This window comes from Flavobacterium luteolum (assembly GCF_027111275.1).
GTDB lineage: Bacteria > Bacteroidota > Bacteroidia > Flavobacteriales > Flavobacteriaceae > Flavobacterium > Flavobacterium luteolum.
On the sequence record NZ_CP114286.1, the window covers coordinates 115,343 to 173,013 of the forward strand.

The window sequence follows — 57,671 nt, forward strand, 5'->3', positions numbered from 1 at the left end:
AAATGCCTTATATTGTTTTGGGAAGCATCTTAGTTTTGGTTGCTGTTATATTTTATTTCGTACAATTGCCTTCAATGAAAGCAACTCATGCAGAAGCTGAAATTAAACCTGGATTTTTCTCTGTTTTAAAATTCAGACATTTAAGCTGGGGTGTTGTAGCTCAATTTTTTTATGTGGGTGCGCAGGTTTGTATTACGAGTTTCTTTATCAGAATTGCACAGCAAGGTGCTGGATTAGACGAAAAAACGGCTGGATATTATTTAGGAATCTATGGTTTCCTTTTTATGGCAGGGCGTTTTATTGGAACTTTCTTTTTACGTTTTGTAAAAGATTATGTTTTATTGTCAATCTATTGCGTAATGAGTGTTTTATTGTGCTTAGTTGCAATTTACGGTTCTGGAATTGTGGTTATTTATGCTCTTGGAGGAATCGGATTTTTTATGTCAATTATGTTTCCAACTATTTTCTCTTTAGGAATTAAAGGTTTAAAATCAAATACAGAAACGGGTTCTTCTTGGTTGGTAATGTCAATTGTTGGTGGTGCTATTATTCCGTACGGAATGGGAACTTTAATCGATATGAATCACGATGATATTCAGTCTGGATATATTATTCCATTGGTTTGCTTCTTGATCATTCTTTCTTTTGGGGCTTTTGGCCATAAGGTGAAAGCTGTTTCTGAATAGTTTTTTTTACCACTCCCGATAGCTATCGGGATATAGGATTAAAAAGGATTTTTTTTTTAGCCGCTAATTGCACGAATTAACACGAATTTTTATTTTTAAAATATCAATTGCCTCCAGCTAAAGCTGGAGGTTTTTTTATTTAATGTAAATAAAACACACATCCAAAAAACTCCAGAGGAGCGACATATTTATAGCACTGGAGAAGCGATACAATATCATCACAATACGTTTCCCGCGGTTGAAACCGCGGGCTATGTTTGAAATATATAAACGATATATTTTATATTTACTCATGGTATAAAATCAAAAACGCCTCCAAATTGGAGGCGTCTTCTTTTAGTCATGTTTATTAATGGTGTTTGCCATTACCGTGATCGTGGTTCTTGTCTGACTTATTTCCTTTGTTTCCTTTATCGTTTCCGTAATGATTTCCGTTGTTGCCTTTTGGTTTTTCTCCTCTATTTTTTTGAGGTTTTCCGTGGTAACCTTTCGGATATTCGGCTCTATGTTTTGTGTGATAGTAATAAGGAGAATCTCCTCTATAATCGGTCAAAACTACTTTGTATCCTGAATACAAATCATAACTTCTATATCTTGACGGAAGTCTTTTTTCACGTATCCATTTTCCGCTGTTGTCGTAAATAAATACGCTTTGATTTACATCATAATATACATCGATGTCTGGCAAATAATAGTATCTGCTGTTGTCGTAACCTTGTGGTCCCCAATTTGGAGGTGTACCAATATTTACATTTACTGATACCTGAGCTTGAGCAAAAAATGCACTCATAAAAAGCACTGAGGCGAATATAAACTTTTTCATTTCTTTAGAATTTAAATGTTAATCTTGTTAGATATTAATCGAAAGTAATGCCAAAGATTTACGATTCAAGCATTCATTATACAAAATCATCAAACTAATCGACGGAGAGCGTTTTTTAAACGACGTACTTTTCAAAAAACCGTCTCATGTTTTGAGACGGTTTTTATCATTATAAACAATTATTTCCAACCACCACCCAACGCTCTGTACAAATTAATAACAGCTTGTAATTTTTGCAGGTTATCATTAACTCCGTTCAATTGTGCTGCTAAAAGATTTTGTTGAGATGTTAATACATCTGTATAGTTAGTTGCCGAACTGTATTCTAAAAGTTCTTGTGTAAAGTCTACTGCTTTTTCTAAAGCTGCAATTTGTTTCGCTCTAGAATCTTCTTTTTCAACAGCCATTTGGTACGCATACAAAGCATTTGAAACTTCCTGACCAGCTACTAAAAGACTTTGTTGGAAATTGTTGTATGCTTGCAATTGTTGTGACTGCGCTGTAGTCAACCTCATTTTATTTAAACCATGATTAAATAAAGGCTGCGTTAATCCTCCGATGATCGAATAAAAAATAGAATGGCTGAAGAAGTCATTCAATTCTAAATTTGAAAATCCTGTACTTGCTGTAAGCGTCAAACTTGGATAAAAATAAGTTTTAGCCAAATTAGTCGACTCAAAAGCGACTCTGAAATTAAATTCCGCTTGACGGACATCAGGACGATTATTCAATAACTGTGCTGGCATTCCGATTGCGATTTGTTCAGGAATAATCTGTGTTCCTAGAACTCCTCTATCAATTGGTCCAGGCCCTTGTCCAAGTAAAATATTTAAAGCATTTTCGGTTTCACGAATACTTTGTTTCAAGTCCGGAATTAAAACTTCGGCCGCATGCTGATTAGCCTCACTCTGAACAACAGCTGCACCAGTTACAATTGCTCCTTCTTTTAAAGCTTTAATGGTTGCAACGTTTTCGATACGGCTTTTTAAGGTTTCTTCCGTAATTTTTAACGATTCATCATACGATAATAACAAGAAGTAATTATTAGCAATATCAGCAATTAATTGCGTCTGAACGGCTTGTTTTGCAGCATCTGAAGCTAAATAAGTTGCTAGAGCCGCTCTTTTAGAACTGCTTAATTTTCCCCAAACATCAATTTCCCAAGAACTGCTTACGCCTAATTTGTAAGTAGTTGTTAAGGTATTAATATTGATTCCTGCCGGAAAGTTTAATCCTGCCTGAGATTGCTTGTTATGCGTTACATTGGCGTCCAACTGCAAACTTGGGTAATAAGCCAATTTACTCTGACGCAAAGAAGCTCTTGCCTGAACAATATTCTCAATTGCATTTTTCAGATTCAAGTTTTGTTCTAAACCTTTCTGAATTAATGCATTTAATTTTTCATCTTTAAAAACAGTATTCCAAGGCATGTCTGCAATTGTAGTCGAATCGGTTGTAGACTGATCACGATATAATTGATCTGTTTTTAAAGTTGTGGGACGTTCGTATTTCTTGGTAACAGAGCACGCACTAATGAGTGCGGCTGTTATTACCAGTAAAATATATTTATTAGAACTATTCGTCATTTTTGTTGTAATTAAAATTTACTCTTTGTGAGCTTCTATTAAATGAATTTCGTCTTCATCGTCATCGTCATCATCATAACCATCTTTCGCTGGACCACTTATTCTTTCTTGTAAAGTCTGGAAAATGATAAACAGAACCGGAATAACAAATACTCCTAGAATGGTTCCGATTAACATACCTCCAACGGCACCAGTACCAATAGATTTATTACCAACAGCACCTGCGCCTTTGGCAAACATCAACGGAACTAATCCTAAAATAAAGGCAAACGAAGTCATCAGAATTGGACGTAAACGCGCTACTGCTCCTTCAATAGCAGCTTGTACAATTGGAAGTCCTTTTCTTCTTCTATCCAAAGCAAATTCGACAATCAAGATACCGTTCTTCGCCAGAAGTCCGATAAGCATGATTAAGGAAATCTGCAGGTAAATGTTACTATTTAATTTAAAAATAATCGAGAATAAATACGCTCCTGCTAATCCAAACGGAATTGATAATAATACCGCAAATGGCAAAATGTAACTTTCGTATTGTGCACTCAGTAGGAAATAAACGAAAACCAAACATAAAAGGAAAATGAAAATCGTTTCACTTCCTGAAGCTAATTCCTCACGCGTTAAACCTGAAAATTCATATCCATAACCTGCAGGAAGATTTTCTGCAGCCACTTCCTGAATTGCTTTAATTGCATCTCCAGAACTATAACCTGGTTTTGGTGCTCCTGTAATCGAAATTGACGTAAACAAGTTAAATCTTGAAATAGATTCTGGTCCAAAAACTCTGGTCATTTTTACAAACTCAGTAATTGGCGCCATATTTCCTGCGCTGTTTCGAACGAAAATTTTATTCAATCCTTCTGTATTAGCTCTAAATTCTGGAGCTGCTTGAACCATTACACGGTATTGTTTTCCGAATTTGTTGAAATTCGAAGCATACAATCCTCCGTAATATCCTTGCATGGTAGATAAAATCGTATTTACAGAAACTCCTGCGTCTTTCGCTTTCGCTAAATTAATATCCATCATATACTGAGGGAAACCAGGGTTAAATGGCGTTGTCGCATATTGAATTTCTGGACGCTCAGATAATTTTGCTAAGAATTCATTATTAACTTTATAAAACTCGGAAGTCGTATGCCCTCCTTTATCCTGCAATTGGAATTCGAATCCACCACTTTGTCCAAAACCTTGGATAGTCGGAGGCGAAATAAAGAAAATACTTGCTTCACGAATACCACTTGTTTTTGCAAAAAGCTGTCCAATTACATCATCAACACTTAAATCACGCTGATCCCAAGGATATAGTTTCACAATTACCATACTGTACGCACTACCCGCTCCTGCCGTAAAGTTCTGTCCGACAATACGAAGTGTATTTTTAACTCCTGGAATTGTTTTAGCAATACTATCTACTCTTTTAGCAATAATATCCGAACGTTCCATAGAAGCTGATGGCGGCAAACTAATATTAGCAAATACAGTTCCTTGATCCTCTGAAGGAACGAAAGCAGATGGCGTAGTTTTCATCATATAAACTAACGCAACACCAGCAATTACAATTGAAGCCAATGCAATCCATTTTTTCGCAGAAAGGAAACTTACAGAACGTTTGTATCGCGCCGTAACATTGTCGAATGCCACGTTAAATGAAGTATAAAAACGCTGTAAATAACTTTTATGTTTGTGATCATCAGCATGTGGTTTCAATAAAAGCGCACATAGAGCCGGACTCAAAGTCAAGGCATTTACTGCCGAAAGAATAATCGCAACGGCTAGTGTAATACCAAACTGTTTGTAGAATACCCCTGTTGATCCGTTAATAAAAGTTACTGGAATAAATACCGCAGCCATTACCAAAGTAATCGAAATAATCGCTCCCGAAATCTCGTCCATCGCGTGAATAGTCGCTTTTTTAGCCGACTTATATCCGTGGTCGAGTTTGGCGTGAACGGCCTCGACGACGACAATCGCATCATCGACCACAATACCAATGGCGAGTACCATTGCAAAAAGCGTCAATAAGTTAATCGTAAATCCGAATAAATTCAGGAAGAAGAATGTACCCACAATCGCAACCGGAACCGCAATTGCCGGAATTAACGTAGATCTAAAATCCTGAAGGAAAATAAATACTACGATGAAAACCAATATAAAGGCTTCAACCAATGTGTGAATTACTTTTTCGATAGAAGCATCCAAGTTCTCGTTAACGTCCACCATAATAGTGTACTTCATTCCTTTTGGGAAACTTTTTGCTGCTTCTTCAATCAATTTTTTAGAATTGATAATTACATCACGAGCATTAGATCCAGGCGTCTGGCTAATCGCCATTGCTGCCGATTCTACTCCGTTTGTTTTAATCGTTGACGAATAACTTAAAGATCCCAATTCAACTTTAGCTACATCTTTAAGTCTAAGCATCTGTCCATTTCCAACAGATTTTATAACAATGTCCCCAAATTCCTGAGCACTTGTTAGACGTCCTTTGTATTTAATTACATATTGAAATGCCTGATTTCCGTTTTCACCAAATTTACCTGGTGCTGCTTCGATATTTTGTTCTGCTAAAGCTGCCGAAATATCACTTGGAATCAGTTTATACTGCTGCATTACGTCTGGTTTTAGCCAGATTCTCATCGAGTAATCTTTGGCACCAAAAACGGTTACATCTCCTACCCCAACTACACGCTGAATTTGTGGTACAAGGTTAATCTTTGCATAGTTTTGAAGAAACGTCTGATCGTAAGCTTTATCATCACTGTATAAAGAGAAAATCAACAAATTACTACTCTGACTTTTGGTTACTGTAACCCCAGCCTGAGTTACCTCTACTGGCAATAAACTTGTTGCTCTAGAAACCCTGTTCTGAACGTTTACCGCTGCTAAATCAGGATTTGTTCCTACTTTAAAGAAAACTTTGATTGAAGCATTTCCGTCATTTGTTGCTGTAGAAGTCATGTAAGTCATGTTTTCTACACCATTGATCTGCTCTTCAAGCGGAATCACGATACTTTTAAGTACCACATCTGCATTGGCTCCAGTATAACTTGCCGCAACGTTTACCGTTGGCGGTGCGATATCCGGATATTGGGAAATCGGTAACTCAATTAGGCCTAAAACACCTAAGATGACGATAATAACAGATATTACCGTCGAGAGTACGGGTCTTTGTATAAATTTTTTAAACATTTTTTTTATTTTAAATCGGCGTAAACTGCTTCTTGGCTTTGATTATTAGGTTTAATTTCAGTTCCTTCTTTCAATGAAGCTACTCCTTCTAATACGATTTCATCTCCAGCTTTTAAACCGCTTGTTACCACATAATAGTTTCCTGCTGAGTTGTCCAACACTGTGATATTAGCATTTGTAGTCTTTTTATCTTTTCCTACAACAACTGCAAACATTTTATCTTGTAATTCGAAAGTGGCGCTTTGAGGAATTATAATGGCGTCTTTAACGTAGTTCGGAATTTGCACTGTAGTACTGCTTCCGCTTCTGATAATTCCTTTTGGATTTGGGAAACGAGCTCTAAAATTTACAGTACCTGTTTCTGTATTAATTAATCCGTTTACGGTTTCTATTTTTCCTTTTTGATCATAAGTCGAACCATCAGAAAGTACTAAAGAAACATCTGGCATGCTTTTTATTTTTTGGTTTAATGAACCTCCTGCATCTTTAGTAAAATTTAGCAGTACTTTTTCATTCATTGCAAAATAAGCGTATACATTACCAATACTTGAAACTGTTGTTAAAGGCTCGGCTGTATTAGAACTTACTAAACTTCCTAAACGGAAAGGAATCGAACCTACAACTCCATTTACCGGACTTGTAACGGTAGTATAACCTAAATTAACTTTAGCATTTACTAAAGCTGCATTTGCTTGCGCTAAAGATGCCACAGCTGACTCATAAGTATATTGAGCCGACTCCAAATCGTATTTGCTGATAATTCCTTTTTCAACCAATGGTTTTACTTTATTCACAGCCAATTTAGCCGAACTAACTTCTGCCTGAGCACTTTTAATGCTTGCTGTCGCAGTACGAACTTGCTGCTCATATTCTGGAGCGCTAATTTTAAATAATGGCTGTCCTGCTTTGACTACAGCACCTTCATCAACAAAAATTTTATCAATATAGCCTTCAACTCTTGGGCGAATTTCTATATTTTGCTGTCCTTGGATACTAGCAGGAAAATCGCTGTTTAATGTCGCTGATTTTAGCTGTAATGTCACAGTCTTATATTCTTTAATCTGCGGCGCACCTCCGGCTTGAGCCGATTTATCATTTTTACCGCAAGAAGCGATAATAAGTGATGCTGCGAGGATGCTTAAAAATGATTGCTTAGTCATTGTGAAAAATGTGTAATTATCGATTATATGTGAACAAAAGAAATAAAATATAAGATACGAAATTTTTCAAATAGACGAACAGCAAGAGACAATCGATAAAGGTAAGATGAGAACCGATGGTTTTATTTAAAATATTAAACAAGCGTTTAATTTTTGTCTTGTCGGCTCTAAAATGCTTTTTAGAGACTCTAAATCCGATTTTAGCGATTACCCAAAAATTGTATTTGAATAAAATGTAATATTGTCCATAAATATCAAGAATTACAATGGGACCAAGCTTTTTCAGACCTTACTTATTTACCGGATTACACATACTGAGCTGGGTATTATTAGGCTTTATCATGCTGTTTTACATACCTTTAACTTGGAATGTAACGCTTCCTGATGTCTTCTGGCTCTGGCAAATGGTCTTATTGATTTTACTGATCATCATTTTTTATTCGAATGCGAAAATTATAGTTCCCCGAACCATCTTTAAAGACAATACTTCTCCTTTTCTAGTTTGGGCTTTTATTACGATTTTTGCCATGCAGGTTATTGCTTATTTTTATACTTCACAAACGGATCTTCACACCAAAATAAGTTTGATTCTAGGGTTCAAAAAATATAAGAATCCTTATTTCGACAATTACGTTTTAATGCTCAGTTTACTTGTTTTAGGAATAAGCACAAGCTGGGCTATGTTGCAATATTGGCAAAAAGCGGCTCAGCACAAACAAAAGTTAGAACAGGATAAAACAGCCGCGGAACTTGCCATGCTTAAGGCACAAATCAATCCACATTTTTTCTTTAACTCGCTTAATAGCATTTATTCACTTACTTATACTGATATTGAAGATTCTAGAAATGCGCTTCACACTTTGAGCCGTATGATGCGTTATTTACTTTACAGCACAGAAGAAAAAACAACGTTGCTGAAAGAAGCTGAATTTATGAGAGATTTCATTGCATTAATGAAACTTCGTGCCAACAGTAAATTGACTATTACAACAGATATTCCCGAAAAAATACATGATTATCCAATTGTTCCGATGTTATTACTACCTTTAGTAGAAAATGCTTTTAAACATGGTGTTCATGCCACCGATAAAAGTGAAATTTACATTAAGCTTACGCAAAATGGAAGCGAGCTCGAATTTGAAGTCGAAAATACTTATTTTGAAAAAACAGCAGTTTCTGATGTAGGCGGAATTGGCTTGACCAACACCAAAAGAAGACTGCAATTGATTTATCCGAATCAGCATTTTATTTCTTTTGGAGTTACCGACCACGGAACATATAAAATTAAATTGAAGATAAATTTAGAGCAATGACAGTAATAAAATGTATAGCAGTAGATGACGAACCATTGGCTTTAAGACTGGTAGAAACCTTCATAGAGCAGACTCCGTTTTTAGAATTAATTTCTACTTGCGACAATGCTGTCGATGCAATGGGACTTATCAGGGAAACAAAACCAGATCTTGTTTTTTTAGATATTAATATGCCTAATTTAAGCGGAATGGAATTGGCAAGATTAATACAAGATCAGCCCGGACCTTTGCCAAAAATCATTTTTACTACGGCTTACAATCATTATGCAATTGAAGGTTACAAAGTAAATGCTGTAGATTATCTTTTAAAACCTTTTAGTTACGAAGAATTCCTGCGTGCTTCAAGCAAAGTTTTACAATTAGCCGAAGAAGCCAATAATACATTTACTACTATTACCGCAGATGACGAATTTATCTTCTTGAAGGTAGAATATCAATGGGTAAGAATTTCACTAAAAGACATCACCTATATTGAAAGTCTGAAAGATTATGTAAAAGTGCATCTTGAAGATTCGCAGAAAGCTTTAATGTCTCTGATTTCGCTTAAAGCATTAGAAGAAAAACTGCCTTCCTCAAAATTCATGCGTGTACATCGTTCTTTCATTGTCTCATTAGATAAAATAAGCGCCATTAGTAAAAACTCCATTTTTATTGATAAAATAGAAATAACGGTTGGCGAACAATATAAAGAAGCCTTTAAGACATTAGTCGATAAATGGCTGAAATAAATTTAGAATAAGAATTACAAAATCATGGAAAAAAGATCAAACAAATATTACTTGACATTAAGCCTTAAGGAATATGCAAATGGTGAAACCGAACCAGCAAAAGAACTCGGAATAGAATTTGACAATCACGATGAAATCTTTGGAATTATAGAACGCATCAAAGAAAAAAACATTTTTCCCGACGATTCACAAGCTGTTCAGTTTGCTTTAGGATTAAAATTATTCAGCGAAATCAAAATAAAAAACCGCAAAAACCCTCTTTTTGACGAACTAAATGAAGTTTTTCCAGTCTTCATGAAAAAATTAAAAAGCCTTTAAAAATACCTTTAAAGGCAAGACCTCAGCTTAATACTTCTTGAATTTTAGAACGTTAAATTTCTGCTAAGAAAAGAATAAACCCTTGTTTTGTGGCAATATTTTGCAACAATTTTTCGTTCCAATAAGGCATGTCCCACTAAATGCTTTCCGAAAGAAGTTTAATTTCTGTTTTTTGAAATTCATCCGCTTCATAAAAAATGGCATGAGCATTTAGGCATTCTTAATTGAAAATAAAACGGAGAATTCGTTCGAAATTAACCATTTCGATTTTTAATGAATCTCTATTCTTTCTAGAAATGTTCGGTAATGCAAAAAATGATTTTTAACCACCAAAATGAAAGCATTATGATAATTCGAAAAAGTATATTTCTTCTTGCTGGAATTCTAGCGTTGAGCAGCTGTTCTAACAATGACAAAGATGACAACACCAATGTCGGACCAACAGGACCTCCTGTAGAAACTGGAACTGCAAACACTACTTATAAACCAGCATTTTCTGGACAAACACGAGCCGGAAGCATTCAAACGACCACCGAAATTGAATCTAAAGTAATCACCAACGGTTTAAGCGCTCCTTGGGGCGTTGCCTATCTTCCTGACGGACGCCTTTTGGTAACTGAAAAAGCCGGAAAAATTAAAATCGTAACCCAAGCAGGCGTTATCAGTAATGCTTTAACAGGTGTTCCTGCTGTTAATCCTGATAGTCAAGGTGGTTTACTTGGAATTTGCCTTGACCCTGCATTTATCACAAACCGAATGATTTACTGGGCTTTTTCTGAAGTTGTTGCTGGCGGGAATATTACCGCTGTCGCGAAAGGCAGAATTTCAGACGATGAAAAAGCAATAGAAAATGTAACGGTAATCTATCGTTCGAACACACCAAACGCAAGCACACTACATTACGGAGGCCGAGTTTTATTTGATAAAACAGGAAATTTATTTGTAAGCATTGGCGAAAGATCTGTATTAGAAACGCGTCCTTTAGCACAATCTGTTACCAGCAGTTTGGGCAAAGTTGTTCGCATTACAACAAGCGGACAAGCAGCGCCAGGAAATCCTTCTTTTACGCAAACGGGAGCTTTAGCAGAACTTTATAGCATTGGACACAGAAATCCGCAGGGATTGGCAATTCATCCAACTACGGGCGAATTATGGCAAAGCGAGCATGGCCCGAGAGGCGGTGACGAAATTAATAGAATTACAGGCGGAGCAAATTACGGCTGGCCAACAATTACTTACGGAATCGAATATAGTGGTACGAAAATTGGAGAAGGAATTACACAACAAACTGGAATGGAACAGCCTGTCTATTACTGGGATCCTGTAGTGTCACCAAGCGGAATGACTTTCTACGCTGGAAACCGTGTTCCAGAATGGCAAAACAATCTTTTTATTGGTGCTTTAAGCGGTATGCATATTGTGCGTTTGGCTTTTAAAGACAATAAAGTAGCTGGTGAAGAAAGATTATTGGCTGGCGAAGGCCAAAGATTTAGAGATATTACACAAGGAAAAGATGAAGCATTATACGCCGTTACCGATCAAGGAAGACTTTATAGAATAGATAAAAAGTAAACTTGTTCATTATACATGCCAAAAGAAACGCCCCAAATATGGGGCGTTTGTGTTTTATTTTTTTGTTTCAAGTTTCAAGTTTCAAGTTTCAGGTTTCAGGTTTCAGGTTTCAGGTTTCAGGTTTCAGGTTTCAGGTTTCAGGTTAAACGTAACGTAATAAAACCTGAAACTTGAAACCTGAAACAAAAAAATTAAGCTTTTGCTTTTCTTTTTACCGTACAGCCAATTTCTTTAGTTTGTGTAATTGCTGGTTTTTGACCGCTTTTTAATGATGCAATAACCTCTTCTGCATATTTTGTTTTTTGTGGATTATTTCCTTCTGGATCATTATCGATTGCTCCAACATATTCTACAACATTTCCTTTTGCAGTTTTAGAAACGATAAAGATGTGAGGCGTACGTTTTGCTCCATATTCATCAGTAATTTTTTGTCCTGGATCAAATAAATATGGGAAAGAGTATTTTTTGTCTTTTGCTAAATCTTGCATTTTTGCAAAAGTGTCAGCGTTAGAAGCTTCAGGATCGTTTGGATTGATAGCGATTACAGGATATCCTTGTGGTTTGAATTTTTTATCCAAATCGATAATTCTCTGTTCGTATCCAATTGCGTACGGACAAGTATTACACGTAAAAACTACAATATATCCTTTTGCGTCTTTAAAAGTTCCAAAAGAAACGTCTTTATTGTCCACATTTTTCAGTTTGAAATCTGGAGCCGCATCGCCCGCTTTCAATGTTACTGCATTTTGTGCGTGAGATAGAAAAGCAGAAAATGCTAACGCTAGTAATAAGATTATTTTTTTCATAATGGTTTACAGTTTTTTATATTCAGTTAATAATTGTTCATAGGTAAATTCGCTTTCAACAAATTTTCGTTTATCATTTTTAATAAAAAGCGTTGCGGGAATACTTCCAGACCAACTTGGATCTATTCTATCAATAAATTCTTGAGGATTACTTTCGTTTAATAGAAAAACTTCATTCTTTAAATTTTTCCTTTTCACAAACGGAACTACATTCGATTGCAGCTTCGATTTAAAATCTAGACTTACTAATAAAACAGCTAGCTTTTCTGATTTATATTCTGCTCCTAATTTCTCAAAATGTGGCAGTTCTTTTATACAAGGCGCACACCATGTCGCCCAAAAGTTAACGACGTAAGTACTGTCTTTCCCATTTTTGATTCTCTCATTAAGCTGATTAATATTTATCAGTTTCACATTCTGACTATAAGCCGAAACTGAAATAACACCGAATAAAAATAGATAGAAAAAAGGCTTTAACTTCATGAGAAGAATGCTTTAGAATTAATTTGTTTCCTACAAATATAAACTAATGTCAAATTAGTTTTTGTTAATAAAAGTTTAATGGATATTTTGTAGAGGTACTAAGATGCTAAGGCTCTATGATTCTAAGGTTTTTTACTTTTAGCATTCATTCTAGCTCAAATCATTTCTAGTCATGTTTTTTTGACTAATTGACTTGTGATGATATTCGTCTCAACTTTGCTACAAATTCATAAATCCGAGAGTCCCTTTTTTAAAACTACTATGAAAATACTGTCGATACTATTAATCCTGATTTGCAGTATGAGCTGCCAATCGCAAACGAATTCTAAAATGAGTGAAGATAAAACAAATCCGTTATTATGTGATCCTGTATGCGGAATGTGCGAAATGCCTACTGGCGAAAATTCAAGTATCAAAACAACAATTCGAACAGAAAATAAACCGATAAAAATAATTTACTATACCGATCCTATTTGTTCATCTTGCTGGGGAATTGAACCTCAACTTAGAAAACTAAAACTAGAATATGGCGAGTATTTCGACATTGATTACCGAATGGGTGGTTTATTGCCAGATTGGAGCTATAACAGCGGCGGAATAAGCAAACCTTCTGATGTGGCGCATCATTGGGATGAAGCTAGTTTATATTACGAAATGCCAATTGATGGAAATGTCTGGTTAGAAGATCCGTTAGATTCGTCTTATCCGTCATGTATTGCAATGAAAGCGGCACAAATGCAAAGCAAGGAAAAAGCGGTTTATTTTATGCGTATTCTTCGCGAAAAGCTTTATCTCGATAAAAAGAACATTGCAAAATGGGAAAACATAGCAGAAGCTACAATAATCGCAGGTCTAGATGTTCCGAAACTAAAAGCAGATTATGATGATGCAGAAGAACTTTTTCAAGATGACTTAAATTTAGGAAAAACTCTTGGCGTACGAGGTTTTCCAACTTTATTTTTAGTCAATGCAGAAAATAATCAATTAACTGTTTACGGCTCTAAACCTTATACAGCTTATGAAAATGCTTTGTTAGCGTTATTTCCTGAAGCAAAAAAGAAAAAGTTTGAAAATAAAAATTCATTGTCAATTTTTGAAATTTATCCAACATTGGCTCCAAAGGAATATGCTGTTATATTAGATATTTCGGTTAATGAAGCCAAAATTATTTTGGAAGAATTATTTAGCAAAGGGAAATTGAATAAGAAAGCTATAAAAAATGGCTCTTTATATATTAGAAAATAATGGATTTAATTAAAACTATAAATCTTTAAATGCAAAAAAATAAAATCCGTAAAGAAATTGCTTTACGGATTTTTCTATTCTAAAATATCTGATTCTTTATATCTCCCTCAAAATCAAATCGGCCACAACATCTATTGCTTGATCTATAATACTTTCCGGACTTCCTTTAAACTCAAATCGTTTGGCAATCTCTTTTTCAGGCAAAATAATATGTATAAAAATTGTTCCAACAGGTTTTGACTCGCTTTCGCTTCCTCCTGGAGTTGTCAATCCTGTTATCCCCACACAAATGTCTGAATTAATGTATCTATAAAAATTTTGTGCCATTAACTTGGTAACCTCAGCAGATTCGGCACTATATTGTTCAATAGTTCCCCACGGAATATGAAGCAAATCTTCTTTCATTGAAGAATGATAACATACTATTCCTCCTATTAGAATTCGTCCCGAATTAAAAACAGTCGAAAATTCATAACACATTTTTCCCGCAGACGCACTTTCTGCAAAAGCTATCGTTAAGTTCTTTTCTATCAAAGCTTGACAGCATGCGGTTACCTTATCTGATGCCATACGTTTTAGATTTAATTATAAATTAATTTCAATCTCAAATGTAGATTGTTCCGATTTAGTAAACTTACATAATTTCTTACAATATTTACATTATAAGTAACTGTTAATTATGCAACTATAATATATTTTCTTATAAGACATTGCTCGAATGTCCTTGCTAAATTTGTAAAATACATGCTTTCAAAAAAATGAAACTTATGAATACTAGCCTTCAATAAAATAAAAGCCATTAATTAAGTTGAATTAATAGAAATGTAGAATAATGATACAATTGCAGAGAAAAACAATGCATTAAAAAACATAATGCATTGTTTCTGCAAAGCACAGAAAAACGTTATCCCCAACAGAAAAGTAATGAATCTAAAAATAGTATTATGGAAAAGCAGCACAACCATGAATATGGTCAGTTTGATCCTGATTATATTGAACAAAATACTCTTGTTGATGGAACCTATTCTAACGAAGAGGAGTTTAAACAAGTTTTAAATAAACATGATAATCATGAATTTGGAGAAAGCGATCCAGATTATTATGAACAAAATACCGTGATTGATAATGACAATTATGCACGTGATGAAAATCCATATCAATATCAAGAAGAATTTATTCAAGATCCCTCGTATTCAAAAGGAGATTTTGAACCTCATGAAACTATTCGAGCAGAAAATATTCCAAATCAGGAAAGAATCATTAATGAAGATGATGCCATTACAAACGATGGCACAAAAGACGATTTAAACGATGAGTATCATCCTGATTTAGATTACGAAAACGACCTAGAAAAAGAGGAAGATTTGGATAAGGATGAAGAATTAGACGATTTTGACGCAGAACATTATCCAGAAAATCACCCGAGAGAATAGCAAAAATTATCGTAAATTGTAAAGCATTAGTTTATGGCTATAGCAGTTCAAATTGTCTGGCTTTTTGTATTAGCAATTCCGATTGCTTGTGTCAGCTGGACTGTCACACACGAAGAAATTTTTAGAGAACCGCATGAATGGTGTGTCAGACATTCAAAAAATGACAGATACATTCTGTCAAGAAAGTTCTTTTATCTCTTCACTTGTGAATATTGCTTTAGTCACTATGTCACTATCGTGTTTCTGGTTATCTGCGATTATAAACTTTTGTTAAATGACTGGAGAGGATATTTTTTGGCAGGGTTTTCTCTGGTTTTTATGGCAAATGTTTATATGAGTCTTTTTGCTCTATTACGCCAAGCTATAAAAAAGGAAAAGGTTGAAATTGAGAAAATTGAAAGTGAAACTGACACTGAAAACAGTAAAAATTAAAAAATAACAAATAAGTATAATTAAAATTAATTGGCATTATGGAGAATTTGAATTTTATAGACCCATTATTACACGGAATTAAACCTGAAAGCAAACCGTTAAATCTGTCAGTAAAACAAATGGTATGTGCTGGCGTTGGTGCTCTTTTGGCATCGGCTGTTTTAAAAAAAACGGGGCATAAAAAAGCAAGTGCTGTTGTAGGAAGTCTTGCATTACCAATTTTAGCATCGGCTTGTTATAAAAAATACAGTCAAGTATCTAAAGAGAAAATTGATGCTCAATCAAGCAGCGGTATCGAATACAATCATTAAACGTTTAAATAAACTATCATAAAAAAGAGCGCTTATTACATATAAGCGCTCTTTTTTATTTTTAAGAAGATTGGATTTAAGAAATATTCCCTTCAACCCAATTTAATGCTTTATTAAAATCAACCTTTTTATAACCACGAAACTCACCTGGAACAATATAGCTAAATCCGTTTGTGAAAGAAATGATTTCGTCTGTATCGGTAACAATAGCTGCCCTATTCCATTTTCCAAGATTTTTCAAACCAAGAAGAGCATCTTGAAGCCATGCTCCCGTTGTAAAATTTTCAATATCGGTGTCTAAAACCAGTAAAAAATTAATTTCATTTGTTTGTTTTACCAAATGCTCAACGGCTGGAGCCACTGCTGTTACAAAATCATCTTTTGTCACTTCTGCCAATGCTCTAAAGGCAACAATATTATCTGTAGTGTCGATTTGATGTATCATGATTTTTATTCTTTTTGAGTTATTTAATACTATTCATTTTCAAACATTTTAAGAATGTTCAATACACACTCAAATATACTCAATATCAATCAGATACCACTTACATTTAACTATTCGTTTATTATATTTTTTCTAGGTACTAAGGTTCTGAGATGCTAAGGTTCTAAGGTCTGATAGCGAATCTAGATACTTTGCGTTAGATGCACTGCGGTGCATCTCTACAATTCTGTGAAGACTATAAACCTAGATTATCGTATAATTTAATTACTAAAGATTTTTCGTAGAGACGCACTGCAGTGCGTCTAACGATTTGTGAAATCATACAGAAAATCAAATCGGAAATGCTTTGCGTTAGATGCACAGCAGTGCATCTCGACAATTCTAAACGGAATATCATGATGTAAAAAAAACTTTTGAACCTTACCAACCATAAATCTTAGAACCTCAGAACCTCAGTATCTTAGCACCTAAAAAAAAAGCCTGCTTTTTTTGAAACAGGCTTTTTGAAAAAAAATAAAAAATAAACTAACACACAAACTTAATTGTATCCTTGATTTTGTTTGAATTCTTTAGTCACATCGATTGTAGACTGCGGAATTGGAAAAACTCTTCTGTATGGTTCTGAAGCTGGTTTTGCGGTTCCTGGAAGATCAAATTTCCCGAAACGAATCATTTGTGGTCTTCTGTATAATTCCCAGTATAATTCGAAACCAATTTCATTATATAAAACCGTCTGATCGATTGCTGTCAAAGCTTTACCAGGTGTACTTCCGTATAAAGATTCTCTTTTTCTGCTTGTACGCAATTTGTTTAAATCTTCCATCGCTTGAGCTGTATTTCCTTTTCTGAAATAAGCCTCAGCTCTCATTGTATAAATTCCTCCCAAACGGAATAAAGGAATATCAACATTACTATTTCCGTTTCCTCCTTCTGGATCAAATTCATATTTAAAAATACGTGCTCCTTGATTAATCTCGTTCTGAGCAAAAACTGCTTGAGCTGGATTTTTAAACGTTAAAGAAGGAGTAAAATCCATTCTTGTTGTTGTGCTTTTTTCCATGTATAATGGCGAAACTTTAATACGTCCGTTAACCATTTCTAAAGAACCAGATGACAATAAGATTGGTCCGTATTGAGGGCCAAATTCAATTCCTCTATTAAAATGGAACCAAGGTAAATTAGCACTTTTCGGAACAATATCTGTTGCTGGAACACTTACATCTGTACCATCATTTTTAAACCAAGTTCCGTCAGCATATTGGTATTTCTGCTGAAATCTCGGATCATCATGATTTCCATCCCATGTTGCAAAAAATTCAGGAGTCGTACACGCCGCATTTGTTCCTCTATTGGCTGCAGAAGTTCTTTGGTTACGCTCCATACACACATAAGCAAAACTGTTAGATCCGTTTCTGATGTAATCTATCTTTTGAGAAATAGCAAAAATCAACTCTTTTCCTTTTTCATTATCTCTTGCGAAATTTTTGAAATAATCGCTTTCCAACGAATACTTTCCAGAATCAATTAATAATGAAGTATAATAAATTACACGATCCATATCATTTCCTGTACCAGTTGCCGCAGCTTCAGTAAAATTAAAGTTCGAAGATGCATTAAAACGATCTTTGAAAACTGCACGATTCAAATACATTGTTGCTAAGAATCCGTATGCCGCTTCTTTTGTAAATCTTCCGTGGTGCGTTTGCTGTGTTCCCATTTCTGCTAAATCTGGCAGTAAGGCTTCAACATCTTTTATTAATTGATCGATTTGAGTATCAGCTTTTAAAATCTGTAAAGGTGCATTCGGGTTCATCGGATCTCTATAAGGCGCTTGTCCGTATAAATCTAATGTTGTGTATAAATAATATGCTAAAAGTCCCTTTGCTTCCGCTAAAAACAATTTCTTTTCTGGAATTGAACTTTCTTCAACTGATTGAATTGCAGTTAACGAACGTGTAATTCCGTTTGTCAATTTATTCCAGTTATCAACCACAACAGCATTATCAGATTTCCATGTAAACTCGTGCATGTCTCTCCATTTTCCACCATCTCCCCAGTCACTTCCACGAGTTGGTAGGATTGCTTCGTCTGTCGTGTATTCCTGTAGCGAAAAAATACCACCGTGATCTACAAAAGTTCCGTCTCCCAAACGGTCGTAAGCTGCCGCTAAAGCTCCAGCAGGGTTTGAAGCATTTTCTCCTAAAACCTCATCCAGAACAACTTCATCTAGGTTAGTACAGCTTGCAAAAAGCCATATAAAAGAAAATATCGCTAATGTTTTTATATTAAAAATTGTATTTGTCTTCATAATAATTATAGTTTTAAAGTTGCTCCAAAACTGAATGTTCTAGAAGTTGGATAACTTGCATAATCGATACCGATAGATTGATTTCCTCCGTTAGATTTCGGACTATTGATTAACGGATCATAACCTGTATAATTTGTAATCGTAATTAAGTTCTGACCTGTTACATAAAGTGTTAATCCGTTGATCCAGTTTAATCCTTTTAAGTCAAAATTGTAACCAATACGAGCTGTATTTAATCGGATGAAATCTGATTTTTCTAAGAAAAGAGTTGACAAGATTGGGGAGTTTGTAGGATTTGCTCCGGACTCGTAATATCCAGTTGCCACGTTACGATCTGATGCCAAATTGTTTATGTTTAATGCATTCAAACCTGTATTATTCAATAAATAACCACCTGTTTGCCCAATGATAGAGAACGAGAATGTAAAGTTTTTGTATCTCATATCACTATTAAATCCGTAATAGAAAGTTGGAAGCGCACCTTCAATAATAATTCTATCACTATTATCAATTACACCATCTCCGTTCTGATCTTTAAAGATGTTTGCTCCATTGGCATCAAAACCAATATGCTGCAATAAATAGAATGACCCAGCTGCATATCCACTTTTATAGATATTTGCATTTACTCCAGATTGTCCAGGCCCTGAAATTGTTCCTGTTAAGATTTCTGAAACCGGTAGATCCTCAATTTTGTTATGTAAGGTTGCCCCATTCATATCAATATTCCAAGAAAAATCTTTAGTATCCACTATCTTAGAACCTAACATAAACTCGATACCTTTATTGATGATTTTACCGTCAATATTGGTCCAGATTGTAGTTGTTGGACTCAAAGCTTGAGAAGGAACATTCAAAATAGCGTCTGTAGTTGTTTTATTGAAATAATCTAATGTTCCGTACAATTTGTCGTTCCATAAATTGAAATCTAAACCTACGTTAAATTGCGTCACAACTTCCCATTTCAAATCAGGATTTGGCGTTCTATTTACAGAAACTCCGTTAACTAGATTTAAATCATCGTATAAATAATATCCATCAGCGCCAGACAATGAATAACTTGCCTGAGTAATTTTATTTTCAACTTCCTGGTTTCCTGTTTGTCCCCAGCTCGCTCTTAGTTTTAAATTGTTTAATGTCGAAGAGTCTTTTAAGAAACTTTCGTTAGCAATATTCCATCCTAAAGCAAATGATGGGAAATAACCGTATTTGTTGTTTTTACCAAAACGAGTCGATCCGTCACCTCTCATAGAAGCAGTTAAAAGATATCTGTTATCAAAACCATAATTCAATCTTCCAAAATAAGACTGCAGCTCATTTTCCTGAGCGTAACCAGTTGTTCCAGATTGTGTACCTTTAAAACCAGGATTTATTGAAGGCGGAATACCTTCTCCTTGATTCGAAATTCCATCAATGCTAAAAGCCGTTCCCGATCTTTCAAATTTTTGGTATGAAAAACCTCCTAAAGCTTCAATTTTATGCTTATCTAAATTTAAATTATAAGTTAGGTAATGCTCTACCAAAGAGTTTTTAGAATCTAAATTGTTCTGAACGTATTTCCCTTTCGGGTTCAAATCTGTTAAGTTTGGAAAAATAGTCGTATTTCTCTCCGACATCGAACGATCAATACCAAGGTTTAATTTATACTCTAATCCGTTAATGATTCTTAAAGAAGTTTCAAAGTTTCCTAAAACTCTCAAAGTACGAGTCTGATCGGTATAAATACTTAATAGATACGCTGGATTGTAATGCGCATTCATATTAAAATTGGTATAATTCCCATTTGCATCAAAAACCGATCTCGTTGGATTTGCCATTAACGTGTGCACGAGCAATTGTCCGTTAGAACCTCCGTCATCACTTGTAGGAACACCATCATCTTTGGTTTCACTAGCCGTAAGATTAAATTTTAATTTTAAACGCTTATTGTCTAGAAATGACTCAGCAGCATTAATTCTTCCTGTTAAACGCTTAAAATTGCTATTTCTAATAATACCTTCTTGATCCAATTGAGACACAGAAGCATAATAATTTCCTGATTCTGTTTGTTTAGAAAATGCTAGCGAATTGCTTTTTGTAATAGCTTCTCTAAAAATTACATCTTGCCAATCTGTATTACCGCCGTGATCAAAAGCTTTATCTTTAATTGCATTTCTATATTGATCTGCACTCAAAACATCTAATTTGTTTGCTACTGTAGAAATCCCTAAAGACGAATCAAAAGTTAGAGTTCCGTCTCCTTTTGCTCCTTTTTTAGTCGTTACCAAAACAACTCCATTAGATCCTCTAGCACCGTAAATAGCAGATGCAGATGCATCTTTCAAAACTGTAATAGATTCAATATCATTATTATTCAAAAAGTTCAAGGGATTTTTAGCTTGAGAACTTCCAAAACCAACATTCGTTCCCGATGGACTCACATCGTCATTAGACAACGGAATTCCGTCAACAACAAACAAAGGTGTGCTTCCGCTTCTAATAGATCCAACACCTCTAATGGTTACGTTTACTCCTGCTCCAGGCTCACCGCTTGTACTAACCACACGAACACCAGCAACTTTTCCTTGAATTAAATTATCTGGCGAAATGCTTACTCCTTGTTTAAAGTTTGCCGCTTCCAATTGCGTAACTGCTCCCGTAACATCTTTTTTAGATTGTTTTCCGTAACCAACAACCAAAACTTCATTTAATTCTGCAGTAGCTGGCTCTAATTGGATTGTCATAAAACCACTCTGTGCAGCAACCGTTTTAGATTTATATCCTACATACGAAACATCGATTGTTTTTCCTTCTCCAACAGTAATTTCAAAAACACCATCAAAATCAGTTACTGTTGAGTTTGAAGTGCTTGTTTCTATTACAGATGCTCCAGGAATTGGCAATTTGTTTTCGTCTACCACTTTACCTTTTACTTTAATTCTCTCAACTGCTTTTGTATTTACTGCTTTTGGTTCAGCTGTTTTCTGAATTAAAATTAATTTCCCATTAATGTTATAATTGAAATTGGCTTTTTTAGAAAGATCATTCAAAATCGCCGTAATAGACTCACCGTTATAATTTACTGTATAAGCTGTATTATCAGCAATTATAGCTTGTCCGTAACTGAATTTGTAATCAGTCTGTTGTGTTAATTTTGAAAAAATAGAAACAAGAGTAGCTTTTTCTATTTTATTTGCTACTTTTGACTCTTTTAACAAATTAGTTTTACTATAGCCGCTCTGAAAGGCAAGTAAAGCCAGAACTAAAAAGACAAAACTCTTTAGATTTAAATAAGAAGGTTTAAAATACATGATTTAAGTAATTGTTTTTACGATGCTTAATTATTAATGGCAGTTGTTCCCGCAACTGCTTTTTTTGTTTTTAATCCACTTTTACTATTTCGCCATAAACTTTGAATTTTAGGTTTGTGATATAATTTATTTGTTCCAAAACATTTTCTAATGTCGCGTCCTTCTTAATGAATACCGTTAACGGCGTTGCTAATACGTGCTCATTATTATACTTAAATGAAACTCCGTATTTATATTGTAAAATGGTAATAACCTGTTTTAATGTAGTTTGATCTAGCGTAACATCTTCATTGTACCAATTCACCAAAAATGCTTTATCGGCCATTTGTTTGGTTAACTTTTGACCTTCAAATAAAGCTTCTTGATTAGGTACCAAATCAACGCTCTGGCCTTTTCCAGAAACATTTACTTTTCCGGTTACCACGATTACCTTACAGTTTAATTTTGATAATTGAATGTGAAATGAAGTTCCTACAACTCTGGTTTGTATTTCGCCAGAATGAATAATAAAAGGATGCTGTTTGTCTTTGGCAACTTCAAAAAACGCATTTCCTTTTACTAAAGAAACCGTTCTTTGATCGCCTTCAAATTTTTCAGGGTATTGAAATAATGAGTTAGCTGCCAGATAAATTTTCGAACCGTCACTTAATTGGATAGATTTGGGAATCGATGACGTTTTAAATGTGATTTGTTTTTGGTCTAAAACATTTGGTTTAAAGAAAAATCCTAAACCAAGCAGAAAAAGAATGCTGGCAGCAGCTATATATTTTAAATAAGGACGGAAAGATCTCTTTCTTCCAATTCTTAACTGAATTTCGTCGTACATATTTTGAGATTCGATTTCTGGATTTCCCATAAGATCATTATCCCATTCTGATTTTTGATATTCGCTGAAAGCAAAATCATGTAACAAATTTTCTTCTGCCGATGAAGTTTTTCCTCGCGAACTTTTATCCAACAGATACTCTAAACTATGTTTGATTCTTTTTATCATAAATACTTATTGTTATGAATAAGTACCAGAATCACGAAATCGTACTATCGCCGAATATTATGAAAACATCAAGCGAAAGTTATTTTAAATTTTTTGATTGAAAATAATGAATGGAGCTAGCCAAGCCAAGTCTTTTAAACCTTCGCGAAGTTGTTTCACCGCCGATGAAATCTGATTTTTTACGGTTTGTTTCGAAATTCCAAGTTCTTCTGCAATCTGATCGATTGTCATATCTTGAAATTTATACATGAGTAAAACCTCTTTTCTTTTTTCTGGAAGTTTGTCTAATGCTGCATAAAGCAGATCCATCACTTCTGGATCAATAGTCGAAAAATTATCTATGATGTAGTCTTCGAATTTTTCTTCTAAAATCGTCTTGTCAAAACGATTGTTCTGATAATGTTTGAAAACCTGATTCTTAACTGCTCGAAACAAAAAAGGTTCAATTGCGTTAATATTCAGTTCTTCTTTTCTTTCCCATAAATCCACAAAAACATCCTGAACAATGTTCTGTGCCAAGTCTTTATCCTGAGTCATCGTATAAGAAAACGCATTAAGCTTTTTCCAATATTGATTATACGTTTGTTCAAAAATTTCAGGATTATTCATATTGTAATTACAGGCTTTTTAATATCGTAAAATAATAAAATGAAAACCCAATGCTTTTTGCGTCAAGGTTATCTTTAAATTAATAAATAAACACGTTTGTTGTATTAATACTACTTTTTCAAGACAGAAATAGAAATGTCTTTGCGATTTCTTTTTTTTAATCTAACATAGAAACCAATAGCAGATTTTAACTTAGTCCCTTTCAAAAAATGCAATTTTCTTTTGATGCGTCCCCAGTCAAACAGTATCAATTACATTTTAGAATCATGAAACCATTTTTGTTCACATTATTATTTGCCAGCGCTGTAAATTTTGGCGTTCAAGCACAAAACGACAATCTGAAAATAAACCAGCTTCAGGTTATCGGATCGCATAACAGCTATCGCCACGCGATCGAAACAGACTTATACAATACCATTCAGGCACGAGATACTTCTCGATCGCTTAAAGGTTTGCAATACACTCATATTAGTATTACAGATCAATTAAACAAAGGGCTACGCAATCTGGAAATCGATATTTTTGCTGACGCGAAAGGCGGAAAATATGCCCACCCTAAAGGTTTAGATATTGCAAAATCTGAAGAAGCTTACGATCCTGATGGATTAATGAAAAAACCAGGTTTTAAGGTTTTCCATATGCCCGATATCGATTTTAGAACTTCTTGCTATACTTTCGAAATCTGTCTGAAGGAACTAAAAAAATGGTCAGATGCCAATCCAAATCACGTTCCGGTTTTTATCACTTTAGAACCAAAAGACGGCGATGCCAATTTCTTCGGAACAAAACCAGAAGATTTCGCCGCAGCCGTTTTTGACGAAATGGACAAAGTAATCCGCAAAGAATTAGGAAAAGACAAACTGATTACGCCTGATATGGTACGAGGAAAATACAAAACACTCGAAGAAGCCGTTTTGCATGACAACTGGCCAACATTAAAAGAAGCAAAAGGACGATTTTTATTCTTATTAGATAATAACGGCGCAAAAAGAGATTTGTACGCATTGAATCATCCGTCCCTTAGGGGACGCGCCGTTTTTATTAACGCCGAACCTGGAAAACCAGAAGCTGCAGCTTTATTTAGAAACAATTCTGAAGATCCACAAATTGAAGATTTAGTAAAAAAAGGATATTTAATAAGAACCCGCGCAGATTCTGATACCAAAGAAGCACGTGCAAACGATTATTCGCATTTTGAAGCCGCTAAAAAATCGGGCGCGCAAATCATCACCACCGATTATTATCTGCCAAGTACGTTCTTTAATTCACCATATCAGATTAAATATGATGATGGAAGTTATGTTAGAAATAATCCTGTGACTGGAAAATAGTTTTTTTGTTTCAGGTTTCAAGTTTCAAGTTATTGCTGGAACTTGAAACTTGAAACAATAATAATTTTAACCGCAAAGTTCGCTAAGATTTTTTATTTAAGATTGCGTTTACAAACGCAAAGTTCGCAAAGCTTTGTGTTCTTTGATTTGTATAAATCATGCTCAAAAATCTTAGCGAACTTTGCGTAACTCTTGGCGCTCTTTGCGGTAAAAAAAACAAAACCTATGAATTCAAAGTTTATAATAGTATACATAATCTCGCTCCTAGTTTTTTTCAACAATAATGCATCAGCACAAAAAGTAAAAAACCTCAACGGAACGCAAATCGCATTTTTATCAGACGTGCATCTACAGGATTTATTCGGAAGATTTTCAGATTCAGATTACAAAGGCGTTCTAAATCCGAAAACGGGACAATATGTTTTAGTACGAACTATGTCTTCTCAGCTTCATTCTACACGTATTTTCAATGAAAACTACTTTGCCTTTATAGCCGCTTTAGAAGATATCGCAAAGCGAAAAATCAAATACGTTGCACTTCCCGGAGATTATACAGATGACGGCCAACCAATTCATGTTCGCGGATTAGCCACAATATTAGACCAATACACAAAAAAGTACGGAATAGAATTCTTCATTACCACAGGAAATCATGATCCAGTTGGGCCGTTTGCGCAAGAATCTGGGAAAGAAGATTTTTTAGGGAAAGAAGGCAAAAATCAACCCATTTATAGCAAAGACGGCCTTTATAAGCCAAATCTAAACATCGAACAGCCTGTAGTTGTTACCGCCGACATTGCTAAAATGGGTTATTTAGGAATTACAGATCAGCTTCAGAATTTTGGTTTTTATCCCAATAAAAAATACAAATTCTGGGCAACACCATTTTCTAATTATTCCAGCGAAAATTATACATTCGAAAAAGCTTTAGAAAGTGCCAAATTGGAAAATCGCGTATACGAAGTAGTGCCAGGTTATGAAGTTCCAGATGTTAGTTATGTTGTAGAGCCTATTAACGGACTTTGGCTAATGGCTATTGATGGAAATGTTTATATACCGAAGAAAAATGCTTCCGCAGAAAAAGATTCTAAAAATTACGGCGAAGCTAGCACGGGTTATAACAATGTGCTTACGAATAAAAAACATCTTATAAAATGGGTTGAAACTATTTCGGCGGAAGCCAAAAAACAAGGAAAAACATTAATTGCTTTCAGTCATTTTCCAATGATTGATTTTAATGATGATGCTTCGGCAGAAATCAAAGAATTGCTTGGTCCAAACAAATGGCAATTAAACCGAGTTCCTGTCGAAGAAGTCGCACAAGTATTTTCTGATGCAGGGCTCAAAATTCATTTTGGCGGACATATGCATATCAACGATACGGGAGTTAGAACTTCTGCAAAAGGAAATACTTTGGTTAATATTCAGACACCATCGCTTGCGGCTTATATTCCCGCTTACAAATTATTGACTTTCAAAAAAGATAATCTTGTAGATATTCAAACCATTACTGTTGACGATGTTCCAAGATACAACGAACTCTTTGATTTGTATCAAATCGAATATCAGTTTTTGGAAAGTCAGAACGCACAAGACATTTGGAATATTGACATTTTAAAAACAAAAAACTATCATGATTTTACCGATTTTCATTTAAAAGAATTAGTTCGCCTTCGATTTCTAAAAGACGATTGGCCTTCTGCTTTCAAAGATTTTATATTGAATGTTTCTGCGAAAGATTTACTGGTTTTAGCCAATATGCAATCTGATAAAGATTTTGATTTTATTCTAAAAAATAAAGAACAGTTTCAAGAACAATGGAAAGAAGCTGAAGCGAAATCAGAAAAAATTCTGGCTCAGAATAATCTCAAAAAAGAAAACTTCAATTGGATGGGTTATGATCTCTTAGTAGATTTTTATCGTTTCAGAAGTGCCGATGAATTGGCTCTTGCCGATGTTGGAATTCAGAGAGCGAAAGAATACAAAGTTTTGTCTAATTTATTTTTAGAAGGTTCTAAAGCTGATCTTTCAAAAGATAATCCGTTGCAAAAACAGATGAAATTATTCCTGATCATCTTCAATAAATTCGTGCACGAAGTTCCTGCAGACCATTTCACAGTTGATTTGAAAAATGGTGAGATTAAAAGCTTGAAGTAATTCTTTTTTTAACCGCAAAGCACGCAAAGTTTTTTATCTCTGCTGACTTATTAAAAACGCAAAGTTCGCAAAGCTAAACTTAAAGCTTTGCGAACTTTTTTATTTTTATAAAATTTAGTTTTAAAAAACTTTGCGCTCTTTGCGTAAACCTTAGCGTTTTTTTTTGCGGTTAAAGCCTAAAATCCAAGTTTTTCACTTAATTCTTCATAAGAGCTAAAAAGCTCTGCTCCTTCTTCTTCTAAATCTTCATTGTTAAAACCATTTGCAAAACCGTACACTTTAAATCCGCCACTTACGCCAGCCTTAACGCCAGCTTTACTGTCTTCAACAACAATACAATCTTTTACATCAAATCTCATTACTGCAGCAGCGTGAAGAAATATTCCGGGTTCTGGTTTCCAGCTGCCAATTTGATATGAACTGAATATTTTATTTTCAAATCTATCCAATAGCCCTGCTACCTCAAGATTCAAACGAATTTTTTCTTCTGGTCCGCTCGATGCAACACAATACGGAATCTTCAATTTTTCAATATTTTCGATAAAATCAATAATCCCTTCCATTGGTTTTACTTGGGTTTTAAAAGCCTCAAAACTCTTTTCACGATATTCTGTTTCAAAATTTTCAGGGAGCTTTTGATCAATTGCTTCTTCAATATGTCTGAAACAATCTTTTAGATTTCGGCCATTAAAATGACGGTACGCATCTTCCAATTCCATTTCAAATCCATGTTCTTGCGCCATTGCAAGCAATATTCCGTTACCAATTTTCTCTGTATCGACCAAAACACCATCACAATCGAAAATAATACATTTAACCATTTCTGTTGATTTTTATTTAATTATAAATTCCTCCTGAAGTAAAATCAGGAAATGTAAATTACGAAAAATAATCTATTTCCTCTTTAAAAGCTTTTCTGTTCATTTTCAACATTCTGTACAGAATTACTCCTATTCTGTATTTTCAATTCCGTTTTGATTTGTACTTTTATAATCCTATCAAACCTAATTTTTGAAATATTAAAAACCAAAGAATTTTGAAAAAACATCTTTTTATCATAACCATTCTGACAGCTAATTTTGCTGCTTTTTCTCAGAATAAAATCATTACAATTACCAACAATTTAAAAGTTGACCGAGAATTTGAAACCGTCGAATTGACTAAAAAATCACTCGGGTTACATGCAGATTCAAAGCTTGAAAATTATGCCGTAAAAGATATTAGCAATAATACTTTCTTGGAAACACAAACTGTAGATAATGATAGCGATGGAAATGCTGATGTTCTGCTTTTTCAGCCAAAAATAAAAGCTTCTTCTAAACAGGATTTTGAAATATTGGTTGGCACAAATCCTAATGCTTCAAAAGTGATTAGCTGCTACTCTCGATTTGTTCCTGAACGTACAGACGATTATGCTTGGGAAAACAACAAAGTGGCTTTTAGAACTTACGGACCTGTAGCCCAAAAAATGGTCGAGGATAAAATTCCAGGAGGAACTTTAACCAGCGGAATCGATGCCTGGCTCAAAAGAGTCGATTATCCAATCATTAACAAATGGTACGAAAAAGCCACTAACGGAACAGGAACGTATCATAAAGACACTGGTGAAGGTCTGGACAATTTTCATGTGGGCGACAGCCGCGGTGTGGGCGGAATTGCAGTAAATGTAGATGGAAAATATTATTTCTCTAAAAATTTCATCAGCTGGAAAACCATTACAACGGGCCCAATTAGAACTAGTTTTATTCTAACTTATGCCGATTGGGACGCAAAAGGGAATAAAATAACGGAATCAAAATTAATCAGTTTAGATTACGGAAGCCAGCTTTCGCGTTTTGAAATCAACATTACGGGAACAAAACAGGTAGCAGCTGGATTGACACTTCATGATAAAAAAGGAACTACCGGAACAAATCTTAAAGAAGGCTGGCTAAGCTATTGGGAGCCAATCGACGATTCTGAAATTGGAATAGGTTTAGTTGCTCCAAAAAATACTTTACTAAGTTTTGACAATCATGTTACAGACGAAAAAGACCTGAGCAATCTGTACGGAAATATTGCAATTAAAAACAACAAAGCCATTTATTATGTTGGTTTCGGATGGAAAAAAGGAAGTCCGTTTCAGACTAAACAAGAATGGGAGAAGTATTTGAGTTCTTTTGCGGATAAAATTAATAATCCTTTGATTGTGAAGGTTAAGAAGTGATTTTTTCTACCACTAAGACTCTAAGAATCAAAGCTTTTGTTTTCTTAGTTAACATAGCCCGTGGTTGAAAACACAGGCTATGATATCAAACCTATTTGTAATTTTGTAACAATACCTGACAGGTTTTTAAAACCTGTCAGGTATAGCTCTAAAGTTTACTTCCTAACAGGAAAATAATTCTCCTTCAAAATAATCTCTAATGGAATATAATGCGTCTTTTCAGTTTCTTCTTGAAGAACCAGTTTTTTGTACAGATAATTGATTCCCAAATACCCTTGCTCTTCTGGCCTCTGGTTGATTAAAAAATCAATTACACCTTTATTAAGATATTCGATATTTTCCTTTAGCAAATCAAAACCGATTATTCGGACACCTTTTATATTGTTTTTATTTAAAAATTCGGCAACAATATAAGCTCTGGAATTGGGTACGAAAACACTATTTACTCCAGAAAACATTTCCAAACTTAATTGATCAATCCCAGAATCTTTTAAAGTTACTTCTGAAAACTTGAAATTGGTCAATTCGTTATGATCTTCAAAATAAGAATAAAACCCTTTGATGCGCTGCTGATAAACAGAAGTACTTTCTATTTCGCGAGTAATTTTAAAAATCAGAACCTGCCTTTCATTTTTCACCGCAAAACTGATTAACCTTCCTGCCAAATACCCACTCTGAAAAGCATCCTGTCCCACATAAGCATGCTCATTCTCCTCAGAAATATTCGAATCAATCATGACGATTGGAATATTTTTCTTTTCGTATTCCTTTAAAAACTGAACCGAATCATCATAAAAAATTGGAGCAAACAGTAAACCGTCACAATCAAACTCCATTATTTTCTGCACCGTTTCTTTAAAGGATATCAAATTATAATCGTAAAAAAAGTAATCCAATACGATTCCGAATTTGCTAAACTCCAAAGCCGCTTTTTCAATACCTTCTGCCTGACTTTTCCAATATTCTAAAGTTTCGGATTTTGGAAGAAAAACAGCAAAATGAAATTTCTTGTTCAGCGCCAGATTACTTGCCAGAATATTTCGCGTATAGCCAAACTCCTCAATAATCGCATTGACTTTATCAACGGTTTCTTGAGCCACTTGTCCACGTTTGTGTATAATCCTGTCTACTGTTCCAGCAGAGACATTGGCTAATTCGGCAATCTTTTTAATTGTTATGATATTGATTCTTTTTAAGTTAAAAATATAAAAGCAGTCGGGTAAAATTAATTTATTTTATCAAAAATAAGTTGTTTTACATCACATTTTGCATACATTTGTAAAATACCGTGTACGCACACGCAAATATACCCATAACATTAAAAAACCAAAATAAAAACCGTACAAAATGATAATAGACTCATTACATAATGCAGCAAAATACTATGGTCTGCATCCAAATTTCAAAAAAGCATTTGAATATGTAGACCAAAATGACATTGCCAATCTTGAAGAAGGAGCTTATGAAATTGGCGAAGGCTTAAAGCTAATTGTAATTGTTGGCGAAGGAAGCACAAGAGAAGAAAGCATTAAAGGTTTTGAATGCCATGATAAAAACATCGATATACAGATTTCTATCATTGGTCCAGAAACTTTTGCATGGAAACCTAGAGAAAAATGTATTAGCCCAAATGGAGAGTATAGTGATGAAAGAGATGTTCGTTTCTTTCATGACAAACCCGATATGTTTTTTGAAATAAAAGAAAAGCAATTTACAATCCTGTTTCCAGAAGATGTCCATTCTGCTATGATTGGAAGCGGGCCATTGAAAAAAATTGTAATCAAAGTAAAAATATAAGTAATGAATACTATTCAGAACTCTATTGATGTTATTCTAAAACAAGGAATGCTTCCACTCTATTTCAATGCTGACGAAAGCAAAAGCATTGCAGTTTTGAAATCATTGTACAATGTTGGAATCAGAGCTGTAGAATATACGAGCCGTGGTCCTGAGGCACTTTCAAACTTCAAAAAAATGATTGAAGTAAGAAATGCTGAAATGCCTGACATGCTTTTAGGAATTGGAACTATCAAAAATTTAGCACAGGCGGAAACCTATTATTTAGAAGGAGCTGACTTTTTTATCAGTCCAGGATTTGTTCCTGAAGTGGCTTCATTTTTAATTGCTAAAGAAGTTTTATACGCTCCTGGCTGTATGACGCCAACTGAAATTATTGCTGCTGAAAATGCTGGAGTAAAATTCATCAAACTTTTCCCTGGAAATATTTTAGGACCTGACTTTATGAGCGGTATCAGAGATATTTTTCCTGATTTAATTTTTATGCCTACAGGTGGCGTTGACACTACGAGACAAAGTATTGAAACATGGTTTAATGCTGGTGTTTCTGCTGTTGGTATGGGAAGCAAATTAATCAGCAAAGAAGTAATGGAATACGGTGCTTATGAGACAATTGAAAAAGAAACTAAAAGGGTTTTGGATCTGATAGAAACTATCCGAAAGTAAAAATATAAATTAAGAACTAAAAATGGATTCAATATTTAATTTAAAAGGAAAAATTGCATTAATAACAGGTGGCGCTGGTGTTTTAGGAAGCAGATTTGCAAATGTTTTGGCGCAGCAAGGTGTTGTGGTCGGAATCGTTTCGCAATCATTGGAAAAAGCTGAAAACACAGTAAAAGCAATCGAAGCAAATGGCGGACAAGGATTTCCTGTTCAGGCCAATGTTTTAAACAAAGAAGAATTAGAAAAAGCCAAAGATTTTATTGTTGAAAAATACGGACGTCTTGATATTCTTATCAATGCAGCGGGCGGAAATATGCCGGGCGCAACGATTCAGCCAGATCAGGCAATCTATGATATGAAAAGCGACGATTTACAAAAAGTAGTCGATTTGAACATTATTGGAACCATGCTTCCGACTCAGGTTTTTGCGGAACTTTTTGCTAAACAGAAATCAGGAAATATTATCAACATTTCGTCTGCATCAGCGCAAAGACCTTTAACTAGAGTTGTGGGGTATTCAGCTTCAAAAGCGGCAATCGACAATTTTACGCAATGGATGGCGGTTGAATTGGCTCAAAAATATGGCGAAGGACTTCGTGTAAATGCAATTTCTCCAGGATTTTTTATTGGTGAACAAAACCGCGCTTTATTGCTTACTCCAGAAGGAAAACTAACTCCGAGAGGTGAAAAAATAATCGATCATACACCAATGGGAAGATTCGGAACTCCTGAAGATATTGACGGTGCGCTTTTATTTTTATGTAGCGATATGTCAAAATTCGTAACAGGAACTATCTTAAAAGTCGACGGTGGATTTGCGGCGACAAGTATTTAAAAACTAACTCACAAAACAACATAATACAAAATGGAACAAACATTAAGATGGTTCGGACCAAATGACCCTGTTTCTTTACAAGATATCAAACAAACTGGAGCAACCGGAATTGTAACGGCTTTACACCATATTCCAAATGGAGAGGTTTGGAGCATTGACGAAATCATTAAACGAAAAGTCGAAATCGAACACGAAAACGGAGATCCTAAAAAAGGTGCTTCTGGATTGACTTGGTCGGTTGTAGAAAGTATTCCAGTTCATGAAGACATTAAAAAACAGACTGGAAATTATCTTCAATACATTGAAAATTATAAAGAAAGCATTCGCAATTTGGCTTTGTGCGGAATCAAATGTGTTTGCTACAACTTTATGCCGGTTTTAGATTGGTCAAGAACAGATTTATCATTTACAGTAGAAGACGGTTCTAAAGCTTTACGTTTTGATATCAATGCCTTTGCTGCTTTTGAGTTGTTTATTCTGAAAAGACCAGGCGCAGAAAACGAGTATTCTGAAGAACAGAAACAAAAGGCAAAAAGCTATTTTGAATCCATGACTCCAGAAGATAAAATTAAATTGCAACAGAACATTCTGGCTGGACTTCCGGGTGCCGAAGAAGCGTATACAGTTGAGGATTTCTTAGTAACCCTAAGTGCTTACAATCATATTGACAGACAGACTTTAAAAAATAATCTTTTTCATTTTCTAAAAGAAATTATTCCTGTTGCTGAAAGTAAAGGTGTTTTGATGGCGATTCATCCAGACGATCCGCCTTACCCGATTTTAGGTCTGCCGAGAGTGGTAAGTACCGAAGAAGATTTGATGGAACTAATGAACGCTGCTCCTTCTCCATCAAACGGATTTACAATGTGTACAGGTTCTTACGGTGTTCGTGCTGATAATGATTTGCCTGGAATTGTAAGACGTCATGGCGATAAAATGAATTTTATTCACTTAAGAAGCACGCAAAGAAACGAAGAAGGAAGTTTCTACGAAGCAAATCACTTGGAAGGCGATGTTGATATGTACGAAGTTGTAAAAGCAATATTGGAAGTTGAAAAAAGAAACAACAGTCAATTGCCAATGCGTCCAGATCACGGGCATCAAATGCTGGACGATTTAAAGAAAAAAACAAATCCGGGTTATTCTGCAATTGGCCGTTTAAGAGGCTTAGCAGAATTGCGAGGACTTGAATTAGGGATCAAGCGATCTTTATAATTTGTTTGCCACGAAGGCACTAAGACGCAAAATTTTTTATTTAGCCACAGATTAAAAGGATTAAAAAGATTTTTTTACTCAGATTTGGCAAATTACAGAGGAATTTATTTTGGACAAATTATCTGCGTTTATCTGCTTAAATCTTTTAATCCCGATAGCTATCGGGAGCGTAAAAAAAACTTTGCGTCTCAGCGACTTTGCGCGACTAAAAATACAAAGCTTAAAAAATCTTCGCGTCTTAGCGCCTTCGTGGCAAAACAAAAAAAACTAACTAACCACAAAAACCACAAAACCATGATTCGCCAAGCCATTCTTATATCCTGTGGCTTTTTTATAAATACTTTGCTGGCACAGGAAATACCTAAAATTATTACTTCAAAAACGAATTATCTTCCAGATTTTAGTTATGCTGGGTATCATTTCGGCGAAAGTCAGATTCCTGAAACTAATGGAAAAGTTATCAATGCAGTTGATTTTGGCGTAAAAGCAAATGACAATTTAGACGATTCAAAAGCACTTTTAAAAGCTTTTAAAGCTGCGAATGCCGTAGAAGGAAATGTAATTCTGCAATTGCCCGCTGGACGAATTATTTTAAGTGATATTTTGTATATCGAAAGAAGCAATTTTGTACTTCGCGGTGCAGGTTCTAACGAAAACGGAACTGAAATCTATTGTCCAAGACCTATGATGTATCTTAAAGATTCTGATGTTTTGGCTGAACTTCGTGAATACTTAACCACTTTTGACAAAAGACAGCGTGAACTAGAAAATAATATAGATCTTCCTTTTTCGCAATATGCATGGTCTGGCGGATTTATCTGGACACAGGTTCCGGGCGAACGCGTAAAATCGTATTTAGATAAATACGAACCAGAATCTAATCCGTTGGCGAAAGTCACTTCAGGAAAAATGGGCGAACAAGTTATTACGGTTTCTGATGTAAAAGAATTGAAAGTTGGAGATGTAGTCGAATTGCAATTGTTTAATAAAGATGGTGAAAATGGCGAAATCATCAAAGATTTATATCAGGGAGCTAAAGTAAAACCAGGTTCGCATCATTGGAAATTTCCGAAACTTCCCATTGTAAGACAGCAGGTTGAAATTACTAAAATCTCTGGTTCAAAAATTACTATAAAAACACCTTTAACCATTTCGATTAAACCAAGTTATCAAGCGCAATTGGTCGAATGGAAACATTTAAATGAAGTTGGAATCGAGCATCTTCGTTTTACCTTTCCTGATATTCCGAGAGTCGCGCATCACGTTGAACCTGGAAATAATGGCATTTTCCTGACTCGTCTTTTTAACAGTTGGGTTAAAGACATTAAAATCACCAATGCCGACAGCGGAATTCTTGCCGAAGAAGTTGCTAATGTGACCATTCAAGATATCACAACCGATGGTCCTCATTTAGCGCACTACACCGTAACTTTAGGTGGCGTGCACAATATTTTGGTCAAGAATCTGAAAATTTATAATTCGGCCGTTCATCCTTTAAGTTTCAACACTTTTGCTACTAAAAATGTGTATCAGAACTGCGAAATTTTTACAGATCCAGTTCTAGATCAGCATTCTGGAGCAAATCATCAAAATCTATTTGACAATATTACGGTTCATTTAAAAGCCGATAAAAACAACAGTTATGCTTTGTTTGGAGGCGGCGGAGCCGATTACTGGAAACCTTCTCACGGACCTTTCAGTACTTTTTGGAATTTAAATATTCAAGTTGAAAATCCTGATGCATCAAAACCGGTTTTGTTGTACGGAATGAAAGACGGCGCTTTGGCCAGAATCATCGGTGTACACGGAAATGCAAAATTTGAAATTAAATACGACATTGATCCTTATATTGAATTTTTAAACATTCCGATTGAGAAGATTCCATCTTTGTATGATTATCAATTACAGAAACGTTTGAAATAGGCTAAAAATATCTGCCACAGATTACAAAGATTAAAATGATTTTTTTTAGCCACGAATTCACGAATTATTTAAAAAATTAATTCTAACAATTCGTGAATTCGTGGCTAATTTTAAACACACAGAAAAAAACAATCTTTATAATCTGTGAAATCTGTGGCAAAAAACATTAAATATAACCGCTATGAAATACAAAATAGCTTTCCTCACAATTGTATTTGTTTTCGGGAATTTGTTTTCCCAAAATAAATATCGTCTTAAAAATTTTTCTACGACCGACGGGCTTTCGCAGAGTTCTGTCATTGCCATTCATCAGGATAAATTTGGACAAATGTGGTTTGGAACCCGTGATGGTCTGAATAAATATGATGGAAGCCGATTTACCATTTTTAGGAACGATGCTGCGGATAAATATTCAATCAGCAACAATGATATTTTGGCCATCGAAGAAGACGAATCTGGAAAAATCTGGGTAGGAACATACAACGGACTCAACTGTTATGATCCTATTTCTAACCGTTTTACAAGATATCTTCATACCAAAGCCAATCATACTATAAGCAATAATGCTGTTTGGAGCATCAGAGAAATTGGTGGCGAAATGTGGTTTGGAACTTCGAAAGGATTAACGATTTACAATAAAAAAACAGGATTATTTACATCGGTTTTTCATTCAGATGATGATACCTCTACTCTTCCGAGCAATAATATTCTGAGTATTTTAAAAACCAAAGAAGGTCAAATCTGGATTGGGACAACTAAAGGTTTGTGCAAGCTCACAAATCGAATGAATGGAAAACTATTCTTTAAAAATTATCCATTAAACACAACTGATTTATTAAACGTTCAATCGGTTATTGAAGACCAAGATGGCAGTTTGTGGGTTGGAACAAAAAACAAAGGACTTTTAAAATTTGATCAAAAACAGAAAACTTTTGTTTCTTTTTTATCAGCTGAAAAATACCGCGAAATCAATACCGATATTCGATCTTTAATTATAGACAAACAAGGTTCTTTATGGGTTGGAGCTTATGACGGAATTTATATTTTAGGAAAAGATAAAAGTCTTCAGAAAATCAATAACAGCAATAATGCAAACGGAATCGACAAAGTAAAGTCCATTTTTATGGATAAAAAAGGTTCTATCTGGATTGGCTGTTATTACAAAGGCGTTAATCTTTGGGATGTTTCAAATGTCAATTTCTCTAATTACAATCAGAATTCGAAAAAGATTCCGATGAGTTTTGATGTCGTGAGTTCTATTATTGCCGATAAAAACCAAAACATTTATTTTGGAACTGAAGGAGGAGGGATTACGATTTATAATAGAAATAATGAATCGGTAAGTTATATCAACAGCAAAACTGGACAGACCAATAAAAATGACATCAAAGCAATGTGCTTATCTGACGATCATATTTTATGGATTGGCACTTTTTCTAAAGGGTTATCTGCTTACAATACCATTTCTAAAAGAATTGAAGATAATCGAATTTCTCCAGATTTAAGTGAATTGCTAAAAGATAGTGGCGTTTATGCCCTTAAAACCGAAGGCTCGATTTTATGGATTGGAACTTTCGGAAAAGGTTTAATTCGCTATAACACAATCAGCAAAACCTTTGATGCTATTGGAAATGACAATACCAAACCTGTTTTCCTTACCAACAATATTCTTCGAACGATTTTAGTCGATAAACAAAACTTTCTCTGGGTTGGAACTCAAAATGGTTTGAATCGCATTCCGCTCAAAAATTTTAATCCACAGAAATATGCTATTCAGCATTTCTTTTACGATCATTCGACTGTATCTGGCGATGATATTCTGACTTTGTTTCAGGATTCTCAAAACAAAATTTGGGTTGGAACAAAAGCAAAAGGATTGCATTATTTTGATGGAAAAAAATTCAACCGAATCAATCTTAGAATCGGAAACACGGTTATCACTTCCATCCATTCGATTTTAGAAGATGATGATAAAAACCTTTGGATCAGTACCAATCAGGGAATTATCAAATACAGCACAATTAAAAAATCGATCCTCATTTACGATCAGAAAGACGGTTTGGCTAGCAATGAATTCAATGATAATTCGGCTTTAAAATTAAGTTCGAATCAGTTTTATTTCGGAAGTCCGTCGGGAGCAACATTTTTTGATGCTACCAAAATTTCTTTGAATAAATATGCTCCACAAGTTCTAATTACCAATTTGAAAATTAAAAACGAAACGGTTCATGCGCATGATAAAGAAGGTATTTTGGAACAAAGCATCGGTTTTACCAAAACGATTACTCTGGATTATGACAAGGCAAATTTCTCCATCAGTTTTGCGATTCCGAATTATATTCGATCCAAAAACAACCAATACAGTTATCGTTTAACTGGCTTAGAAAACAACTGGACCACGACTAAAAACAGCGAAGCCAATTTTGCGATTCAGAATCCGGGAACTTATACTTTTGAAGTTCGTGGCGCCAACAATGACGGTGTTTGGAATCAGAATCCGACAACGCTTACGGTTATAGTAAATCCTGCTCCGTGGCGCAGTATATGGGCATTTATGCTTTACGGAATCGTAATTGGATTAGGTTTATACGGTTTGATCTGGATTATGAAATCTAAAGCGAGATTGAAGCAAAAGCTTGAACTGGAATATTTGGAAACGCAGCGAATTGAAGAAAACAATAAACTAAAACTGGATTTCTTTACTAATATTTCGCATGAATTCAGAACGCCTTTAACTTTGATTTTAGGTCCATTACAGCAAATTTTAGCCGATTACAACGGAACTAACGAAATGTACAAAAAGCTTCTGGTGATTGAAGGAAGCGCGAATCATTTGTTGAGTCTTATTAACCGATTAATGGATTTCAGAAAACTGGAAAACCATCAAGTTGCACTAGAATCGGCAAACGGAAACATTGTAAAATTCACCAAAGAAATCTTTCTTTCATTTATTGAATATGCCAAAGACGGCGGTTACGACTATTCGTTCGAAACTGAAAACGAAGAAATCTTGGTTTATTTTGACCGTTACAAACTCGAACGTGTATTTTACAATTTGATTTCGAATGCTTTTAGATATACTCCAAAAGGCGGTTCAATTAAAATTAAAATCAATCATGATCAGCAAAATCTTTTTATTGCGGTTGAAGATTCGGGCGTTGGAATTGCAGAAGAGCATATTGATAAAATTTTCGATTTGTTTTTTGAAGTTCCAACTCATAATCAAGTTCAGAAAAACTATAATAAAGGAACTGGAATTGGACTTTCAATCGTAAAAAACATTGTTGAACTTCATAAAGGAAAAATCGATGTTACAAACAAAACCACTGGCGGAGTTGTTTTTACAGTGACTTTACCACTTGGACGCGAACATCTTTTGGACAGCGAAATTATTCCTGATTTTAAAATCAGTGATGATATTGAGCAATACAAAGCACAATTGGAACCTTCGGAAGTTGTTGAGAATGAAGACATCGAAGATTTAATTGTAAATGAAGAAAAACAAACGATATTGATTGTTGAAGATCATAAGGTTTTGAGAAAATTCATGAAAAATCTTCTCAAAAAAGATTACAACATTATTGAAGCCGATAACGGAAAAGTTGCTTTAGAAAAAGCTTTAAAATTTGTTCCAAACCTCATTATCAGTGATGTTATTATGCCAGAAATGGTGGGAACAGAACTGTGTTCAAAAATTAAAGAAAACATCAAAACCAGCCATATTCCAGTTATTTTATTGACTTCGCGATCTTCGTTGGTTTACAAATTTGAAGGATTAGAAAGCGGTGCCGATGATTATATTAGCAAACCATTCAATTTAATGGAATTCAGGCTTCGCGTTAAAAACCTTCTGAATACCACTGAACGCTTAAAAATCAAATTTTCAAGCGAAGACAGTTTTATTCCGTCAGAAATCACGGTTTCTTCGTTGGATGAAGAATTATTGAAAAAAGCATTCAAAATTGTAGAGGAAAACATTTCAAACGAACAATTTGATATTCCGTTTTTCTGTTCCGAATTGGGTGTCAGCAGAACCATGCTGTTTTTAAAAATTAAAGCGTGGACGAATTGCACGCCAAACGAATTCATTCATGAAATCAGATTAAAACGTGCGGCTCAATTATTAGAACAAAACAAACTAACCGTTTCTGAAATCAGTTACAAAGTCGGTTTTAATAATCCGAAATACTTTAGCAAATGCTTCCAGAAAAAGTACGGCGAGACTCCGTCTCAATATGCCGATAAATTTTATAAATCTTCGGTCGTAATTTAAAGAATCCACTGTTTTAAAGGGTTAAAAAAGGGTATCTGTATTTTTAGATACCCTTTTTTGTATTTCTATATCGTTTTCGACGCATACATTTGCGATATGAAAATCAAAAAAACGAGCTACTTATTGCTGCAGATTTTATTTGTCATTCTCATCATCGGAATGAGTCTATTGTTTTTCTACTTAATCTAACTTATTAACCCTAAAACCAAAAAATGAATGTTTACAAACCAAACAAACAAATCGTTTAAATGGTGTTTACTGGTATCTTTTTTACTGATAAATATCGTGATGCATGCACAAGAACGAAAAGTGACTGGAAAGATAACTTCTAGTGAAGATTTACTTGGACTTCCTGGTGCTAATGTCTATATCAAAAATTCTTCTGTAGGCGCTTCTGCCGATATGGACGGAAATTATACTGTGATAGTAGGAGAGAAAAATGCTGTTTTAGTTTTCAATTTCGTCGGATTTCAGACTGTTGAAATTCCAGTTGGAACAAAAAGTGTTATCAACGTAAGTTTAAAACCAGATACAAAAGCACTAGACGAAGTTATTGTAGTAGGTTACGGAACTCGTAAAAAGAGCGATATAACTGGATCTGTATCTTCTGTTACGGCAAAAGAGCTTACTGCTTATCCTGTTTTAAGTGCAGAGCAAGCTTTACAAGGTCGTGCAGCTGGGGTTTCAGTAATGTCTAATAACGGTGGAGAACCTGGTGCTCCAACCAAAATTAGAGTTCGTGGAGGAACTTCTATCAATGCCAGCGGAGATGCTCTTATTGTTGTTGACGGTTTTGCAGGTGTTTCTATGCCAGCTCCTCAGGATATTGCTTCTATTGAGGTTTTAAAAGATGCTTCGGCAACTGCAATTTACGGATCAAGAGGTTCTAACGGGGTTATCATGGTAACAACCAAAAAAGGAAAAGCTGGAAAACCTGTCATTGAGTTCAGTAACTCGACTTCTGTTCAATCGGTAAATAACAAATTGCATTTATTAAATGCCGATCAGTTTGCGGCTTACAGAAAAAGTTTTACTACGCACACGCAAGGTCCAGCAGATACAGACTGGCAAGATGTAATTTATCGCGATGGAATGATTTCGAATTCACAATTGTCTTTTTCTGGCGGATCTGACAATATCAGATATTATGTTTCTGGAACGTACTTTAACCAAAATGGTGTGGTTATTAATTCAGGAATTGACAGATACACGATCGTAGGAAATCTTGAGGCAGATTTGTCTCCAAAATTTAAAGTGGGTTTAAACACTTTTACAAGCAAACAGAACAAAGACGGAATTGTAAGTCAAACTAACGCTGGAGGAACTGGTGCTGCAGGTGTAATTGCATCAGCTTATCGTTTTATGCCAGATAAAGGAATCTACAATGCCGACGGAACTTATACGACAACAGCTCCAATTGGTGATGATATCGACAATCCGTACGCAACAGCAATGGAAAATATTTTAGAAACCGTTTCTGTAACAAACCGAAACAATTTCTTTGCCCAATACCAAATCACAAAAGATCTCGATTTTAAAACTACTTTAGGTTTAACAGATAGTAATTCGCAAACTGGAAGGTTTATTCCTTCAACTTTAATTGCTGGAAAAAACATCAAAGGAGAAGCTTCTGTGAACAACACTAGATTTTCTTCTTTCTTGACAGAGAATTATTTGACTTTTAAACGTGAAATTATCGACAAAGGAATTTTAACGGTTTTGGGAGGATATTCATATCAAAAAAACAAAAACGAAAATTCGTATGCGGCTTCAAGAGGATTCTTAACGAATACAAACTCTTACAGAAATTTAGGCGCTGGAACTGTTTTCTTAAAACCTGATTCTGGTTTATCTGAAACAGAATTAATTTCTGCTTTCGGAAGGTTGAATTTTGATTATGCCGACAAATATTTACTGACATTTACCGCAAGACGAGATGGTTCTTCAAGTTTTAGTAAAAACTATAAATACGGAACTTTCCCTTCTGGTGCAATTGGTTGGAACATTAGTAAAGAAAACTTCTTAAAAGACAATAAAACGGTTTCAAACTTAAAATTGAGAGCGAGTTATGGAGCAACAGGAAATCCTTCAATTGGTGCCTACTCTACTCTTTCTAGATTTTCTGAAATCTATTATGTAAGCGGTGACGTGATTACCAATGCGGTTCAATTAACTTCATTAGATAATCCGAACTTAAAATGGGAAACGTCTTATCAGCAAGATTATGGAATTGATTTAGGTTTATTTGATAATAGAATCAGCATTACAGCAGATTATTATAAAACAATTACTAAAGATTTATTGTTTAACAGACCGCTTCCTGGAATTTCTGGAATTGCTTCTCAGCTTCAAAACGTGGGTGAATTGGAAAATAAAGGATGGGAATTGGCTATTAATACCAGAAACTTTATTGGTGCAGATTTTACTTGGTCGACAAACTTTAATATTTCTTCAAACAAAAACAAAGTATTAAAATTGGCCGATAACAAAGACCTTTTAATCAACTCTGCTCCTGGACATTTCTTGGCAACTGAATCGCAGATTTTAAGAGTTGGACAGCCTGTTGGTTCTTTCTTCGGATTTATTTACGATGGTGTAATTCAGCAGGGAGAAACTGTTGTGCCAGGAAACTTTGAAACAGCTCCAGGTGGAGAAAAATTCAGAGATTACAATGGCGACGGAAAATTAGATTCTCAGGATAAAACCATTATCGGAAACCCGAATCCAGATTTCATCTTCGGATTCAACAATGATTTCACTTATAAAAATCTTGATTTGAATATCTTCTTCCAAGGTTCAGAAGGAGGTCAAATCTTAAACTATACTTTGATGGAATTGGCTTCTGGAAACAACAACGCTACAACTGAAGTTTTAGATGCTTGGACACCAACTCATACTGATACTAATGTTCCTGCGAATGCAGCGAGAACCAAAAGAATCACTTCAAGATTTGTTTATGATGGAAGTTACATTCGTCTAAAAAACATCTCTTTAGGATATAGTTTAGATGAAAAAATTGTTTCGAAAATGGGATTAAGCAAAGTTCGTTTTTACATCAGTGCACAAAACCTTTGGACGATTACAAATTATCCAGGTACAGATCCAGAAACGAACTACTTAAACGATTCAAATGCTAGAAGTAATACTTATCTAGGATTGGATTACGGAGGATATCCAAACGTAAGAACGTTTACAGCAGGATTCAATTTAAAATTTTAATCTAAAACCACTATGAAAAAATATATAGCTCTTCTTTGCTTAGGAACAATGACTTTTTTCAGCTGTTCTGATCTAGAAGAAAAACCAGTAGGAATTATTCGTCCAGAGAACTTTTTCAATAATACAGACGATTTGCAAGCTGCTGTAAACGGAGCTTTTGCCAACATTGCCCACAATAATTATTGGGGAAGAGAATTTACCATTGCTTTAATGCTTCGTGATGATATGGCCGATATTGGCGATAGAACCACACAAGCTGCTCGTATCGATGTAAACGATATGTCTATGAACGATACAAACGCGCTTGTTGCTAACTTTTGGCCTCAATCGTATGTTATTATAACGGCAGCAAATCAGGCCATTGAAGGCGCTAAAAAAACACCCGGAGATCCTGCTAAAGTAAATGCCATTGTGGCTCAAGCTTATTTTGCAAGAGCATTTGCATATTATCATTTAGTGCGTCTTTTTGGCGATATTCCATACGTAGATTTTGTGGTGAATGATGTATCGCAAGTAAACTCTTTAAGTAAAACCAAAGAAGCAGATGTTTACCCAAAAATCATTGCCGATTTAGAATTTGCAAAACAATGGCTTGATGATAAACCAAAAGTAAAAGCCGTTCCTGGAAAAGGTACAGCTGCAGGATATTTGGCTTCTGTTTACTTAACTTTAGGAAACTTTCAAAAAGCATATGACGAAGCAAAATTTGTGATTACAAACGAAGCAAAATTTGGTTTAGGTTTGGATGCCGATTTTCAGGATTTATTCAATGCAACCAAAACAGCTTCTTTAAAAGAACCTTTGTTTACAATTGACTTTAATAACTTAACATCTGGAAATTACGGTCAAGATTATACCGCGTTTTTCACAGGATCATTAAAAGATGATAGCTACAGTTACGGACAAGGTTTCTCGGTTGCGGTTCCCTCTTTAAAAGTATTCAACACTTGGGATCAGAGAGATTACAGAAGAGCGGTAAGTTTTGATACCATTATTAGAAAGAAAACAGGCCCAGGCGGATCGTTGCAAATTTATCCTTCTAGCGATAATGAGAAAGCGCCACGTCCGCATATTGCCAAATATTTCCGTTTTCCAGGGAAAGCAGGTGCTAACGGAAGAACTTCACAGCACAATTACATCACAATGCGTTTCGCAGAAGTTTTATTGACAGCCGCAGAAGCTTTAAATGAAATTAATCCAGGAACAACAGAAGCTGATGGTTATGTAAACCGTGTTCGCGCAAGAGCGAGAAATAAAGCAGGAAAATTGGTTTCTTTTCCTGCAAATGTAACTCCGGGATTATCTCAGACAGATTTCAGAAAAATGGTTATTGACGAACGAAGATTAGAATTGGCTTTTGAATACGTAAGATGGTACGACATTAAAAGATTAAAAATCGGACCAGAAGTATTTGGACCAAATGGTTTAGAGCCACATGCTAATTTTGATCCAAACAGAGATTATTTATGGCCATTGCCAGGAACAGAATTGGCTATTAATCCGAATCTAAAACCAAACAACCCTGGTTATTAATTTAGCATAATTAGTATTGAACATGGATGAAACGGATTCTTTTAAGTAACGCTAAATTGGTTTCCCGCAGATTTAACAGATTGAGCAGATTGAATTAAAAACATTTTTAATCTGCAAGGGAAAAAAATCTGCCGAATCTGCCAAATCTGCGAGAGAAAAAAAATACAGTTCAACATCTCCGCAATAGAGAATCCGTACAATCCGCGTCTAACATTTTAGTATAGAAACTAAAAATAAAGATTAATTAGTAATATGAATAAAATTAGTTTCATTTTAATCCTTGGGTTTGCATCGCTTGCTACAGCGTGCAAATCTGGGATTAATCCTCAAACAAAAAGCACAACGGCAACAAATAATCTACTCGAAACGCGTTACAAAATGCTGCTCGATTATCCAGTAGATTCGATGTCTATGCCAAGAAGCATGAATGTAAAAACTCTTGAAATTCGCAAAGTTCCGTCCAGAGATTGGACAAGCGGTTTTTTTGCTGGTAATCTTTGGCAATTGTACCGACTAACGGGCGATTCAAAATTTAAAGAACAAGCTCAAAAATGGACTCCTTTCAGCAAAAAAGAAAGTGTCAACAGTAATTCGCATGACGTAGGTTTTAAAGTGTTTTGCAGTTTTGGAGAAGCGCTGAAAGTGGAAAACAAGAAAGAATACGAAGCGGTAATTGTTAAAGGCGCCGAAACTTTATGCACAAGGTTTAATCCAAAAGTGGGTTCTATTCGTTCATGGGATTTCAACAAAGAAATTTGGGATTATCCCGTAATCATAGACAATATGATGAATCTGGAATTGCTTTTTGAAGCCTCAAAAATATCAGGAAATCCAAAATATCGTGACGTTGCTATCAAACATGCCAATACAACTTTGAAAAATCAGTTTAGAGCAGACAATTCGTGTTACCACGTTATTGATTATAATCCGAATACAGGTGAAGTTAGAAAGAAAACCACTCTTCAGGGATACAATGACGATTCGGTTTGGGCTCGTGGCCAAGGATGGGCAGTTTACGGATTTACAATGTCTTATCGCTATACAAAAGATCCTGCTTATTTAAAACAAGCCGAAGCGACTGCAAAGTTTTTTATGACGAATAAAAATCTGCCAGAAGACGGAATTCCGTATTGGGATTATAAAGATCCTAGTATTCCAAATGCAGCGCGAGATGTTTCTGCCGCAATGGTTATGGCTTCAGCATTATATGAGTTATACGGCTATACCAAAAATAATAGTTATTTGGCTTTCGCCGATAAACTGATGGCTTCTGTACAGACAGATAAATATATTTTAGATGCAAAAATTAAAGCACCTTTCTTGTTTGATCACAGTACTGGAAACTGGCCGAAACACGACGAAATAGACGAACCAATAATTTACGCCGATTACTACTTTTTGGAAGCTCTATTAAGAAGAAAGTAAGTTAAGGGACTGAGGTGCTAAGATACTGAGGAACTAAGGTTTTTAGCCTTTGCATCTCAGTATCTTAGAACCTCAGCATCTTAGAACCTCAGAACCTAAAAAAACTTATGAAGAACTCATTATATCAAAACAATACATTTTCAATTTTTGCGCTTTTTGTTTTGTTTCAAATTTGTCTGAGCAGTTTTGCTCAGACAAAGATGAACATTAACGACAACTGGCTTTATTTAGAAAATGACACTCAAAAATTAAACGAAGCGCAGAAAGCATCCAACTGGACTTCTTTAAACTTACCGCATACTTGGAACGCAGAAGATGCAACTGATTTATATCCGGGTTACAGACGCGACGCTAGCTGGTATCAAAAGAAATTAAATATTTCCCAAATCGACAAAAACCGCAATTATTCTTTATACTTTGAAGGTTCGAATGTAACTACAAATGTATATGTAAACGGAAAAGAAGCTGGATCGCATATTGGCGGCTACATTGGATTTTCTATCGATATTACCAATTTTATTAAAGAAGGAAACAACGATATTTTTGTTCGTGTTGATAATAGTTATGATATCGAAATTATTCCGTCTCAAAAAAGTGATTTCTTTATTTATGGCGGAATCACGCGCGATGTGTGGCTGGTTTCGAAATACAAAAATCATATTGACAATTTAAAAGTCACAACTCCAGAAGTTTCGGCTAAAAAAGCTTCGGTACAAATTGTTTCTTCTTTTGTAAATCCTGATAATTCAAAGGATTTATCTTTAACTGTAACACTTAAAAATCCGAAAGGAAAAAAAGTAGTTAGCAAAACAATTCCGGTTACCGACAAAACTTCAACCATCACTTTTGAAAACATTAAAAATCCGGAACTCTGGGATACCGAAAAACCAAATCTATACAGACTGACTGCTGTTTTATCAGAAAAAAATCAAATTAGAGATAGTGTTTCCGAAAAAGTAGGCTTTAGATGGTTTGAGTTTAAAGATCACGGTCCGTTTTACCTCAACGGAAAACGTTTATTAATTCGCGGTACACATCGTCATGAAGAACAAGCTGGAGTTGGCGCTGCCATGAGCAACGAACAGCATTGGGCCGATATGAAATCAATCAAAGAAATGGGCGCTAATTTTGTCCGTTTAGCACATTATCCACAAGATCCTGAGATTTATAAAGCTTGCGACGAACTTGGCCTTTTGGTTTGGGACGAACTTCCTTGGTGTCGTGGCGGAATTGGTAATGATGTTTGGAAAACAAATACCAAAAACATGCTGGCAGAAATTATCAATCAAAATTACAACCATCCGAGTATTATCATTTGGTCTTTAGGAAACGAAATCAATTGGCTTCCAGATTTTCCGGACGGAGATAATGCCGATAAAACCAATGTCTTTTTAAGTGAATTAAACGATATCGCGCATAAACTGGATCCAACCAGAAAAACGGCAATTAGAAAATATTATGAAGGATCGCATATTGTAGATGTCTTCTCGCCTTCTATCTGGTCGGGCTGGTATTCTGGAAGTTACAAAAGCTACCAAAAAGCAATTGATGTTTATAAAAAAGAATACAAACATTTTATTCATGCCGAATATGGCGGAGACAGCCACGTTGGCCGTCACAGCGAAAACCCAATTACTGGTGAAAATGTAATAAAAGCCGAAGGCTGGGAAGAAGCTATTGTGCAGACCAAAGTTGCCAATATTGCGCAAATTGGCGATTGGAGCGAAAACTATATAGTTGATCTATTTGACTGGCATTTGCATATATCCGAGAATGACCCAACGTTTGTGGGAAATATTCAATGGGCATTCAAGGATTTTGCAACGCCATTACGTCCAGAAGACGATATTCCGTATATGAACCAAAAAGGATTAACAGACCGAAACGGAATTCCGAAAGATGCGTATTATGTATTTAAAAGTTATTGGGCAAAAGAACCTTTCACTTACATCGAATCGCACACTTGGACAGAGCGCCAAGGACCTGAAAATACACCAAGAACAATCAGTGTTTTCAGTAATTGCGACAAAGTGACTTTCTTCCATAACGGGAAATCATTGGGAGAAAAACAGCGAAATCTTGCTCTGTATCCTGCAAATGGTTTAACTTGGGATGTCAATTTTGCTAAAGGTGAAAATACTTTAGTTGCCATTGGAAAAACAAAAGAAGGAAAAACGGTTTCTGATACGATAAAAGTCAATTACCGTTTCAATAAAAACGATACCGCTTCTTCGCTGCAATTATCATCAGAAAAACTGAAAAACGGTAATTATCTGGTTACAGCAATTGCAATCGACAACAATAATTTACGTTGTCTGGATTATGAAGCTAGTGTTTATTTTCAATGTTTAAAAGGAGGGAAAACTTTAAAAAATCAAGGAACTCCAACCGGCAGCGAATCTATTAAAATGGCAAACGGAAAGGCTTCTATCGAAGTTATTCCTGATGGTTCAGGCAAACCGATTGAAATGACGGCATTGAATCAGAGCTTTAAGGGAGAATATTTGAAGATTCCAATTAATTAACTTAACCGCAAAGGAAAGTTCGCAAGGCACGCAAAGCTTTGCGAACTTCGCGTAAAACTTAGCGCCCTTTGCGGTTAAAATATAGTTCAGATTAAAACAAAAATAATTTTACAAAATGAAAAAAATTCTAACATTATTATTCCTGACATCGTTCGCAATTGGACAATCACAAGGTTTAATTTCTAACGCACCCAACCGAAACACCACTTCTTTAAACGGAGTTTGGAATTATATTATAGATCCATATCAAACAGGTTTTTACAGTTTTCACCTTGACCAATACGACAAAAGTGAAAAACCAGCAAAAGGAGCTTTTTTCACCAATTATCATGCTCAAAACAAACAGGAATTAGTAGAATATGATTTTGATAAATCGCCTACAATCAATATTCCAGGCGATTGGAATTCGCAGGTTACAGAACTGAAATATTATGAGGGAAATGTTTGGTTTAAAAAGTCTTTCGATTATAATCTAGCGGCCAATAAACGTCTGTTTTTATATTTAGGAGCTATCAATTATAAAGCTGATGTTTATTTAAATGGAAAAAAACTAGGAACTCATGAAGGAGGTTTTACTCCATTTAATTACGAAGTCACTTCGATTGTAAAACCAACAGGAAATTATTTGGTTATCAAAGTTGATAATACACGTCATAAAGAAGATGTTCCGACTGTAAATACTGATTGGTGGAATTATGGCGGCATTACGCGCGATGTGACTTTAATTGAAGAAGAATCCTCTTTTGTAGAAGATTATAATATTCAGCTGAAAAAAGGCAATGCAAATGTGATTTCTGGTTTTATCAAAATCAATAATTTGGATGCATCAAAAAATCAGGTTTCAATTTCTATTCCGGAATTAAAAATCAACTACAAAGGAAAAGCTGATAACAACGGAATTTTAAGTTTCGAAATTCCAGCGAAAAAGATTTCTTATTGGTCACCAGAAAATCCAAAATTATATAATGTTATCATTGACTTTAATGGGAAAAAACTAAACGATCAAATTGGTTTTAGAACTATCGAAACAAAAGAAGATAAAATTCTATTGAATGGAAAACCAGTCTTTTTGCGCGGAATTTCGATTCATGAAGAAAATGCCAAAGGCGGGCGAGCGAATTCTCAAGAAGATGCTTTGCGTTTATTAAACTGGGCAAAAGAGTTAGGCTGTAATTATGTTCGCCTGGCGCATTATCCGCACAACGAAAACATGGTTAGAGAAGCTGATAAATTAGGTTTAATGGTTTGGGAAGAAATTCCGGTTTACTGGACAGTTGAATTTAAAAATGAAAACACGTATAAAAATGCTCAAGATCAATTAACTGCTGCTATCACAAGAGATAAAAACAGAGCTAGTATTGTGATTTGGTCGATGGCAAATGAAACTCCAATTTCGGAAGCTAGAAATACTTTCATTAAAAATTTAGCATCTTACACCAGATCATTAGACAATACTAGATTAATTAGCGCTGCTTTATTAACCAAAAAAGAAACTATTGATGATCCTATTGGAGAAGTTTTGGATGTTGTGGCTTTCAACCAATATTTGGGCTGGTATGGCGGAAACTTGGAAGATGCTGAGAAAATAACATGGAAATCTAAATACAACAAACCTGTTTTCGTTTCTGAATTTGGAGGCGATGCAAAAGCTGGACTTCACGGAGAGAAGAACGAACGTTGGACTGAGGAATATCAGGAATATTTATACATTCAGAATTTAAAGATGATTGAAAAGATTCCTCACTTAAGTGGAACAAGTCCGTGGATTCTGGTTGATTTCAGATCGCCAAAAAGATTGCTTCCAGGAATTCAGGACGGTTACAATCGTAAAGGTTTAATTTCAAATGATGGTGAAAAGAAAAAAGCTTTCTACATTATGCAGGATTGGTATGCTAAGAAGAAAAAGGAATATTAAAAAATTATTTTCACACAACGTTAATCTGTAGAGACGCACTGCAGTGCGTCTACGCAACGATGGCTACAATACGTTAGACGCACTGCAGTGCGTCTCTACGGAAAATTGGATCGGAAATAAAATTATCTTGTCAAAACTGTTACCAATTCATTAACAAAAAACAGGCAGCAAATTATATGATTTTTCTTCATTATTAATTTACTTTGTAGTTAATCTAAAAATTGTAAACCATGAAAAAATTCTATTTACTAGCAGTTACTTTGTTTGCTGCTTTTACAGTTCAGGCTCAAGACATCGTAAAATTTGCTCCTCTTGATGCAAGTCCAGTTGATATTTCGTATTTCCCAAACAAAGCGGTGAAATTCAAGAAAACAGATAATCCAAATCCGGTTGTTAAAGTGCTTTATGCAAGACCTTCTGTAAAAGGAAGAACTATTTTTGGCGATGTTGTAAAGTTTGGTGAAGTTTGGAGAGTTGGTGCTAATGAAAACACAGAAGTTAAATTCTATAAAGATGTAACAATTGGCGGAAAAAAAGTTGCTGCAGGAACATACAGTTTATTTGCTATTCCTGAAAAAGACAAATGGACTATCATCATCAACAAAGAACTTGATTTATGGGGTTCTTATGCTTATGATGAAAGTAAAGATGTGGTAAGAGTTTCAGTTCCTGTAAAACCAGTTTCTGAAGTTATCGAAGCTTTATCTATTGCATTTACAACTCAAGGTAATGTAGCAAATCTTGTTATTGGTTGGGATAAAACAACTGTTGAATTGCCAATCACGATTAAATAAGTTTTAATGTTATATGCCGCAAAGGCACAAAGTCGCAAAGTTTTTTTAAGCTTTGCGATTTTTTTATTTAACCACAAAGAGCAGATTTACGCAAGATCTCAAAGCTTTATCACGCAATCTTGTCATTTCGACGAAGGAGAAATCTTCGCGAGAAACTCTACAAAGAATGGATTATTACTGTGGAGCTACTTACGGAGATTTCTCCTTCGTCGAAATGACAAAAATGAGATTACTTAACAAAAAAACTTTATCTCTCGTCTATTTTACAAGATATCTTTATAACAAAAAAATCCCTTTAAGATCTTATTCTCAAAGGGATTATTGTAATTGTTTTATGTCTAAACCTCAACAGTTTCTATAATTTTATCCAATGTAATTGGCAAATCTCTAACACGTTTTCCGGTTGCATTAAAAACGGCATTTGCAATTGCTGGCGCCATTCCGACCAAAGCGGTTTCTCCCAGACCTTTTGTTCCCATTGGATTACTTATCGGGTCTTTTTTGTTAACGAAGAAAACCTCTTGTTTTTCAATATCTGCGTTTACAGGAACATGATAATCTGCAAAATTATTATTGATTGGACGACCAAAACGGTGATCAATTTCTAAAGCTTCCATTAATCCCATTCCGATTCCTCCTACTGCTCCACCAAACATTTGTCCTGCAGAAGTTTTCTGGCTTATTACGGTTCCAATATCAGCGCAAGAAACGACATGAGCCAATCTTATTTTACCCAAATTCGGATTCACTAATACTTTTACAAAATGAACCGAAAATGAATAAATTGAATATTTCTTCGCTTCTTCAGCAGCTTTAGAAACATTTTCTACTTCAAAATCTTCTAATTTATTACTGCTTAAAAGTGCTGCTAACGTAACCGATTTAGATTTGTCTTTTTTAGAAGAAACCTCACCATTTTCAAAAGTTAAATCTGTTAGAGCGATTCCTTTTAAAGCAGGATTTTTACTTCCTAATTCAATTATTTTATTCAATAATAAATTGCACGCATCATGAACCGCAGAACCAACTGATGAAGTCGTTGCCGAACCTCCTTGCGTTGGACCTTTTGGCAAACCGCTTTTTCCCATTTCGATAATTACATTTTCAGCTGGCAAACCTATTACTTCAGCTCCAATAGCAGTCATCATAGTGGCTGTTCCTGGCCCCATATCGTTTACACTGCATTGTAAGACTAAATCGCCATTCGCTAAAAATTTTGCCTTTACAGAAGTTGCACTTCTATAGCAACCAAAAGTTCCTGTACCCATTCCGTAACCAACCAGCCAGTTTCCTTCTTTCACAGAACCAGGTTCATTTTTACGGTTTTTCCAGCCAATGCGTTCCATTCCGCCTTCGTAACATTCTAAAAGAAATTTACTGCTCCACGGTTTATTTTGTTCCTGATCTTTTTCGGCATAGTTCAGCTTGCGAAATTCAATCGGATCTAAGTTTAATTTATACGCCATTTCATCCATCGCACATTCTAAGGCAAAAGAACCTGTTGCTTCGCCCGGTCCACGCATCCAGATTGGTGTGCACGTATCCAAAGGCACAATTCTGTAACGTGTAGAAACATTCGGACAATCATAAATAAATCGGGACATATTTACGGTTCCTTCCATGAAATCTTCATAGCTTGAAGTCATTGCAACCGCTTCATGCGTTAATCCAGTCAGTTTTCCATCTTTTGTTGCTCCAAGACCCATTTTCTGAATCGTGTAAGGTCTAAAACCAACATTGGTAAACATCTGCTCGCGATGCAGTACTAATTTAACTGGACGGTTCAATTTTTTAGCTCCAATCAAAGCTGCGATTTCATACGGCCAAGTATGCAATCCCATTCCGAAAGCACCGCCAAGATACTCGGCATGAACCTCAACATCTTCAACAGGCACGCCAAATACTCCAGCAACACTTCTACGTGTTCCTTCAACACCTTGACTTTTTGTATATAAGATTGGTTTGTTTCCGTCCCATTTCGCTATGATGTTTGCCAGTTCCATTGGGTTATGCACCTCGGTTGGAATGGTATATTCGGTTTCTAAAACAACCTCAGCATTTTTATATCCGTCATGTTCACCACGATGATAATCATTTCCTTTATCGGTTTCGACTTTCTTTTCTTTTTCAGCTGCTTTTTTAAGTTCTGTCGAATGTTCTTCTTTAAAATAATCCGCTTTAATTAAACTCGCGGCATATCGCATACGTTCAAAAGTATCAGCAATTACTAAAGCAATCGGCTGATCGTAATACAAAACCGAATCATCTTTAAAAATTTGCAGCGGCTGACCAAAATTATGCTTGTCTTTTGCTTTTTCGTAGCCAACAGGTTTATCTACATTCAAGTGCGTGATTACAGCCAAAACTCCTGGTGCCCATTCTGCTTTTTTAGTATCGATTGTTTTAATTCTTCCTTTTGCAATCGTGCTTCCTACCAAACAGGCATACACAACACCTGCCGTTTTATATTCTGCCGAATAAGTTGCTGAACCCGTTACTTTAGCAAATCCGTCAACTCTATTAATATTACTTGTCTTGCTCATAATTTAATTATTTTGATGCTGCTATTGTAAGTGCTTCTGCTACTGCATTCTCTCCAAGCGTTAGTTTAAAATTATTATCACCGAATCCTTTTGCGCCTTTCATAGACAAATGGCCTGCTTGTTTAAATAGATCTTCAGAAACTGTTTTTCCTTTCAGGAATTTTTCTGTCTCAGTCAATCTCCATGGTTTATGTGCTACACCTCCCATAGCCAATCTGACATCATTTATAGTATTATTTTTTATATCTAAAGCTACAGCAACCGATACCAATGCAAAAGCATAACTTGTCCTGTCACGAACTTTTAGATAATGAACATTTTTAGTAAAATTATTATCTGGAATTTCAACCGAAGTAATCAATTCTCTGCTGTCTAGCGTATTGTCTTTTTCAGGCGTATTTCCGGGAAGTCTATGAAAATCAGTGAAATCAATTTCTCGCTTTCCTTTTGGTCCTTCTACCAAAACTTTCGCGTCAAGCGCAGCCAAAGCCACGCACATATCACTTGGATGAACCGCAATACAACTGTCCGAAGTTCCAAAAACAGCCGACATTCTGTTAGAACCACCAATCGCACCGCATCCGCTTTTTGGTACACGTTTGTTGCAAGGCATATCGGTATTGTAATAATAAGAACATCTTGTTTTCTGTAGCATATTCCCTCCAACAGTTGCCATGTGTCTAATCTGTTGAGAAGCTCCAGCTGCTAAAGCTAATGCCAACAAAGGATATTTTTCTTTTATTGAAGCATCTTCGGCAACCTGACTGTTTTTTGCCAAAGCGCCAATCGAAACTTTTCCTTTTAAAAACTCTATTTTCTTTAAGTCTAATCCGTTAATGTCAACTAATTTATCTGGAGCAACGATATTCTTCTTCATTAAATCGACCAGATTGGTTCCGCCCGCAATAAACATAGAAGAATTATCTTTTGCTTTTCCCGTAACTGCCGAAGAAGAAGACAACGCTTTAATTATCTGAAAGTTTTTCATATTTCCTTCCCTCCTTCCTTCACTTCAGTTATAGCATCAACGATGTTATGATAAGCACCACATCTACAGATGTTACCACTCATATACTCACTAATTTCTTCTCTGCTGTTAGCATGGCCTTCTTTGATACAAGCAATTCCCGACATAATTTGTCCCGGCGTGCAATAACCGCACTGAAAACCATCGTGTTTGATAAAAGCTTCCTGCATAGGGTGCAGTTTTTTTCCTTTCGAAAGTCCTTCAATTGTAGTTACCTGAGCATTTTGCTGCATCGTTGCCAAAGATAGACACGATAAAATTCTAGTTCCATTTACGTGAACAGTACACGCACCGCATTGTCCGTGATCACAGCCTTTTTTGGTTCCGGTAAGCTGTAATTGTTCGCGAAGCAAATCCAATAAAGTGGTTCTTGGTTCTATATTTAGATTGTGTTTTGTGCCATTTACTTCAATAGAAAGCGGTACGGTTTCTAAATATTCCGCTATTTTTTCATCCCATTTCTTTTCTGAAGCCATAACCAATGAAGGTGGCGTCAGGGCAAGAGCGGTAAAAAGTCCTGATTTCTTTATAAAGTCACGACGGGAACTAGCATCTTCCGGTGTTACTTTATCCTGATTTGTTTTTTTAGAAGCCATTCAATCTATTTGTTAAATTAGCAAATTCGCTTTTGTATTCTAACAAATTTAGCGATCTTATGTAAGAAAAAATTATAAAATTCAAACATTACTCTTATTTAGAATAATTACAATTTTGTTGTTTTTTTAACGCAAAGGCGCAAAGGGTTTTCGCAAAGTTCGCTAAGTTATTTTTCTCTCGCAGATTTGGCAGATAATGCAGATTTTGAATACGATGAAAAGATTTACACAGATTCTTTATGATAGAAATAAATAAAAAATCTGTTTAGATCTTCAAAATCTGCGAGAAACAAAAAATTATACACATTAAAATTTTGCGTTCTTTGCGAAAACCCTTTGCGCCTTTGCGGTTAATTCTTTCACGTAGATTAATTCTGAAATTGTATTTTTACTGAACTAAGTCCAAATTATGTCACAGCAAGAAATGATATATCTTGATAACAATGCCACAACTCGTGTTGATGAAAGAGTTTTGAATACCATGCTTCCGTATTTTACTGATTTGTATGCAAATTCAACGGGAACACATTTGGCGGGATTAACGGTAAAAGAAGCTGTTGAAAATGCGGCATGGCAAACGGCTGATTTAATAGGTGTTGATGCTGATGAAATCCTATTTACTTCGGGTGCGACTGAGGCAATAAATTTGGCTATTAAAGGTCTTACTGATCAAGAACGAAAACATATTATTACGATTCAGACCGAGCATAAAGCAGTTCTTGAAACTTGTCGGTATATGGAAGATATTGGTTTTGATGTTACTTATCTTCCAACTGATTCTGACGGGCTTTTAAATCTTCAACTTTTAGAAGAAATAATTACAGATAAAACACTGGTTTTCATCGGAATGATTTCTAATAACGAAACTGGTGTCATACAAAATACCATTGCGATTTCTAAAATATTGAAAGCCAAAAATGTGCTTTTTATGTGTGATGCGACACAAGCGATTGGAAAAATTCCTGTTGATGTAAAAAAATTAGGAATCGATCTTTTGACTTTGTCTGCCCATAAATTTTATGGTCCGAAAGGAATTGGCGCGTTATATATTTCGGCGAAAGCCAAAATAAAATTGACCCCTCAAATTCTTGGAGGCGGACAACAAAGAAAATTACGAAGCGGAACGTTAAATGTTCCCGGAATTATCGGTTTAGGAAAAGCGTGTGAAATAGCTGTTAATGACCTAGAAAAAGATCAGAATAGAGTTTCTCTATTACGAGACAGGCTTGAAAGAGGTTTGTTGCAGTTTAATGGTTCATTCGTAAATGGAAATAAAGAAAACCGAATTTATAATACTTCAAATATTTGTTTCCCTGGCGTGAATTCAGAACAGTTAATTTTGGCTTTAGGGAATATTGCTGTTTCAAACGGAGCTTCTTGTTCGGCTGTTACTTCTGAACCTTCACATGTTTTAAAAGCAATGGGATTATCTGATGAAGATGCTTTGAGTTCGATTCGCTTTAGCTTGGGAAGATTTACTACTTCTGAAGAAATTGATATTGCTGTTGAGCGAGTTTTGAGTTTAGCTGTTCAGTTTGCCACTAAGACGTTAAGACAATAAGTTTTATTTTTTGTTTTTAATCTCGTAATCCCGATAGCTATCGGGAGCAGAGACGCAAAGGTTATTTTTGTCATCCTGACGAAGGAAGGATCACACTAGAAATTCTATAAAGTAAATCCTCAATCTTTGCCGACTCTCGCGTGTGATCCTTCCTTCGTCAGGATGACAAACTGTGTCTAGAAAAGCTGGCTAAACAAAAAAAACTTTGTCCCTTTATCTCAAGAAATCAACTTAGAGTAATCTTCTTCTGTATCAATATCAATATTTCCTTTTTCAAAAGAAATTGAAACAACATCATCCGAATGCTTTTTAATCAGTTTTTTGGCGCCTTCCTGTCCTTTCAATTCTAGAAGTTCTTGAAAGTATTTTTTATGAAATAAAACTGGAGTTCCTAAAGTT

43 protein-coding genes (2 of these 43 running past the window's edge) are annotated in these 57,671 nt (G+C 35.1%); 25 read left to right on the top strand and 18 right to left on the bottom strand.

The annotated features are described in order from the left end of the window. Window positions 1–686, top strand: the 3' portion of a protein-coding gene (fucP, locus tag OZP10_RS00350; RefSeq protein ID WP_281632986.1) for an L-fucose:H+ symporter permease. Its footprint begins 619 nt before the window's first position; the window shows 686 of its 1,305 coding nt (coding positions 620–1,305); the start codon falls outside the window, past its left edge; it ends in the stop codon at window positions 684–686. A gap of 349 nt (window positions 687–1,035) precedes the next feature. Here the strand turns inward: fucP and OZP10_RS00355 are convergent, their stop codons facing one another. The 4 genes from OZP10_RS00355 to OZP10_RS00370 all read right to left on the bottom strand — a co-directional run bounded on the left by OZP10_RS00355 (window position 1,036) and on the right by OZP10_RS00370 (window position 7,444). Continuing rightward, complete coding sequence (locus tag OZP10_RS00355; protein ID WP_281632987.1) at window positions 1,036–1,509, bottom strand: hypothetical protein; 474 nt, start codon at window positions 1,507–1,509, stop codon at window positions 1,036–1,038. Window positions 1,510–1,688: 179 nt separating this feature from the next. After that, window positions 1,689–3,095: an efflux transporter outer membrane subunit gene (locus OZP10_RS00360; RefSeq protein WP_198857406.1), complete on the bottom strand. Its 1,407-nt coding sequence runs from the start codon at window positions 3,093–3,095 to the stop codon at window positions 1,689–1,691. A gap of 18 nt (window positions 3,096–3,113) precedes the next feature. Then, window positions 3,114–6,284, bottom strand: a complete 3,171-nt coding sequence (locus OZP10_RS00365) for an efflux RND transporter permease subunit (protein ID WP_281632988.1) — start codon at window positions 6,282–6,284, stop codon at window positions 3,114–3,116. A 5-nt stretch (window positions 6,285–6,289) separates the two neighbouring features. Beyond that, window positions 6,290–7,444, bottom strand: a complete 1,155-nt coding sequence (locus OZP10_RS00370) for an efflux RND transporter periplasmic adaptor subunit (protein ID WP_281632989.1) — start codon at window positions 7,442–7,444, stop codon at window positions 6,290–6,292. A 266-nt stretch (window positions 7,445–7,710) separates the two neighbouring features. On the opposite strand from OZP10_RS00370, the gene OZP10_RS00375 reads away from it, so the two are divergent. The 4 genes from OZP10_RS00375 (at window position 7,711) to OZP10_RS00390 (ending at window position 11,375) form a co-directional block, all read left to right on the top strand. Beyond that, the gene (locus tag OZP10_RS00375) at window positions 7,711–8,757 is read left to right on the top strand and encodes a sensor histidine kinase (protein ID WP_281632990.1); all 1,047 of its coding nucleotides are present in this window, start codon (window positions 7,711–7,713) and stop codon (window positions 8,755–8,757) included. Continuing rightward, window positions 8,754–9,485 carry a LytR/AlgR family response regulator transcription factor gene (locus tag OZP10_RS00380; protein WP_281632991.1) on the top strand — a complete coding sequence of 244 codons (732 nt, stop codon included), beginning with the start codon at window positions 8,754–8,756 and terminating at the stop codon, window positions 9,483–9,485. The genes OZP10_RS00375 and OZP10_RS00380 overlap by 4 nt, the downstream gene beginning before the upstream one ends. Before the next feature lie 24 nt (window positions 9,486–9,509). Continuing rightward, complete coding sequence (locus tag OZP10_RS00385; RefSeq protein WP_281632992.1) at window positions 9,510–9,803, top strand: DUF3861 domain-containing protein; 294 nt, start codon at window positions 9,510–9,512, stop codon at window positions 9,801–9,803. A 345-nt stretch (window positions 9,804–10,148) separates the two neighbouring features. Beyond that, window positions 10,149–11,375: a PQQ-dependent sugar dehydrogenase gene (locus tag OZP10_RS00390; protein WP_281632993.1), complete on the top strand. Its 1,227-nt coding sequence runs from the start codon at window positions 10,149–10,151 to the stop codon at window positions 11,373–11,375. A gap of 191 nt (window positions 11,376–11,566) precedes the next feature. Here OZP10_RS00390 and OZP10_RS00395 read toward each other — a convergent pair whose 3' ends face one another. Beyond that, the gene (locus OZP10_RS00395) at window positions 11,567–12,181 is read right to left on the bottom strand and encodes a thioredoxin family protein (protein ID WP_281632994.1); all 615 of its coding nucleotides are present in this window, start codon (window positions 12,179–12,181) and stop codon (window positions 11,567–11,569) included. Between the two features lie 6 nt (window positions 12,182–12,187). Further along, complete coding sequence (locus tag OZP10_RS00400) at window positions 12,188–12,664, bottom strand: TlpA family protein disulfide reductase (protein ID WP_281632995.1); 477 nt, start codon at window positions 12,662–12,664, stop codon at window positions 12,188–12,190. Between the two features lie 330 nt (window positions 12,665–12,994). Here OZP10_RS00400 and OZP10_RS00405 point away from each other — a divergent pair, with 330 nt between their 5' ends. Then, complete coding sequence (locus OZP10_RS00405) at window positions 12,995–13,909, top strand: DsbA family protein (RefSeq protein WP_281632996.1); 915 nt, start codon at window positions 12,995–12,997, stop codon at window positions 13,907–13,909. Between the two features lie 96 nt (window positions 13,910–14,005). On the opposite strand, the gene OZP10_RS00410 is transcribed toward OZP10_RS00405, so the two are convergent. Next, on the bottom strand, window positions 14,006–14,479 hold the full coding sequence (locus OZP10_RS00410; RefSeq protein WP_281632997.1) for a CinA family protein: 474 nt from the start codon (window positions 14,477–14,479) through the stop codon (window positions 14,006–14,008). A 374-nt stretch (window positions 14,480–14,853) separates the two neighbouring features. On the opposite strand from OZP10_RS00410, the gene OZP10_RS00415 reads away from it, so the two are divergent. Genes OZP10_RS00415 through OZP10_RS00425 form a run of 3 tightly spaced genes read left to right on the top strand, consistent with a single transcriptional unit; the run spans window position 14,854 to window position 16,085 of the window. Beyond that, the gene (locus OZP10_RS00415; protein ID WP_281632998.1) at window positions 14,854–15,342 is read left to right on the top strand and encodes a hypothetical protein; all 489 of its coding nucleotides are present in this window, start codon (window positions 14,854–14,856) and stop codon (window positions 15,340–15,342) included. Between the two features lie 33 nt (window positions 15,343–15,375). Continuing rightward, window positions 15,376–15,774: a hypothetical protein gene (locus OZP10_RS00420; protein ID WP_281632999.1), complete on the top strand. Its 399-nt coding sequence runs from the start codon at window positions 15,376–15,378 to the stop codon at window positions 15,772–15,774. A 38-nt stretch (window positions 15,775–15,812) separates the two neighbouring features. Next, window positions 15,813–16,085, top strand: coding sequence for a PrgI family protein (locus tag OZP10_RS00425; protein WP_281633000.1), 273 nt, complete (start codon window positions 15,813–15,815; stop codon window positions 16,083–16,085). Window positions 16,086–16,161: 76 nt separating this feature from the next. Here the strand turns inward: OZP10_RS00425 and OZP10_RS00430 are convergent, their stop codons facing one another. From OZP10_RS00430 to OZP10_RS00450, 5 genes are all read right to left on the bottom strand, one after another. After that, window positions 16,162–16,530, bottom strand: coding sequence for a SpoIIAA family protein (locus OZP10_RS00430; protein WP_281633001.1), 369 nt, complete (start codon window positions 16,528–16,530; stop codon window positions 16,162–16,164). A 538-nt stretch (window positions 16,531–17,068) separates the two neighbouring features. Then, on the bottom strand, window positions 17,069–18,838 hold the full coding sequence (locus OZP10_RS00435) for a RagB/SusD family nutrient uptake outer membrane protein (protein WP_281633002.1): 1,770 nt from the start codon (window positions 18,836–18,838) through the stop codon (window positions 17,069–17,071). Between the two features lie 5 nt (window positions 18,839–18,843). Then, window positions 18,844–22,128: a SusC/RagA family TonB-linked outer membrane protein gene (locus OZP10_RS00440; protein ID WP_281633003.1), complete on the bottom strand. Its 3,285-nt coding sequence runs from the start codon at window positions 22,126–22,128 to the stop codon at window positions 18,844–18,846. A gap of 70 nt (window positions 22,129–22,198) precedes the next feature. After that, the gene (locus OZP10_RS00445) at window positions 22,199–23,122 is read right to left on the bottom strand and encodes a FecR family protein (protein ID WP_281633004.1); all 924 of its coding nucleotides are present in this window, start codon (window positions 23,120–23,122) and stop codon (window positions 22,199–22,201) included. Window positions 23,123–23,206: 84 nt separating this feature from the next. Next, a complete protein-coding gene (locus OZP10_RS00450; RefSeq protein WP_281633005.1) occupies window positions 23,207–23,731 on the bottom strand; it encodes an RNA polymerase sigma-70 factor in 525 nt (174 codons plus the stop codon). A 266-nt stretch (window positions 23,732–23,997) separates the two neighbouring features. On the opposite strand from OZP10_RS00450, the gene OZP10_RS00455 reads away from it, so the two are divergent. Beyond that, a complete protein-coding gene (locus tag OZP10_RS00455; RefSeq protein ID WP_281633006.1) occupies window positions 23,998–25,062 on the top strand; it encodes a phosphatidylinositol-specific phospholipase C1-like protein in 1,065 nt (354 codons plus the stop codon). A gap of 225 nt (window positions 25,063–25,287) precedes the next feature. Continuing rightward, entirely contained in the window at window positions 25,288–27,219 is a 1,932-nt protein-coding gene (locus OZP10_RS00460; RefSeq protein ID WP_281633007.1) for a metallophosphoesterase family protein, read from the top strand. Between the two features lie 176 nt (window positions 27,220–27,395). Here OZP10_RS00460 and OZP10_RS00465 read toward each other — a convergent pair whose 3' ends face one another. Then, window positions 27,396–28,040, bottom strand: coding sequence for an HAD family hydrolase (locus OZP10_RS00465; RefSeq protein WP_281633008.1), 645 nt, complete (start codon window positions 28,038–28,040; stop codon window positions 27,396–27,398). Between the two features lie 215 nt (window positions 28,041–28,255). Between OZP10_RS00465 and OZP10_RS00470 the strand changes: the two genes are divergently transcribed. Next, a complete protein-coding gene (locus OZP10_RS00470; protein WP_281633009.1) occupies window positions 28,256–29,425 on the top strand; it encodes a BT3233 family polysaccharide utilization protein in 1,170 nt (389 codons plus the stop codon). 155 nt (window positions 29,426–29,580) lie between these two features. On the opposite strand, the gene OZP10_RS00475 is transcribed toward OZP10_RS00470, so the two are convergent. Further along, the gene (locus OZP10_RS00475) at window positions 29,581–30,630 is read right to left on the bottom strand and encodes a LacI family DNA-binding transcriptional regulator (protein WP_349293763.1); all 1,050 of its coding nucleotides are present in this window, start codon (window positions 30,628–30,630) and stop codon (window positions 29,581–29,583) included. Between the two features lie 142 nt (window positions 30,631–30,772). Here OZP10_RS00475 and OZP10_RS00480 point away from each other — a divergent pair, with 142 nt between their 5' ends. The 12 genes from OZP10_RS00480 (at window position 30,773) to OZP10_RS00535 (ending at window position 51,545) form a co-directional block, all read left to right on the top strand. Continuing rightward, window positions 30,773–31,222 carry a NanQ anomerase/TabA/YiaL family protein gene (locus tag OZP10_RS00480; RefSeq protein ID WP_281633010.1) on the top strand — a complete coding sequence of 150 codons (450 nt, stop codon included), beginning with the start codon at window positions 30,773–30,775 and terminating at the stop codon, window positions 31,220–31,222. 3 nt (window positions 31,223–31,225) lie between these two features. Beyond that, window positions 31,226–31,888 carry a bifunctional 4-hydroxy-2-oxoglutarate aldolase/2-dehydro-3-deoxy-phosphogluconate aldolase gene (locus OZP10_RS00485; protein ID WP_281633011.1) on the top strand — a complete coding sequence of 221 codons (663 nt, stop codon included), beginning with the start codon at window positions 31,226–31,228 and terminating at the stop codon, window positions 31,886–31,888. Window positions 31,889–31,910: 22 nt separating this feature from the next. Further along, window positions 31,911–32,723, top strand: a complete 813-nt coding sequence (locus OZP10_RS00490; RefSeq protein WP_281633012.1) for an SDR family oxidoreductase — start codon at window positions 31,911–31,913, stop codon at window positions 32,721–32,723. 30 nt (window positions 32,724–32,753) lie between these two features. Next, window positions 32,754–33,938 (top strand): mannonate dehydratase, encoded by a 1,185-nt coding sequence (gene uxuA, locus OZP10_RS00495; protein ID WP_281633013.1) that lies wholly within the window; start codon window positions 32,754–32,756, stop codon window positions 33,936–33,938. 294 nt (window positions 33,939–34,232) lie between these two features. Beyond that, entirely contained in the window at window positions 34,233–35,861 is a 1,629-nt protein-coding gene (locus tag OZP10_RS00500) for a hypothetical protein (protein WP_281633014.1), read from the top strand. Between the two features lie 181 nt (window positions 35,862–36,042). Next, window positions 36,043–40,134: a two-component regulator propeller domain-containing protein gene (locus OZP10_RS00505; protein ID WP_281633015.1), complete on the top strand. Its 4,092-nt coding sequence runs from the start codon at window positions 36,043–36,045 to the stop codon at window positions 40,132–40,134. A gap of 216 nt (window positions 40,135–40,350) precedes the next feature. After that, window positions 40,351–43,353: a SusC/RagA family TonB-linked outer membrane protein gene (locus OZP10_RS00510; protein WP_281633016.1), complete on the top strand. Its 3,003-nt coding sequence runs from the start codon at window positions 40,351–40,353 to the stop codon at window positions 43,351–43,353. A gap of 12 nt (window positions 43,354–43,365) precedes the next feature. Then, entirely contained in the window at window positions 43,366–44,886 is a 1,521-nt protein-coding gene (locus OZP10_RS00515) for a RagB/SusD family nutrient uptake outer membrane protein (RefSeq protein ID WP_281633017.1), read from the top strand. Between the two features lie 252 nt (window positions 44,887–45,138). Further along, window positions 45,139–46,311 carry a glycoside hydrolase family 88 protein gene (locus OZP10_RS00520; RefSeq protein WP_281633018.1) on the top strand — a complete coding sequence of 391 codons (1,173 nt, stop codon included), beginning with the start codon at window positions 45,139–45,141 and terminating at the stop codon, window positions 46,309–46,311. A gap of 107 nt (window positions 46,312–46,418) precedes the next feature. Beyond that, window positions 46,419–48,836, top strand: a complete 2,418-nt coding sequence (locus OZP10_RS00525) for a glycoside hydrolase family 2 protein (protein WP_281633019.1) — start codon at window positions 46,419–46,421, stop codon at window positions 48,834–48,836. A gap of 115 nt (window positions 48,837–48,951) precedes the next feature. After that, complete coding sequence (locus OZP10_RS00530) at window positions 48,952–50,751, top strand: glycoside hydrolase family 2 protein (protein ID WP_281633020.1); 1,800 nt, start codon at window positions 48,952–48,954, stop codon at window positions 50,749–50,751. A gap of 230 nt (window positions 50,752–50,981) precedes the next feature. Continuing rightward, window positions 50,982–51,545: a DUF2911 domain-containing protein gene (locus OZP10_RS00535; RefSeq protein WP_281633021.1), complete on the top strand. Its 564-nt coding sequence runs from the start codon at window positions 50,982–50,984 to the stop codon at window positions 51,543–51,545. Between the two features lie 338 nt (window positions 51,546–51,883). Here OZP10_RS00535 and OZP10_RS00540 read toward each other — a convergent pair whose 3' ends face one another. Genes OZP10_RS00540 through OZP10_RS00550 form a run of 3 tightly spaced genes read right to left on the bottom strand, consistent with a single transcriptional unit; the run spans window position 51,884 to window position 55,711 of the window. Continuing rightward, the gene (locus tag OZP10_RS00540) at window positions 51,884–54,088 is read right to left on the bottom strand and encodes a xanthine dehydrogenase family protein molybdopterin-binding subunit (protein WP_281633022.1); all 2,205 of its coding nucleotides are present in this window, start codon (window positions 54,086–54,088) and stop codon (window positions 51,884–51,886) included. 7 nt (window positions 54,089–54,095) lie between these two features. After that, complete coding sequence (locus tag OZP10_RS00545; protein WP_281633023.1) at window positions 54,096–55,076, bottom strand: FAD binding domain-containing protein; 981 nt, start codon at window positions 55,074–55,076, stop codon at window positions 54,096–54,098. Next, window positions 55,073–55,711 carry a 2Fe-2S iron-sulfur cluster-binding protein gene (locus OZP10_RS00550; RefSeq protein WP_281633024.1) on the bottom strand — a complete coding sequence of 213 codons (639 nt, stop codon included), beginning with the start codon at window positions 55,709–55,711 and terminating at the stop codon, window positions 55,073–55,075. The genes OZP10_RS00545 and OZP10_RS00550 overlap by 4 nt, the downstream gene beginning before the upstream one ends. A 409-nt stretch (window positions 55,712–56,120) precedes the next feature. Here OZP10_RS00550 and OZP10_RS00555 point away from each other — a divergent pair, with 409 nt between their 5' ends. Continuing rightward, window positions 56,121–57,272 (top strand): cysteine desulfurase family protein, encoded by a 1,152-nt coding sequence (locus tag OZP10_RS00555; RefSeq protein ID WP_281633025.1) that lies wholly within the window; start codon window positions 56,121–56,123, stop codon window positions 57,270–57,272. Window positions 57,273–57,490: 218 nt separating this feature from the next. Here the strand turns inward: OZP10_RS00555 and OZP10_RS00560 are convergent, their stop codons facing one another. Next, window positions 57,491–57,671, bottom strand: the final stretch of a protein-coding gene (locus OZP10_RS00560; RefSeq protein ID WP_281633026.1) for a nucleotidyltransferase family protein. 437 nt of this gene lie beyond the right edge of the window; 181 of the gene's 618 nt are visible here — the last part of the coding sequence; its start codon lies off the right edge, out of view; its stop codon occupies window positions 57,491–57,493.

Bases quoted from the DNA above. Each gene is read 5' to 3' on its own strand.
- OZP10_RS00355 (WP_281632987.1), bottom strand. From the start codon at position 1,509: ATGAAAAAGTTTATATTCGCCTCAGTGCTTTTTATGAGTGCATTTTTT.
- OZP10_RS00360 (WP_198857406.1), bottom strand. From the start codon at position 3,095: ATGACGAATAGTTCTAATAAATATATTTTACTGGTAATAACAGCCGCA.
- OZP10_RS00365 (WP_281632988.1), bottom strand. From the start codon at position 6,284: ATGTTTAAAAAATTTATACAAAGACCCGTACTCTCGACGGTAATATCT.
- OZP10_RS00370 (WP_281632989.1), bottom strand. From the start codon at position 7,444: ATGACTAAGCAATCATTTTTAAGCATCCTCGCAGCATCACTTATTATC.
- OZP10_RS00375 (WP_281632990.1), top strand. From the start codon at position 7,711: ATGGGACCAAGCTTTTTCAGACCTTACTTATTTACCGGATTACACATA.
- OZP10_RS00380 (WP_281632991.1), top strand. From the start codon at position 8,754: ATGACAGTAATAAAATGTATAGCAGTAGATGACGAACCATTGGCTTTA.
- OZP10_RS00385 (WP_281632992.1), top strand. From the start codon at position 9,510: ATGGAAAAAAGATCAAACAAATATTACTTGACATTAAGCCTTAAGGAA.
- OZP10_RS00390 (WP_281632993.1), top strand. From the start codon at position 10,149: ATGATAATTCGAAAAAGTATATTTCTTCTTGCTGGAATTCTAGCGTTG.
- OZP10_RS00395 (WP_281632994.1), bottom strand. From the start codon at position 12,181: ATGAAAAAAATAATCTTATTACTAGCGTTAGCATTTTCTGCTTTTCTA.
- OZP10_RS00400 (WP_281632995.1), bottom strand. From the start codon at position 12,664: ATGAAGTTAAAGCCTTTTTTCTATCTATTTTTATTCGGTGTTATTTCA.
- OZP10_RS00405 (WP_281632996.1), top strand. From the start codon at position 12,995: ATGAGTGAAGATAAAACAAATCCGTTATTATGTGATCCTGTATGCGGA.
- OZP10_RS00410 (WP_281632997.1), bottom strand. From the start codon at position 14,479: ATGGCATCAGATAAGGTAACCGCATGCTGTCAAGCTTTGATAGAAAAG.
- OZP10_RS00415 (WP_281632998.1), top strand. From the start codon at position 14,854: ATGGAAAAGCAGCACAACCATGAATATGGTCAGTTTGATCCTGATTAT.
- OZP10_RS00420 (WP_281632999.1), top strand. From the start codon at position 15,376: ATGGCTATAGCAGTTCAAATTGTCTGGCTTTTTGTATTAGCAATTCCG.
- OZP10_RS00425 (WP_281633000.1), top strand. From the start codon at position 15,813: ATGGAGAATTTGAATTTTATAGACCCATTATTACACGGAATTAAACCT.
- OZP10_RS00430 (WP_281633001.1), bottom strand. From the start codon at position 16,530: ATGATACATCAAATCGACACTACAGATAATATTGTTGCCTTTAGAGCA.
- OZP10_RS00435 (WP_281633002.1), bottom strand. From the start codon at position 18,838: ATGAAGACAAATACAATTTTTAATATAAAAACATTAGCGATATTTTCT.
- OZP10_RS00440 (WP_281633003.1), bottom strand. From the start codon at position 22,128: ATGTATTTTAAACCTTCTTATTTAAATCTAAAGAGTTTTGTCTTTTTA.
- OZP10_RS00445 (WP_281633004.1), bottom strand. From the start codon at position 23,122: ATGATAAAAAGAATCAAACATAGTTTAGAGTATCTGTTGGATAAAAGT.
- OZP10_RS00450 (WP_281633005.1), bottom strand. From the start codon at position 23,731: ATGAATAATCCTGAAATTTTTGAACAAACGTATAATCAATATTGGAAA.
- OZP10_RS00455 (WP_281633006.1), top strand. From the start codon at position 23,998: ATGAAACCATTTTTGTTCACATTATTATTTGCCAGCGCTGTAAATTTT.
- OZP10_RS00460 (WP_281633007.1), top strand. From the start codon at position 25,288: ATGAATTCAAAGTTTATAATAGTATACATAATCTCGCTCCTAGTTTTT.
- OZP10_RS00465 (WP_281633008.1), bottom strand. From the start codon at position 28,040: ATGGTTAAATGTATTATTTTCGATTGTGATGGTGTTTTGGTCGATACA.
- OZP10_RS00480 (WP_281633010.1), top strand. From the start codon at position 30,773: ATGATAATAGACTCATTACATAATGCAGCAAAATACTATGGTCTGCAT.
- OZP10_RS00485 (WP_281633011.1), top strand. From the start codon at position 31,226: ATGAATACTATTCAGAACTCTATTGATGTTATTCTAAAACAAGGAATG.
- OZP10_RS00490 (WP_281633012.1), top strand. From the start codon at position 31,911: ATGGATTCAATATTTAATTTAAAAGGAAAAATTGCATTAATAACAGGT.
- uxuA (WP_281633013.1), top strand. From the start codon at position 32,754: ATGGAACAAACATTAAGATGGTTCGGACCAAATGACCCTGTTTCTTTA.
- OZP10_RS00500 (WP_281633014.1), top strand. From the start codon at position 34,233: ATGATTCGCCAAGCCATTCTTATATCCTGTGGCTTTTTTATAAATACT.
- OZP10_RS00505 (WP_281633015.1), top strand. From the start codon at position 36,043: ATGAAATACAAAATAGCTTTCCTCACAATTGTATTTGTTTTCGGGAAT.
- OZP10_RS00510 (WP_281633016.1), top strand. From the start codon at position 40,351: ATGTTTACAAACCAAACAAACAAATCGTTTAAATGGTGTTTACTGGTA.
- OZP10_RS00515 (WP_281633017.1), top strand. From the start codon at position 43,366: ATGAAAAAATATATAGCTCTTCTTTGCTTAGGAACAATGACTTTTTTC.
- OZP10_RS00520 (WP_281633018.1), top strand. From the start codon at position 45,139: ATGAATAAAATTAGTTTCATTTTAATCCTTGGGTTTGCATCGCTTGCT.
- OZP10_RS00525 (WP_281633019.1), top strand. From the start codon at position 46,419: ATGAAGAACTCATTATATCAAAACAATACATTTTCAATTTTTGCGCTT.
- OZP10_RS00530 (WP_281633020.1), top strand. From the start codon at position 48,952: ATGAAAAAAATTCTAACATTATTATTCCTGACATCGTTCGCAATTGGA.
- OZP10_RS00535 (WP_281633021.1), top strand. From the start codon at position 50,982: ATGAAAAAATTCTATTTACTAGCAGTTACTTTGTTTGCTGCTTTTACA.
- OZP10_RS00540 (WP_281633022.1), bottom strand. From the start codon at position 54,088: ATGAGCAAGACAAGTAATATTAATAGAGTTGACGGATTTGCTAAAGTA.
- OZP10_RS00545 (WP_281633023.1), bottom strand. From the start codon at position 55,076: ATGAAAAACTTTCAGATAATTAAAGCGTTGTCTTCTTCTTCGGCAGTT.
- OZP10_RS00550 (WP_281633024.1), bottom strand. From the start codon at position 55,711: ATGGCTTCTAAAAAAACAAATCAGGATAAAGTAACACCGGAAGATGCT.
- OZP10_RS00555 (WP_281633025.1), top strand. From the start codon at position 56,121: ATGTCACAGCAAGAAATGATATATCTTGATAACAATGCCACAACTCGT.